The 57671-nt window shown below is 66.6% G+C and carries 49 protein-coding genes, 1 pseudogene and 2 riboswitches (2 of these 52 cut by a window edge); of the genes and pseudogenes, 23 read left to right on the plus strand and 27 right to left on the minus strand.

Annotated elements, in window-relative coordinates:
* The 5 genes from selA to fdnG form a co-directional block, all read right to left on the minus strand.
* A protein-coding gene (gene selA / locus ACOJB8_RS15060) for an L-seryl-tRNA(Sec) selenium transferase (protein WP_475013147.1) crosses the window boundary here: on the minus strand, positions 1-884 show its 5' portion. 583 nt of this gene lie to the left of the window's left edge; the window shows 884 of its 1467 coding nt (coding positions 1-884); it begins with the start codon at positions 882-884; its stop codon lies off the left edge, out of view.
* Between the two features lie 15 nt (positions 885-899).
* On the minus strand, positions 900-1832 hold the full coding sequence (fdhE, locus tag ACOJB8_RS15065) for a formate dehydrogenase accessory protein FdhE (RefSeq protein ID WP_475013149.1): 933 nt from the start codon (positions 1830-1832) through the stop codon (positions 900-902).
* Between the two features lie 127 nt (positions 1833-1959).
* Positions 1960-2586: a formate dehydrogenase subunit gamma gene (locus ACOJB8_RS15070; protein ID WP_069266254.1), complete on the minus strand. Its 627-nt coding sequence runs from the start codon at positions 2584-2586 to the stop codon at positions 1960-1962.
* Complete coding sequence (gene fdxH, locus ACOJB8_RS15075) at positions 2573-3508, minus strand: formate dehydrogenase subunit beta (protein ID WP_069266253.1); 936 nt, start codon at positions 3506-3508, stop codon at positions 2573-2575. Before fdxH ends, ACOJB8_RS15070 begins: the two co-directional genes overlap by 14 nt.
* A 12-nt stretch (positions 3509-3520) precedes the next feature.
* Positions 3521-6592, minus strand: coding sequence for a formate dehydrogenase-N subunit alpha (fdnG, locus tag ACOJB8_RS15080; protein WP_368619102.1), 3072 nt, complete (start codon positions 6590-6592; stop codon positions 3521-3523).
* A 195-nt stretch (positions 6593-6787) separates the two neighbouring features.
* On the opposite strand from fdnG, the gene ACOJB8_RS15085 reads away from it, so the two are divergent.
* Together ACOJB8_RS15085 and ACOJB8_RS15090 are read left to right on the plus strand one after the other, a co-directional pair.
* On the plus strand, positions 6788-8194 hold the full coding sequence (locus ACOJB8_RS15085; protein ID WP_475013152.1) for a YihY/virulence factor BrkB family protein: 1407 nt from the start codon (positions 6788-6790) through the stop codon (positions 8192-8194).
* A gap of 220 nt (positions 8195-8414) precedes the next feature.
* Positions 8415-9608, plus strand: a complete 1194-nt coding sequence (locus ACOJB8_RS15090) for a porin (RefSeq protein ID WP_342946438.1) — start codon at positions 8415-8417, stop codon at positions 9606-9608.
* Between the two features lie 230 nt (positions 9609-9838).
* Here ACOJB8_RS15090 and ACOJB8_RS15095 read toward each other — a convergent pair whose 3' ends face one another.
* The 3 genes and pseudogenes from ACOJB8_RS15095 to ACOJB8_RS15105 form a co-directional block, all read right to left on the minus strand.
* Positions 9839-10738 carry a LysR substrate-binding domain-containing protein gene (locus ACOJB8_RS15095; protein WP_475013155.1) on the minus strand — a complete coding sequence of 300 codons (900 nt, stop codon included), beginning with the start codon at positions 10736-10738 and terminating at the stop codon, positions 9839-9841.
* Between the two features lie 255 nt (positions 10739-10993).
* Complete coding sequence (locus tag ACOJB8_RS15100) at positions 10994-11443, minus strand: HU family DNA-binding protein (protein ID WP_069266248.1); 450 nt, start codon at positions 11441-11443, stop codon at positions 10994-10996.
* A gap of 504 nt (positions 11444-11947) precedes the next feature.
* Positions 11948-12558, minus strand: a pseudogene (locus tag ACOJB8_RS15105) (aminotransferase-like domain-containing protein); the annotation flags it as partial.
* On the opposite strand from ACOJB8_RS15105, the gene ACOJB8_RS15110 reads away from it, so the two are divergent.
* From ACOJB8_RS15110 to ACOJB8_RS15130, 5 genes are all read left to right on the plus strand, one after another.
* On the plus strand, positions 12525-12932 hold the full coding sequence (locus ACOJB8_RS15110) for a carboxymuconolactone decarboxylase family protein (RefSeq protein ID WP_475013290.1): 408 nt from the start codon (positions 12525-12527) through the stop codon (positions 12930-12932). The pseudogene ACOJB8_RS15105 and the gene ACOJB8_RS15110 overlap by 34 nt on opposite strands.
* Before the next feature lie 227 nt (positions 12933-13159).
* On the plus strand, positions 13160-13843 hold the full coding sequence (locus ACOJB8_RS15115; RefSeq protein WP_069266245.1) for a DJ-1/PfpI family protein: 684 nt from the start codon (positions 13160-13162) through the stop codon (positions 13841-13843).
* A 172-nt stretch (positions 13844-14015) separates the two neighbouring features.
* Positions 14016-14345, plus strand: coding sequence for a hypothetical protein (locus tag ACOJB8_RS15120; protein WP_069266244.1), 330 nt, complete (start codon positions 14016-14018; stop codon positions 14343-14345).
* A 293-nt stretch (positions 14346-14638) separates the two neighbouring features.
* Positions 14639-16135: a DASS family sodium-coupled anion symporter gene (locus ACOJB8_RS15125; protein WP_368727832.1), complete on the plus strand. Its 1497-nt coding sequence runs from the start codon at positions 14639-14641 to the stop codon at positions 16133-16135.
* A 41-nt stretch (positions 16136-16176) separates the two neighbouring features.
* On the plus strand, positions 16177-17229 hold the full coding sequence (locus ACOJB8_RS15130; protein ID WP_406952263.1) for an Ldh family oxidoreductase: 1053 nt from the start codon (positions 16177-16179) through the stop codon (positions 17227-17229).
* Positions 17230-17311: 82 nt separating this feature from the next.
* Here ACOJB8_RS15130 and pobA read toward each other — a convergent pair whose 3' ends face one another.
* Positions 17312-18484 carry a 4-hydroxybenzoate 3-monooxygenase gene (gene pobA / locus ACOJB8_RS15135; protein ID WP_342946442.1) on the minus strand — a complete coding sequence of 391 codons (1173 nt, stop codon included), beginning with the start codon at positions 18482-18484 and terminating at the stop codon, positions 17312-17314.
* A 236-nt stretch (positions 18485-18720) separates the two neighbouring features.
* On the opposite strand from pobA, the gene treF reads away from it, so the two are divergent.
* The 4 genes from treF to ACOJB8_RS15155 all read left to right on the plus strand — a co-directional run bounded on the left by treF (position 18721) and on the right by ACOJB8_RS15155 (position 24595).
* Positions 18721-20568 carry an alpha,alpha-trehalase TreF gene (gene treF, locus ACOJB8_RS15140; RefSeq protein ID WP_475013158.1) on the plus strand — a complete coding sequence of 616 codons (1848 nt, stop codon included), beginning with the start codon at positions 18721-18723 and terminating at the stop codon, positions 20566-20568.
* Positions 20569-20684: 116 nt separating this feature from the next.
* Positions 20685-21368, plus strand: coding sequence for an HAD family hydrolase (locus tag ACOJB8_RS15145; RefSeq protein ID WP_069266238.1), 684 nt, complete (start codon positions 20685-20687; stop codon positions 21366-21368).
* 207 nt (positions 21369-21575) lie between these two features.
* The gene (locus ACOJB8_RS15150) at positions 21576-22535 is read left to right on the plus strand and encodes a glycosyltransferase family 2 protein (protein WP_342946444.1); all 960 of its coding nucleotides are present in this window, start codon (positions 21576-21578) and stop codon (positions 22533-22535) included.
* An 89-nt stretch (positions 22536-22624) separates the two neighbouring features.
* Positions 22625-24595 (plus strand): PAS domain-containing hybrid sensor histidine kinase/response regulator, encoded by a 1971-nt coding sequence (locus ACOJB8_RS15155; protein ID WP_475013161.1) that lies wholly within the window; start codon positions 22625-22627, stop codon positions 24593-24595.
* 34 nt (positions 24596-24629) lie between these two features.
* On the opposite strand, the gene ACOJB8_RS15160 is transcribed toward ACOJB8_RS15155, so the two are convergent.
* Positions 24630-25463 (minus strand): class II glutamine amidotransferase, encoded by an 834-nt coding sequence (locus ACOJB8_RS15160; protein ID WP_475013163.1) that lies wholly within the window; start codon positions 25461-25463, stop codon positions 24630-24632.
* 62 nt (positions 25464-25525) lie between these two features.
* The gene (locus ACOJB8_RS15165) at positions 25526-26200 is read right to left on the minus strand and encodes a MarC family protein (protein WP_368727829.1); all 675 of its coding nucleotides are present in this window, start codon (positions 26198-26200) and stop codon (positions 25526-25528) included.
* Positions 26201-26445: 245 nt separating this feature from the next.
* Between ACOJB8_RS15165 and ACOJB8_RS15170 the strand changes: the two genes are divergently transcribed.
* On the plus strand, positions 26446-26661 hold the full coding sequence (locus tag ACOJB8_RS15170; protein ID WP_028205546.1) for a DUF3311 domain-containing protein: 216 nt from the start codon (positions 26446-26448) through the stop codon (positions 26659-26661).
* Positions 26658-28133 (plus strand): sodium:solute symporter family protein, encoded by a 1476-nt coding sequence (locus ACOJB8_RS15175; protein ID WP_475013165.1) that lies wholly within the window; start codon positions 26658-26660, stop codon positions 28131-28133. The genes ACOJB8_RS15170 and ACOJB8_RS15175 overlap by 4 nt, the downstream gene beginning before the upstream one ends.
* Before the next feature lie 61 nt (positions 28134-28194).
* Here ACOJB8_RS15175 and ACOJB8_RS15180 read toward each other — a convergent pair whose 3' ends face one another.
* The gene (locus tag ACOJB8_RS15180) at positions 28195-28812 is read right to left on the minus strand and encodes a glutathione S-transferase family protein (protein WP_475013166.1); all 618 of its coding nucleotides are present in this window, start codon (positions 28810-28812) and stop codon (positions 28195-28197) included.
* Between the two features lie 13 nt (positions 28813-28825).
* On the minus strand, positions 28826-29191 hold the full coding sequence (locus tag ACOJB8_RS15185; protein ID WP_069266232.1) for a YciI family protein: 366 nt from the start codon (positions 29189-29191) through the stop codon (positions 28826-28828).
* Positions 29192-29294: 103 nt separating this feature from the next.
* On the opposite strand from ACOJB8_RS15185, the gene ACOJB8_RS15190 reads away from it, so the two are divergent.
* Positions 29295-29741: a MarR family winged helix-turn-helix transcriptional regulator gene (locus tag ACOJB8_RS15190; protein ID WP_475013167.1), complete on the plus strand. Its 447-nt coding sequence runs from the start codon at positions 29295-29297 to the stop codon at positions 29739-29741.
* Here the strand turns inward: ACOJB8_RS15190 and cobM are convergent.
* The 3 genes from cobM to cbiE are packed head-to-tail and all read right to left on the minus strand — an operon-like array spanning position 29738 to position 32438.
* Positions 29738-30475 carry a precorrin-4 C(11)-methyltransferase gene (cobM, locus tag ACOJB8_RS15195; protein ID WP_475013169.1) on the minus strand — a complete coding sequence of 246 codons (738 nt, stop codon included), beginning with the start codon at positions 30473-30475 and terminating at the stop codon, positions 29738-29740. The genes ACOJB8_RS15190 and cobM overlap by 4 nt on opposite strands.
* Positions 30472-31215 carry a cobalt-precorrin-6A reductase gene (locus ACOJB8_RS15200; protein ID WP_475013171.1) on the minus strand — a complete coding sequence of 248 codons (744 nt, stop codon included), beginning with the start codon at positions 31213-31215 and terminating at the stop codon, positions 30472-30474. The genes cobM and ACOJB8_RS15200 overlap by 4 nt, the downstream gene beginning before the upstream one ends.
* On the minus strand, positions 31212-32438 hold the full coding sequence (gene cbiE / locus ACOJB8_RS15205; protein ID WP_475013172.1) for a precorrin-6y C5,15-methyltransferase (decarboxylating) subunit CbiE: 1227 nt from the start codon (positions 32436-32438) through the stop codon (positions 31212-31214). The genes ACOJB8_RS15200 and cbiE overlap by 4 nt, the downstream gene beginning before the upstream one ends.
* Positions 32439-32549: 111 nt before the next feature.
* Positions 32550-32742, plus strand: a riboswitch (cobalamin riboswitch).
* A 141-nt stretch (positions 32743-32883) separates the two neighbouring features.
* Here cbiE and cobG point away from each other — a divergent pair.
* From cobG to cobJ, 4 genes are read left to right on the plus strand one after another with little or no spacing between them, the layout of a single operon-like run.
* Positions 32884-34236: a precorrin-3B synthase gene (gene cobG / locus ACOJB8_RS15210; RefSeq protein WP_475013174.1), complete on the plus strand. Its 1353-nt coding sequence runs from the start codon at positions 32884-32886 to the stop codon at positions 34234-34236.
* Complete coding sequence (locus tag ACOJB8_RS15215; protein WP_069266226.1) at positions 34229-34855, plus strand: precorrin-8X methylmutase; 627 nt, start codon at positions 34229-34231, stop codon at positions 34853-34855. Before cobG ends, ACOJB8_RS15215 begins: the two co-directional genes overlap by 8 nt.
* Entirely contained in the window at positions 34856-35587 is a 732-nt protein-coding gene (locus ACOJB8_RS15220) for a precorrin-2 C(20)-methyltransferase (protein ID WP_368602863.1), read from the plus strand.
* Positions 35575-37284, plus strand: a complete 1710-nt coding sequence (cobJ, locus tag ACOJB8_RS15225; protein ID WP_475013176.1) for a precorrin-3B C(17)-methyltransferase — start codon at positions 35575-35577, stop codon at positions 37282-37284. Before ACOJB8_RS15220 ends, cobJ begins: the two co-directional genes overlap by 13 nt.
* Positions 37285-37295: 11 nt before the next feature.
* Here the strand turns inward: cobJ and ACOJB8_RS15230 are convergent, their stop codons facing one another.
* Positions 37296-38846, minus strand: coding sequence for a sensor domain-containing diguanylate cyclase (locus ACOJB8_RS15230; RefSeq protein ID WP_475013178.1), 1551 nt, complete (start codon positions 38844-38846; stop codon positions 37296-37298).
* Positions 38847-39080: 234 nt separating this feature from the next.
* Here ACOJB8_RS15230 and ACOJB8_RS15235 point away from each other — a divergent pair, with 234 nt between their 5' ends.
* Entirely contained in the window at positions 39081-40049 is a 969-nt protein-coding gene (locus tag ACOJB8_RS15235) for a flagellar brake protein (RefSeq protein WP_410861159.1), read from the plus strand.
* Between the two features lie 7 nt (positions 40050-40056).
* Here ACOJB8_RS15235 and ACOJB8_RS15240 read toward each other — a convergent pair whose 3' ends face one another.
* The 4 genes from ACOJB8_RS15240 to cobW form a co-directional block, all read right to left on the minus strand.
* Positions 40057-40581 carry a vWA domain-containing protein gene (locus tag ACOJB8_RS15240; protein WP_368602859.1) on the minus strand — a complete coding sequence of 175 codons (525 nt, stop codon included), beginning with the start codon at positions 40579-40581 and terminating at the stop codon, positions 40057-40059.
* 140 nt (positions 40582-40721) lie between these two features.
* The gene (locus ACOJB8_RS15245; protein WP_368729974.1) at positions 40722-41756 is read right to left on the minus strand and encodes an ATP-binding protein; all 1035 of its coding nucleotides are present in this window, start codon (positions 41754-41756) and stop codon (positions 40722-40724) included.
* Entirely contained in the window at positions 41753-45547 is a 3795-nt protein-coding gene (gene cobN, locus ACOJB8_RS15250) for a cobaltochelatase subunit CobN (protein WP_475013180.1), read from the minus strand. The genes ACOJB8_RS15245 and cobN overlap by 4 nt, the downstream gene beginning before the upstream one ends.
* A 27-nt stretch (positions 45548-45574) precedes the next feature.
* Positions 45575-46666 carry a cobalamin biosynthesis protein CobW gene (cobW, locus tag ACOJB8_RS15255; RefSeq protein ID WP_475013181.1) on the minus strand — a complete coding sequence of 364 codons (1092 nt, stop codon included), beginning with the start codon at positions 46664-46666 and terminating at the stop codon, positions 45575-45577.
* 215 nt (positions 46667-46881) lie between these two features.
* Positions 46882-47150, minus strand: a riboswitch (cobalamin riboswitch).
* 142 nt (positions 47151-47292) lie between these two features.
* On the opposite strand from cobW, the gene ACOJB8_RS15260 reads away from it, so the two are divergent.
* From ACOJB8_RS15260 to bluB, 4 genes are read left to right on the plus strand one after another with little or no spacing between them, the layout of a single operon-like run.
* Positions 47293-47784: a cobalamin biosynthesis protein gene (locus ACOJB8_RS15260; RefSeq protein ID WP_342946461.1), complete on the plus strand. Its 492-nt coding sequence runs from the start codon at positions 47293-47295 to the stop codon at positions 47782-47784.
* The gene (gene cobO, locus ACOJB8_RS15265; RefSeq protein WP_069266354.1) at positions 47784-48386 is read left to right on the plus strand and encodes a cob(I)yrinic acid a,c-diamide adenosyltransferase; all 603 of its coding nucleotides are present in this window, start codon (positions 47784-47786) and stop codon (positions 48384-48386) included. The genes ACOJB8_RS15260 and cobO overlap by 1 nt, the downstream gene beginning before the upstream one ends.
* 4 nt (positions 48387-48390) lie before the next feature.
* Complete coding sequence (locus ACOJB8_RS15270; protein ID WP_475013182.1) at positions 48391-49701, plus strand: cobyrinate a,c-diamide synthase; 1311 nt, start codon at positions 48391-48393, stop codon at positions 49699-49701.
* Complete coding sequence (gene bluB, locus ACOJB8_RS15275) at positions 49685-50380, plus strand: 5,6-dimethylbenzimidazole synthase (RefSeq protein ID WP_475013183.1); 696 nt, start codon at positions 49685-49687, stop codon at positions 50378-50380. The genes ACOJB8_RS15270 and bluB overlap by 17 nt, the downstream gene beginning before the upstream one ends.
* 1 nt (position 50381) lies before the next feature.
* Here the strand turns inward: bluB and ACOJB8_RS15280 are convergent, their stop codons facing one another.
* From ACOJB8_RS15280 to ACOJB8_RS15305, 6 genes are all read right to left on the minus strand, one after another.
* Positions 50382-51008, minus strand: coding sequence for a DUF4136 domain-containing protein (locus ACOJB8_RS15280; protein WP_475013184.1), 627 nt, complete (start codon positions 51006-51008; stop codon positions 50382-50384).
* 86 nt (positions 51009-51094) lie between these two features.
* Entirely contained in the window at positions 51095-53503 is a 2409-nt protein-coding gene (locus tag ACOJB8_RS15285) for a CHASE2 domain-containing protein (RefSeq protein WP_475013186.1), read from the minus strand.
* Between the two features lie 26 nt (positions 53504-53529).
* Positions 53530-54948 (minus strand): FecR family protein, encoded by a 1419-nt coding sequence (locus ACOJB8_RS15290; protein ID WP_475013187.1) that lies wholly within the window; start codon positions 54946-54948, stop codon positions 53530-53532.
* Positions 54945-55643 carry a response regulator transcription factor gene (locus tag ACOJB8_RS15295; RefSeq protein ID WP_069266213.1) on the minus strand — a complete coding sequence of 233 codons (699 nt, stop codon included), beginning with the start codon at positions 55641-55643 and terminating at the stop codon, positions 54945-54947. Before ACOJB8_RS15295 ends, ACOJB8_RS15290 begins: the two co-directional genes overlap by 4 nt.
* A gap of 259 nt (positions 55644-55902) precedes the next feature.
* The gene (locus tag ACOJB8_RS15300; RefSeq protein ID WP_342946467.1) at positions 55903-56310 is read right to left on the minus strand and encodes a hypothetical protein; all 408 of its coding nucleotides are present in this window, start codon (positions 56308-56310) and stop codon (positions 55903-55905) included.
* 757 nt (positions 56311-57067) lie between these two features.
* Positions 57068-57671: the 3' portion of an SH3 domain-containing protein gene (locus tag ACOJB8_RS15305; RefSeq protein ID WP_342946468.1), read on the minus strand. 350 nt of this gene lie beyond the right edge of the window; only the last 604 of its 954 coding nucleotides appear in the window; its start codon lies beyond the right edge, outside the window; its stop codon occupies positions 57068-57070.

Genomic DNA, 57671 nt, shown 5'->3' on the forward strand with positions numbered 1-57671 from the left:
GTAGGCTCGGCCGGCAAGCCCCACTGCGCGAGATCGACGAGCGTTCCGCTGCCCAGATCGACCGCTACGGGCAGGCTGTGCTGACGCGCCAGCGGCGCGAGTTCATCGAGTTCGACACTCTTTGTAAAGCCACTGATCGCGTAGTTGCTGCAATGGACTTTCATCAGGAGCGCGGTGTGCGCGTTGATCGCCGCTTCGTAATCCTTGAGATGCGTTCGGTTCGTCGTGCCGATCTCGCGTAAGCGTGCGCCCGCCCGGCTCATGATGTCGGGAATGCGAAATGCCCCGCCGATCTCGACCAGTTCGCCGCGCGAAACGACGACCTCCTTCCGATTGGCGAGTGCGCTTAACAGCAGCAACACGGCCGCCGCGTTGTTGTTCACGACGGTCGCGGCTTCTGCCCCCGTCAGTTCGCAGATCAGCGAGTCGATGAGGTCGTCGCGGTCGCCGCGCTTGCCGCTCGCGAGATCGAATTCGAGGTTTGCGGGTTGCGTGAGCGCCTGCACCACCGCTTTCACGGCCTCGTCGGGCAGCAGCGCGCGGCCGAGATTCGTGTGCAGCACCGTGCCCGTGAGATTGAAGACGGAACGCAGGCGGCTTTGCGCGCGTTCGGCCAACCGTTGCGTGGTCGCCTCGATCACGCGTTCCAATGAAAATGGTTCGGCATCCTTGTTTTCATGCGCCAGAACGCCAGCTCGCACATCGCGACGCCAGCCGTCCTGCGTGGCGCGAATCGCGTCGATCACCTGGGTGCGTCCGTACTGCGCGATCAGCGGCTGCGCTTGCTCCGAGGCAATCACGCGCTCGACCGCCGGCATTTTCGCGAGCAGCACATGCAGGGCGTGCGCATCGTGCTCCGCTGCTTGTCCCACGGCTTCACTCATGGCGTGCGCGGCTCCTTACTGGTCGCCCGGCACTTCGGGCCATAGCAACGGATTCGGGGTCGCGCGACGGTAGCCCGCGTCGCTCATCAGCAGATCGAGCGTGAGGCTCGCCAGGTCGTCCGCGAGCGGCTCGAAATCGAGGTCCTTCTCCTGATAGCCGATCTTGCGGTACGTATGGCATTCGTCGCACGATTCGGCCTTGAGTGCGGCATTGCCGCCTTCGATGCCGTGATACGCAATGCCCTTGGTCGAATCGCAGTTCGTGCACTTCACGCGCACCACGTGAGCCTCGGTGCCGCACAGGCCGCATTGCGCAAACCGGTAGCCCTGATACACGCCGCCAATGCGCACGATGCTGGCAACAGGCGGCGATCCGCACACGGGGCACGCACCTGGTGCGTCGACATAGGGCACGTCGCGTACGTCGATGCGGCTCGCGAGGTCGGTCCACACCACCTGCAGCGCGGCCATGATGAACGGCGCGGTGGCGGGCGCGACTTCGGTGTAGCGCTGGGCGAGAACCGCATCGGCCTGGGCATCGAGTTGCCCTTCGTTCATGGCGCGCAGGTCGCCCAGCACTTTCGCGAGCGCAGGCCCAACCGCTCCTGCCGCTTCGACCCGATCGGCAAGACGCGATAGCACGGCGCGCCATTGCGGATCACGCTCGCCCGAAAGCGCCGGCAGGATCGGCATGGAGTGATGCTGCGCGTTCGTAATCGCTTCACGCGAAGGCATGGAGGCGCTGCAATGTTCTAGCGCCTCCTGCTGCGCGTCGACGAGCGCCGCCATGAGCCGCACGTAGCCGCCAATGGGATTGTGGTCCGCGAGATGCCGCAGGCGCACGGCGCGCGTACTGAAAAAGGCGACCCGTTCGGGCAGACGAATGCGCGGAATGGCCGAAGGATCGAGCGATTCGATTTGCTGCGGGTCGAGAATGCGTTGCGTCACGACGGGTCGACTCCAGAACGGCTTCACGAAGAAAAAACCGCCGTGCCCTCGCGGGCGCCGGCGGTTTGCCGCTCGCGCCGCCACTGCCTTCGCCAAACGGCGCGGCAGGCGGCGCGCAGCCTGTGCGTTACTTGATGCTCTCGCGGAACCAGCGCGGATGATGCTTTCTCGCCCAGCCCCAGGTGACGTAACCGCGCGTCATCGCGCCGATCGACCCCTTCACCCATATGGCTGCATAAATATGAATGATGATGCCGCAGATCAACACGAATGCCGCTACCGCATGCACCAACGCTGAGAGCCGGATAATTTCGATCGGAAAGTAGACCGAAAAATATCGCCGCCAGATCACGATGCCGCTCAAGAGCAACAGCACGAGGCAAACCACCATCACAAAGAATAACAGCTTCTGGCCCGCATTGTAGCGGCCGATCTCGGGCAGCCTGTCTTCGCGGTTGTTGAGCACGTCGCCCATCTGTTTCATCCACTGGATGTCGTCCTTGTCCAGATAGTTGTGATGCCAGAAGCGCAGCGCAAGGATCAGGAACGAGACGAACATCACCACGCCGATGAACGGGTGCAGAATGCGCGTCCACTGGCCACCGCCGAGTACCGCGTACAAAAATGCCATGGCCGGGTGAAACATCGCGAGGCCCGAGAGCGCAAGCAGGATGAAGCAGATTGCGGTGATCCAGTGGTTGCTGCGCTCGTTGGGCGTATAGCGCTCGATCAGTTGCGGTTCATCGTCTTTCATCGCCGCGCTCCTCCGGTGGTTCGCCACGCATGCGCCGCGCCTCTTCGCGCGCCGCGGCTTCGTCTTCAGCCGTCACTTCGTTCGGGCCGACCCGCGTGTAATGGAAGAAACCGGCCAGTGCGGTGAGCGCCATGATGGCAAGCCCAATCGGCTTGGCCACGCCCTTCCAGATCCGCACCATCGGGCTGATGTGCGGATCCTGGGGCAGTCCGGCATAGAGCGACGGCCGGTCCGCGTGATGCAGCACGTACATCACGTGCGTGCCGCTCACGCCCGGCGGATCATAAAGCCCGGCGTTCTCGAAGCCGCGCTCCTTGAGGTCCACGATGCGCTCGGCCGCGTGCTGCTTCATGTCTTCCTTGGTGCCGAAAACGATCGCACCGGTCGGGCAGGTCTTCACGCACGCGGGCTCCTGTCCCACGGCCACGCGGTCCGAGCAGAGCGTGCATTTGTAGACGCGGCGTTCGCTCGACATGCGAGGAATATTGAACGGGCAGCCGGTAATGCAATTGCCGCAGCCGATGCAGTTTTCCTGGTGGAAGTCGACGATGCCATTTGTATATTGCACGATCGCGCCCGGCGAGGGACACGCCTTCAAACAGCCCGGGTCCTCGCAATGCATGCAGCCGTCCTTGCGGATCAGCCATTCGAGGTTGCCCTGCGAGTTCTCGTATTCCGTGAAGCGCATCACGGTCCACGAGTGCTCGGTGAGATCGTGCGGATTGTCGTAGACGCCCGTATTGATACCGATTTCGTCACGCAGATCGTTCCACTCCATGCACGCGGTCTGACACGCCTTGCAGCCGATGCATTTGGAAACGTCGATGAGCTTCGCGACCGTGCCAGTCACCGGCTCGCGCACGCCGGGTGGCTCCGAGGTAGTCGCGGAGAGGCGTTTGACGTCAAGTGATTGCCATGCCATGTCGTCGCCCCCTTATGCCTTTTCGACCTTCACGAGGAACGACTTGAACTCGGGCGTCTGCGAATTGCCGTCGCCCACGGGGGGCGTGAGTGTATTCGTCAGATAGCCTGGGTGCGTGAGCCCCTTGAAGCCCCAGTGCAGCGGTACGCCAACCTGATGCACGGTCTTGCCCTCGATGGTCAACGGCTTGATGCGCTTGGTGACGACCGCCACCGCGATCAGATAGCCGCGATTGCTCGACACCTTCACGCGCTCGCCCGCCACCACGCCCACCTCCTTCGCGAGCGCCTCGCCGATCTCGACGAACTGCTGCGGCTGAATGATCGCGTTCAGCCGAGCGTGCTTCGTCCAGAAGTGGAAGTGCTCGGTGAGCCGGTACGTGGTCGCCACATGCGGGAACTGCTGCGCGGTTCCAAACGTCTTGCGGTCGTCGGGGAACACGCGCGCCGCCGGATTGCTCGTGGCGAGCGGGTTGTTCGGGTGGAACGGGTTATAGCCGAGCGGATTCTCGAACGGTTCGTAATGCTCAGGGAACGGACCTTCGTTCATGCCGTCGCGGGCGAAGAAACGCGCCACGCCCTCGGGGTTCATGATGAACGGACCCATGCCCTGATCGGGCGCTTCATCGACCTTGTAGTCGGGTATGTCCGCGCCCGCCCATGCGCTGCCGTTCCAGGCAATCAGCTTGCGGGTGGGATCGAAGGGCTTGCCCGCCACGTCGCATGAGGCACGGTTGTACAGCACGCGCCGGTTCGCCGGCCACGCCCAGGCCCAGTTGAGCGTCTGCCCGATACCCGTGGGGTCGTCATTGTCGCGGCGACCCATCTGGTTGCCCGCCTGGGTCCACGCGCCGCAGAAAATCCAGCAGCCGCTCGCGGTCGTGCCATCGTCCTTCAACTGCGCGAACGCCGAGAGCTGCTCGCCCTTCTTCACGAGCACCTTGGTCGGATCTTTCGCGTCGGTCTGGTCGGCGAGCGCGCGGCCGTTGTACTCCCTCGCCAGTTCCTCCGGCGTGGGGCTCGCGGGATCCGAATACGGCCAGTCGAGCTTGACGATCGGATCGGGCAGCTTGCCGCCGTCCTTCTGATACGCGGCGCGTACGCGCAGGAACAGGCCCGACATGATCTCGAGGTCGCTCTTCGCCTCGCCCGGCGGCTCCGCACCCTTCCAGTGCCACTGGAGCACACGGCTCGAACTCACGAGCGAGCCGTTTTCTTCCGCAAAGCACGTGGTGGGCAAACGGAACACTTCGGTCTGAATCGAAGTCGGATCGACATCGTTATAGTCGCCGTACTTCTTCCAGAACTCGGCAGTCTCGATGGCGAGCGGGTCCATGATCACGAGCCACTTGAGCTTGCTGAGCGCCGAGACGGTCTTGGCCTTGTTCGGGGAAGAAGCGAGGACATTGAAGCCCTGGCAGATATAGCCGTTGACCTTGCCCTGATTCATCAGCTCGATGGTCTGCAGCAGGTCGTACGGCTTGTCGAGCTTGGGCAGCCAGTCGTAGCCCCAGTTGTTGTCCTTCGTCGCCGCGTCGCCCCACCACGACTTCATGAAGCTCACGAAGAACGCGCCGTAATGCTGCCAGTAACTGAGCTGGTTCGGCCGCATGGGCTGCGACGCGCGCTTCTTGATGTAGTCGTCGTAGTCCTGCTCCGCTTCGGACGGCAGCGTCATGTAACCCGTGAGCAGGTTCGACATGAGCCCGAGGTCCGTCAGCCCCTGGATGTTCGAGTGGCCGCGCAGCGCGTTCATGCCGCCGCCCGCAATGCCGATGTTGCCGAGCAGGAGCTGCACCATCGCGCCGGTGCGAATATTCTGCGAGCCGATCGAATGATGGGTCCAGCCGAGCGCATACAGGATCGTGCCCGCGCGGCCCGGCACGGCGGTGGTCGCGAGCATTTCGCACACCTTGAGGAATTTGTCCTTCGGCGTGCCGCACACTTTCTCGACCATTTCCGGCGTGTAGCGCGAGTAATGCTGCTTGAGCAGCTGGTACACGCAGCGCGGATTCTGCAGCGTGTCGTCGGTCTTCACGAAGCCGTCGTCGCCGAGCTCGTAGTTCCACGACGACTTGTCCGGGTACGAATGCTTTTGCGGATCGTAGCCCGAAAAAATGCCGTCGTTGAACGCGTAGTCTTCGCGCACGATGAACGAGAAGTCCGTGTAGTTCTTCACGTACTCGTGCTGGATCTTGTCGTTGGTGAGCAAATAGTTGATCACCGCGCCGAGGAACGCGACGTCCGTGCCGGTGCGGATCGGCGCGTAGAAGTCCGCGACCGATGCGGTGCGCGTGAAGCGCGGATCCACCACGATGAGCCGTGCACCGCGGTGCGCCTTTGCCTCCGTGACCCACTTGAAGCCGCACGGATGCGCCTCGGCCGCATTGCCGCCCATCACCAGAATCACGTCCGCATTGCGAATGTCGACCCAATGGTTCGTCATCGCTCCACGGCCAAACGTCGGGGCAAGACCTGCCACCGTCGGGCCGTGTCAGACACGCGCCTGGTTGTCGAATGCGAGCAGGCCCATGCTGCGGGCCACTTTGTGCGTGAGATAGCCGACTTCGTTGCTGCCTGCCGATGCGGCCAGCATGCCCGTGGTCAACCAGCGGTTCACGGTCTTGCCGTCGGCGGTCTTCTCGACGAAGTTCGCGTCGCGATCTTCCTTCAACAGCTTCGCGATCCGGTCGAGCGCGTCATCCCACGAAATGCGCTTCCACTCGTTCGAGCCGGCCGCCCGGTACTCGGGATACTTGAGGCGGCTCTCGCTATGAATGAAATCGATCAGACTCGCGCCCTTCGGGCACAGCGTGCCGCGATTGACGGGGTGATCGGGATCGCCCTCGATATGGATGATGCTCGTCGTAGCATTCTTCGCGCCATCGCCGAGACCGTACATGAGGATCCCGCAGCCAACCGAGCAGTACGGGCAGGTATTGCGGGTTTCAGTGGTGCGCGCCAGTTTGTATTGTCGGACCTCGGCAAGTGCGTTGTCGGGCGCGAAACCCATCAACGCGAGGCTGGAACCCGCCAGCGATGTTGCCGTGACCTTGAGGAACTGGCGCCGGGACATCTGCAGCATGATTCGTCCTCGGCTTGATTGTGGGTTTTTTCAGTATAAGACGTTTTGGGAGACGGATCGCGCTGGATGCTCGCGAGCGTTACGCGCGTACAGCGCGAGCTCGCCCGGGAACCGCGCTTGCTAATATCGAATGGCGAATGAACCATCTTTGTGACGAAAACGAACCACTGAAGCACCACCGCGGGGCGCACCATCATGTCAACGCTTTCCACCGAACGACTGCAGTCCGCCGCACGCAAGGAAGCGTCGTGGGTGGTGGGCGCGTTGCGCCAGTTCATCGCCAATCGCTGCCCGTCGCTCGCGGCGAGCATCGCGTTCTATTCGGCGTTTTCGCTCGCGCCGACGCTGGTGATGGTGATTGCCGTGGCGGGCTGGTTCTACGGCGTCGATGCCGCGCGCGGTGAACTCTACCGCCAGGTCCACAACGTGCTCGGCGACGACGCGGCCGCGGGCATCACCACCATCGTGCAGAACGCGCACCGGGCGGGCGGCAAGGGCGGCGTCGCGGCGATCATCTCGCTCGCCCTGCTCGTGATCGGCGCGTCCGCAACCTTCTCCTCGCTCAATTCCGCGCTGAACATCGTCTGGCCGCCGGACGGGCAGCGTCCCTCCAGCGTGATGGCGCTCGTGCGCGTGCGGCTCATTTCGTTCAGCCTCGTGCTGGGCGTCGCGTTCCTGCTGATCGTCTCGCTCGTGCTCGACACGGCTATTACGTTCGTCGGTCAGTGGATCTGGGGCAATTCCCCTTATGTGGTCATCGGCAACCTGATGCAGCTTGCCGTGGGCCTCGTAGTGCTGGCCGTCGCCTTCGGCGCCCTGCTGCGCTTCCTGCCAGACGCCGACGTGCGCTGGCGCGACGCAATGGTGGGCGGCATCGTCGCGGCGGTGCTGTTCTCGGCGGGCAAGAAGTTGTTCGCGCTCTATCTCGCGCACGCGGGCATGGCAACGGCCTTCGGCGCCGCCGGCTCGCTCGCGGTGCTGCTCATGTGGCTCTATTTTTCAGCGGCCGTGCTCCTGCTGGGCGCGGAATTCTCGGCCGCGCGCGGGCGTATGCACGATCCGCGCGGCGCTTGGGGTTTCCTCGAGGAAACGCCGCCCGGCAGCCGCGCCAAGCTGGCCTCGGTGCTCGCCGCCTCCACCATCGTCGCGCGGCACGACACGAAGCGTGGGGACCGCCCCGCTGCGTCGGCGCCGCAGGCCGTGCCGATCGGAAACGGCGGCGCCGCCGCCCCGGCAATGCCTGCGGCGCTGGCGGCAGCTGTTTCGGCAGACAAATCGACACTATCGGAAACCCCGCTCGGCGCGATTCGGCGCGCGAGCGCGCATGGTGGCCCGTTCGGGAGGCTGAAATCGGGATTGCATATCCGCCGTTCGGTCGTGCGCATGGAAGACAGCGCCACCTACGCGGCCGCGCTCACGCTGGTTCACGCGGGCCGCACGGTCGCCGCCGCCGACCGCTATGTGAAGCGCCATCCGTGGGGTTCGGTGCTGTTCGTCGCGAGCGCGGCGCTCGCCATGACAACCGCCGGCAGGCGCCGCCACCCCCATGCCGCCGCGCCAATTAAGGCTGCTACCAAAGGTCGCAACAAGGCGCAAAAATAACGGCTGTTTACGGAACTTTTATCAAAACCAACAATAATGCTCGATCAACAATCCAATATTTCTTGAAACGGCATAATGGACGGAGTCCCCGCCTGACAAGGGATTCTGGCCGGTGTCAGGTTTTCGCGACAATCTTTATTTTTTCAGTTCAGGTCGCCTGGCCTGCTGCGTTATTCTCCAACGCGCAACAACTACACAATTTCTGCGTGGAGAAAACAGAATGAAACGAGTCGCTCTCTCGACCCTCTCGCTGGCCCTCTTGGCCGCAGCAGGCACCGCGCACGCTCAAAGCAGCGTGACCCTCTATGGGGTGATCGACGAATCGATCCAGTGGGCCCACAACACGATGGACGCCAACAACAAGAATGCAAACCTGGTCGGCCTCGCCGGTGGCAACCTGTCGGGCAACCGCTGGGGCCTGAAGGGTACGGAAGATCTGGGCGGCGGCCTGAAGGCGATTTTCCAATTGGAAAACGGCTTTGACATCAACAACGGCAAGCTCGGTCAGGGTGGCCTGATGTTCGGCCGTCAAGCCTATGTCGGCCTGACGCACGAGCAGTTCGGCACGATCACTCTCGGCCGCCAGTACGACCCGCTGGTCGACATGGTTCAGCCGCTGACCGCGGACAACTATTTCGGCAGCACGTTCACAACGCCGGGCGACGTCGACAACAACGATAACAGCTCGCGTACGAACAGCGGCATCAAGTACGTCTCGCCGGTTCTCCAAGGCTTCCAGTTCGAAGGCATGTACGCTCTGGGCGGCGTGGCTGGCGCAACGGGCTCGGGTCAGAGCTGGGGCGCAGCGGCTACGTACGGCATCGGTTCGTTCAACGTCGCTGCTGGCTACTTCCGCATGGACAACGCGTCGTCGCTCGCTGCGCGTACGACGACGTCCAACGGCGTGAGCACGGTGGGCTGGGCTTCGGGCGCAACCTCGGGCGCCATGTTCGACAGCCAGATCAACGAAGCCTACGCGTCGGCCAAGTCGGTTGGCACCGCTGCGATCGCTGCGCAATACGTCGCTGGCCCGTTCACGTTCGGCGCACGTTACAGCAACGTTCAAATCCGTCCTGACGGCTACTCGACGTTCTCTTCGACCCAGCGTTACAACGTCGCTGCTGGCTTCTTCGGCTACCAGCTGAACCCGGCCCTGCTGCTCGGCCTCGGCTACACTTGGACGCACGGTGCTGGCGACTCGTCGAACACGTACAACCAGGTTTCGATCGGCGCGGACTACAATCTGTCGAAGCGCACCGACCTGTACGGCGTCGCCGCATGGCAGCACGCCAACGGCCAGCAACCGGGCGAACCGGCAGGCACGGCAGCCGGCGCATCGATCGGTTCGTACGGCTTCAACTCGGCTTCGAGCTCGCAGACCCTGGTCAGCCTGGGCATCCGCCACAAGTTCTAAGCAACGCTTTACTCCGGGCTTCGGCCCGGCGCCGGAACTGGCTGACGAGCCAATCCGGCGAAGCGAGCGAGACCGCGCAGCTAAAACCTACACGCTGCACAAACCAGCCTCGGGCGCAAGCCCTGGCTGGTTTTTTTATGGCCGCCGGGTTTTAGAAGCGATCCTCCAGGGTGTTCTCACGCAACGCCACAACTTGCGCCGTTTACGCGCCATTTACACGAGCGCAAGACTCAGCGCAGTCGCGCCAGCGCGGCGCCGGCGTGCCACACGAATGCGTCGCTGAGCGCCGTCGCCGCGCGCTGCGCGCTGCGCACGACATGGAGCGCGCTCGACAGCGTGGGCGTGAAGCGTTTCACACTCACCCGTGCGCTCGCGTGCTGGGCGGTCAGCGCGTCGACGAGCGCGATGCCCATCCCCGCTTCCACTATCGCCACGACCGATTGCGCGAGCGCCGCTTCGACGCCGGGCTCGCGCACCACCCCGCATTCGGCAAAGAGCCGGTCGATGGAGAGGCGCGCCTCGCTCGCCGCGGCAAACGAAATGAAGCGTTCGCCCGCGCAGTCTTGCGCATGAATCACGCGTTTGCGCGCAAGCCGGTGTCCGCGCGGCACGATGCAGCGCAGCGGCCATTCACCCAGATACTCGAGACGCGCGCCAGGATGCGCGACGGCTTGCGCGACGAAACCGAGATCGCAGCGTTGCGCCGCCACGCGCTCGGCAATCCCGGCGGCTTCGCCAGTCAGCAGTTCGAAATCGACGCCTTCGTGCTCGCTTGCAAACGCGGCGGCCACGCGCGGCAGGAAGTCGGCGCAAAGATCCGCTGAAGCGGCAACGCGCACGACCCCGCGCCGTTGTGCGCGAATCTGCGCGGCCGCCTGAGCCACGCGCTCGAAGCCGAAGAACGCGCGCTCGACTTCATCTTGCAGCGTATGGGCCTCGACGGTCGGCAGCAAACGCCCCTGGCGCCGCTCGAAAAGCGCGAACCCCATCCTGGCTTCGAAGTCGGCAAGCAAACGGCTCACCGCAGGCTGAGAAATGCCGAGCGCCTGTGCCGCGCGCGTGACGGTACCCCAGTGCATCAGCGCGCGAAACGCTTCCACCTGCCGCAAACTGAGGTCGGTTGCCTGCATAACACTATGCTATGGAAATTTAAATTAGCGGGTCTACGACATCGTTTTCGTACGACATGAATGACACTGATGCCTCTAACACAGGGACATCATACCGGATACCTGACCATAACATCAGAGCATAGATATGCATGTTCTGTGCGCATTGCACGCACCAAATGAAAAATCCCCGTGAGCTCGACGCCAACGGGGATTTTTTGGTACTGACAGGTAACCGCTACCCGAAGGTCGCGGCTTCAAGCGCAATCAGCGCAATCAGGCTGCTGCTGCGTCCTTCAGCTTCTTCAGGGCGCGCGCCTTGATGCGGACCGATGCGGGCTTCGCCGGGAACCAGCGCTCTTCACCCGTGAACGGATCCTTGCCGAAGCGCTTCTTCTTCGCCGGCACGGCCTGGACGACGATCTTCAGAAGGCCCGACAGCGTGAATTCGCCAGCGCCCTTCTTGTGGACCGAACCGAGGATCGTGTCTTCCAGCGCGGCGAGCACGGCCTTGGCAGCCTTCGGCTCGACGCCTGCACGTTCAGCGACGTGGGTAGCCAGCGAGGCCTTCGTGAAGGTGTCCTTGATCGGCGTCGGTACGCCGGACGCCTTCACGGCGACCTTCTTAGCTGCGGCCGTCTTGGTGGCGGGCGCTTTCTTTGCGGCAACCTTCTTGGCCGGGGCAGCTGCCTTTTTTGCGGCCACTTTCTTTGCGGAAGTCGGCATGTTTCTCCTACCAGTGTTGGTCAGTGAATCGAAGAAGCACTGCGGAATGCACGTGCTTCAACGGCGGATTCTACATACGCGCAAGCGTTTTGCGTGAAGCTTTTGCATTGTCGTTACGATTTTGTTGCGCAGCGCTGACTCTCGAACACATTTTGACGCCTGTTTACAGGGGTAAACGTGCACCTGGCGCAGCCGGATCACCGACGGACGATACGCTTCGGTGGGGCGCAGCGCACGGCGCGTTCGACAGGAAAGCGCCACACGTATGGCGTTTTCTCGCGATTTCGGCTGCCATGCCGGTGTCGCCGCGACGGCAAAATGCAGTCAAAGCGTGCGCAGCAGCGTGGCGAGCGATGTTAGCGCGGCGTCGATACGCTCGGCGTCGACCCCACCGTAACCGAAAAGAAAACCGCTCTGCACAGGCGCTTCGAGATGAAACGGTGCGAGCGGATGCAGCCCGATCGACGCGCTGCGCGCGGCCTGCGCCACCGCTGCAGCGTCGAGCACGTACACGAGCCGCGCCGCTTTCGGCAGCCGCGCGACGACGAGCCCGTCGTGATCCACCGGCACCGGCACGACCTTCGCGCCCAATGCGGCAAAGATGTTGCGCGTGAGCAGATCGAGCGCCTGCTGCGCGCCCTGCGTGACAATCACGTCCTGCCAGATGCCCTGCACCGCGCGGTTGAAAGCAAGATAGCGCGACACCGCAAGGCGCAGCTTCTCCTCGCCCGCCGGATCGCGATACATGCCGAAACCGCGCGCCTGCACGCGCAGCGCATCGTTGATGCAGCGCCGCCAGACGTCGAAGGGAAAGCGCGACTTGTCGGTGACACCGCCCGCGAAATCGCAGGCGAGCCGCGTATCGAGGCGCGGCAACGAACCGTGCAGCGCCTCGGCTTGCGCCTGCGCGCCCCGCGCGGCGCCTTGCCGGTACGCGTGGAAGTGATCGCCGCGGTGGCCGCGCGTATCTGCGGATTCGGATGACCGTGCTCGCCCGCGGGCAGGCGTTCGAGCGTCTGCGCCACGAAAGTGCCCGAGCCGCGCCGCGAGTTCAGATAGCCTTCGGCGAGCAGCCGTTCGAATACGTCGAGCGTGGTCTTGCGCGAAACGCCGAGTAGAGCGCGCGAGCAAAAGCTCGCTTGAAAAGCCCCTCGCGGAACTGGTGCGCCTGCGCGCTTCGCAGATCAACGGCTGCGCCTATTGCGTGGACATGCACACCGCAGATGCGCGTAAAGGCGGCGAAACCGATCGCCGGCTCGCTACGGTATCGGTGTGGCGCGAAACCCCGTTCTTCACCGAGCGCGAGCGCGCGGCGCTCGAATGGACCGAATCAGTCACGCTGCTCGCGCAAACGCACGTACCCGACGAAGTGTGGGAACGCGTGAAGCCGCATTTCAGCGACCAGGAGATCGCCGACCTCACGCTGCTGATCATCGCGATCAACGGCTGGAACCGCATCGCGGTGACGTTCCGCAAGATGCCGGCTTGAGTCCGAAGCAGCAAGCGCGCTGCTTCAGCTGCCGCAAATTAAGCAGCGACTGAACGCGGCGCGGGTGTCGATCACCGAGTGCTTTCCGATTGCGGCTCGCGCGCCGCTGGCAGTTTTTGCGCGGTTTTTGGCATGGTTGTGGAGCGGCGCGAGATTACAGTGATTCCCGAATCATCGGCACACCGCGTCGGCCTTTTCGACAGCCAAACCTTGACCGGGAACACCACATGGCACTGCAGATCGGATTTCTCGTCTTCCCCAACGTTCAACAGCTCGACCTGACCGGCCCATACGACGTGCTCGCCTCGATGCCGGACACCCGCGCGCGGCTCATCTGGAAGACGCTCGACCCGGTGCGCTCGAGCACCGGCCTCATGCTCACGCCCGACACGACCTTCGAGGACTGCCCGCCGCTCGACGTGATCTGCGTGCCGGGCGGCAGCGGCGTCTCCCAGCTGATTCCAGACGACGAGACGCTCGCGTTCCTGCGCCGCCAGGCGAGCACGGCGCGCTACGTCACTTCGGTTTGCACGGGTGCGCTCGTGCTCGGCGCGGCCGGGCTGCTGCGCGGACGCCGCGCGACCACGCACTGGGCCTTCCACGAACTGCTGGAGCCGCTCGGCGCGCTGCCCGTGAAAGCGCGCGTGGTGCGCGACGGGAACGTGCTGACCGGCGGCGGCATCACCGCGGGTATCGATTTCGCATTGACGCTCGCCGCCGAACTGATCGGCGACGAGGACGCCCAGGCGCTCCAGCTCGAACTCGAGTACGCGCCCGCGCCGCCGTTCGATGCGGGCGACCCCGCCAGCGCACCGCGTGCAATCGTGGAAAGGTTGCGCGCGCAGACAGCCGCATCGCTCGCCGCACGCGCACGCGTAGTCGCGGCGGCGGCCGCGAAGCTCGGTGCTTGAGCGCCCGTTGAGGCCGCCGGGGTAACTACTGCGGTTACCGGCAAGCCAGGGTCAGCGCTTGCTACCGTCTTTGATGGGGATCGATTACATTGAGCAACGGGCGCGCCGCAGTCGTTTGCGCCCGTCCTCCCAGACCTGGGTAAGTCGTTCAAATCAACCATTAAGGGAATCAATGCGCTCCACAACCAGCAAGCTGACTCTCGCCGCGGCGACCGCCGCATTCCTGATCGGCGTTGCCGCGCCGGCATTTGCGCAAACGGAAGCCAGCGCACCCGCCGCCACGGCCTCGCAACCGCTCACCAAGGAACAAAAGGCGCAGGCCAAAGCTCAAGCCAAAGCGCAGCGCAAGGCCGAACGCAAGCAGGCCCGCGCGAAGAACAATGCCGAGTTGAAGAAGCTGGAAGACGCAGGCTACAAGCCGGCGCTGAACGACCCGAACTATCCGCAGAACCTGCAGGACGCACAGAAGAAAGCTAACGCTGCTGCAGGCGCCAGCCAGTAATTCGCGTCAGCGGTCGTTTTAACCGGCTGTTTTGCCGGTTAAAACGCCTCCACCCTCAACGTGCCCGCATCATCCGCAGCATGCTGCAACGCTGCGCTTCCCCCGCCTTCGCGCTCGCGCACTCCCGCTGTACACACTAAACGCTTCATCAGTCGAATGGCAGTACCATCCGCGAAGCGAATGCGCTGACTCGTTCGCAAGCCGCCACACCGCCGCTTTTCGATGCTGCATGCGCTCTGCCAGAAGCGACACGCGAGCCATGCCGCGTGCATGCCCAACAGGGAGTCATCGCCATGAACGCACCCCAGCCAGCCGCCAACGCGAGCGCGGCGCCCCAGAAAAAAGGCATACCTGTGGGCCTGATCGCGGGCGTGGTCGCGCTCGTCGTCGTGCTTCTGCTGCCCCTGCCCGATAGCCTCCCGCCCGCCGGCCAGCGCATGCTCGCCATCCTCGCGTTCGCCGTGGTCGTGTGGCTCACCGAAGCCGTATCGTACGAAGCGAGCGCCATCATCATCACGTCGCTCATGGCGTTTCTCGTGGGCACCGCGCCCACCATCGAAAACCCCGCTGTCGATTACGGCACCAACAAAGCCATCAGCATGGCGCTCGCGGGCTTCTCCAATTCCGCGCTCGCGCTCGTGGCCGGCGCACTCTTCATCTCCGCGGCGATGACCGTCACCGGGCTCGACCGGCGCATTGCGCTCGTCACGCTCTCGCTGATCGGCACCACCACGCGGCGCATCCTGATCGGAGCGGTCGCCGTGACCATCGTGCTCTCGCTCGTCGTACCGAGCGCCACCGCGCGCAGCGCGTGCGTCGTGCCGATCATGGTGGGCGTCATCTCGGCGTTCGGCGTCGACAAGCGCTCGAACATCGCGGCGGGCATCATGATCGTGGTCGCGCAAGCCACGAGCATCTGGAACGTCGGCATCCAGACCGCCGCCGCGCAGAATCTGCTGACCGTGGGCTTCATGGACAAGATGCTCGGCGCGCGCGTCACGTGGCTCGACTGGCTCATTGCGGGCGCGCCCTGGGCGATCGTGATGTCGGCGGCGCTGCTCTTCATCGTGCTGAAGATGCTGCCGCCCGAAGCCGATGCCATCGCGGGCGGCAAGGAGGCCGTCGAAGCCTCGCTGCGCGAACTCGGCCCCATGACGGGCCCGCAGAAACGCCTGCTCGGGGTGTCCATCGGCCTGCTGCTCTTCTGGGCGACCGAAGGCAAGCTGCACCCGTTCGACACCACTTCGGTCACTTACGTGGGGCTCGTGCTGCTGCTGTTGCCGCGCTTTGGCGTGATGGACTGGAAGACCGTGCAAAGCCGCATTCCGTGGGGCACGGTGATCGTGTTCGGCGTGGGCATCAGCCTCGGCACGGCGCTGCTCACGACGAAAGCGGGCCAATGGCTCGGCGACCTCGTCGCGCATCACACCGGGCTCGACACCGCCACGCCGTTCATGGCCTTCGCGATTCTCTCGGCCTTCCTCATCCTCATCCACCTCGGTTTTGCGAGCGCAACGGCGCTCACCTCCGCGATGTTGCCGATTCTCGTGTCGGTGCTGCAGTCCATGCAGGGCGACTTCAACCGGCTCGGTCTCACCATGCTGCTCGGCTACGTGGTGAGCTTCGGCTTCATCCTGCCGATCAACGCGCCGCAAAACATGGTGTGCCTCGCCACCGAAACGTTCACGGCGAAGCAGTTTGCGCGCGTGGGCATCGTGCTGACCGTCGTAGGCTATGTGTTGTTGCTGCTGTTCGCCGCGACGTGGTGGCGCTGGCTGGGCTGGATCTGAACACTGCACCCGAACGCTGCACGGTTAGCAAGGAGCCGCTCATGGAAGTCAGGATCGACGACGCACGCCGCTTCGCCACGGCCGTGCTCACGAACGTCTCGGTGCCCGAAGACATCGCCGCCGACGTGGCCGACCATCTGATCGAATCCGACCGCGTGGGCTACGCGAGCCACGGCCTGTCGATCCTGCCTAACTACAAGCGCGTGCTGGCCGCGGGCTTCGTCACCGCAGACGGCCGCGCCGAGCGCGTCGTCGACCGCGGCAGCCTGATCGGCTATGACGGCCACAGCGGCTTCGGACAGCACATTGGCAAGGTCGTGATGGAAGACGCGATCGCTCGCGCGCGCGAACATGGGCAGTGCATCGTAACGCTGCGTCATAGCCATCACCTGGGGCGCATGGGCCACTACGGCGAAATGGTTGCGGCGCAGGGCTACGTGCTGCTCGCCTTCACCAACGTGGTCAATCGCGCGCCGACCGTCGCGCCGTTCGGCGGACGCGAGCCCCGGCTCACGACCAACCCGCTGTGCTTCGCGGGTCCGCTGCCGGGCGGGCGGCCGCCTTTCGTCGTGGATATCGCCACGAGCGCCATCGCCGTGAACAAGGCGCGCGTGCTCGCCGAAAACGGCCTGCCGGCGCCTGACGGCTCGGTGATCGACGCGAACGGCCAGCCGAGCACCGACCCCAACGTGTTGTTCGCCGACCCGCCAGGCGCGCTGCTGCCGTTCGGTCTGCACAAGGGCTATGCGCTGGGTCTCGTGGCGGAACTGCTCGCGGGCGTGCTCTCGGGCGGCGGCACGATCCATCCGGACAACCCGCGCAATGGCGTGGCGACCAACAATCTGTTCGCACTGGTGCTCGATCCGCAGGTGGACTTCAACACGACGTGGCGCTCGCAGGAGGTCGAATCGTTCCTCGACTATCTGCTCAGCTGCCCGCCGCAGGATCCGTCGCAGCCGGTGCAGTACCCTGGCCAGTACGAAGCGGAAAATCGTGCGCGGCACATGCAGACGATCACGCTGCCCGCCTCCGTGAGAAAGCCGTTCGCCGACATCGCCACCGAACTGGGCATTGCGCCGCTTACGGCGATTTGAGGCGATCCAACGCGACGCTGTAAATAAAAAACCGCGCGAACCCTGCGGGACTCGCGCGGCCGTTTCATGCGTTGAGCTTACCTCACACGGCAACCGCGCCCACGTAGTTCTCGGCCATCGCCGTCGCGGCGGCGCGGGACGTGGTGACATGTTCCAGTTCGGCAACCTGCAGGCGCTGCTCGAACGGCGTGGCGTCGTCAAGGCGGTGCATCATGCGCGTCATCCAGTAAGAGAAGTGTTCGGCGCGCCAGATGCGGCGCAGCGCCGTTTCGCTATAGCCATCGAGCAGATCGGTGCGGCCTTCCTGGTAGAACGCCACGAGCGCCGCGGTCAGCACGCGCACGTCCGCCACCGCGAGATTGAGGCCCTTCGCGCCGGTCGGCGGCACGATGTGCGCCGCATCGCCCGCGAGAAAGAGGCGGCCGTGCTGCATCGTGGTCGTGACGAAGCTGCGCATGCCCACGATGTTCTTCTGGAATATCTTGCCTTCCACCACCTGGTGGCCTTCGCGCGAATCGACGCGCGCGTGCAGCTCGGCCCAGATGCGGTCATCGGACCAGTTGTCGACGTTGTCCGTCGGATCGCACTGGAAGTACATGCGCTGCACGTTCGGCGAGCGCGTGCTGACGAGCGCGAAGCCGCGGTCGTGCCGCGCGTAGATCAGCTCGTCGGAAGTCGGCGGCGCCTCGACGAGAATACCGAACCAGCCGAACGGGAACACGCGCTCGTAGTCCTGGCGCAGCGCCGCCGGAATCGAGGCGCGCGACACGCCGTGGAAACCGTCGCAGCCGATCACGTAGTCGCAGTGCAGCTCGTGCTCTTCGCCTTCGTGCGTGAAGCGGATCGACGGCGTGCTGGTTTCGACGCCGTGAATCGACGTGTTCGAGACATTGAAGAAGAGCTTGCCGTCCGCGGCCACGCGCGCCGCCACGAGGTCCTTGAGCACTTCGTGCTGCGCGTAGACGGTGATGGCTTTGCCCGTGAGGCCGGTGAGATCGATGCGGCGGCGCTTGCCTTCGAACGCGAGTTCGAAGCCGTGATGCACTGCGCCTTCGGCCTTCATGCGCTCGCCGACGCCCGCTTCGGTGAGCACGTCCATCGTGCCTTGCTCGAGCACGCCGGCGCGTATGGTCGATTCGATCTGCTCGCGGCCACGCAGCTCGATCACGACCGAGTCGATGCCACGCAAATGCAGAAGATGGGAAAGAAGCAGGCCCGCGGGCCCGGCGCCAATGATGCCAACCTGGGTGCGCATGAGATGTCTCCTGATGCGGCGTTGCTTGAATTGATTTTTGGCAAGTTTCGCCGCAGCACGCGTTATCGCGCAACGCGATATGGAGAATATGGACTATCTCTATTTTGAATAGTGTTGCAGTCGCCAGCCGTCTCGCATCGCCATTGTGCGGAACGGAAATTGCTCATTGCCACGCTTCGCCTGCGCCCCAGGTTTGCGCACTGGCGCGCTCGTCGCCCCTCAAAAACATCAAGGCCATGTCCTTCCCGTTCCGCTCCCGCACGCCCACATCCGCCACGACATCCCGCCCCGTCCCGTTTGCCGCCACGCTCGCCGCTGCGCTGTGCCTCGCCTGGCCGCTCGCGCAAACCGCCCATGCCGCCGACGCACAAGCCGACGTCGCAGCCTCCGCTAGCGCACCCGCCAACGCGCAGGAATTACAAACGCCCGCGCGATCGGCAAGGCCGGTTCGCTCGCCGGCGCAGCATGACGCCGCAAAAGAGAGCCGGCCCGCCACGCCCGCCGACCTCTATGGCCGCCTCTATCACGACGTGCAGCTCGCGCAGATCTTCCCCGACGGCAAGACGTTTGCCGACATACTGCCCAACGAGCGCCCGAGCCAGATCACGGCCGCCTACGAGCGCTGGCGCCAGCAACACGCGGGGCTGCACGACAGCGCCGCGCGCAAGGCCGCGCTCGCGCAGTTCGTGAACCGGTACTTCACGGCCCCGGCGCAAACCGAAGATCACTACGTTTCCGATCCGAACCAGGATGTCGTCGGCCACATCGACACGCTCTGGAACGTGCTGAGCCGCCGCCCCGACGCAAAGCCGAATCCGTATTCGTCGCTGCTGCCGCTGCCCTATGCGTACATCGTGCCGGGCGGGCGCTTCAACGAAATCTACTACTGGGATTCGTACTTCATCATGCTCGGCCTGGAAGCGAGCGGCCGCCACGAACTCGCGCTCGACGAGCTGAGCAACTTCGGCGCGCTGATCGACCGATACGGCCACATCGCGAACGGCAATCGCACGTACTACCTGAGCCGCTCGCAGCCGCCGTTTTTCGCGCAGATGGTGAGCCTCGTTGCGGAAAAAGACGGCGACGCCGTGTACCTCCACTACCTGCCGCAACTGCGCAAGGAATACGACTACTGGATGGCCGGCGCGCAGACGCTCAAGCCCGGTCACGCCGCGCGCCACCTCGTGCGCCTGCCCGACGGCACGCTGCTCAACCGCTACTGGGACGCGCGCAACCGCCCGCGCGACGAGTCGTACCGCGAGGACATCCTGACCGCGCGCGCCACGCCGCAACGCGACGCCTCCGACCTCTGGCGCAACCTGCGCGCGGGCGCGGAAACGGGCTGGGACTACAGCTCGCGCTGGCTCGCCGACGGCCAAACGCTCTCGACTATCGATGTGACCTCGCTCGCGCCGGTCGACCTCAATTCGCTGATGGTGATCCTCGAACGCACGCTCGCGAAGGCCTATGGCCTCAAGGGCGACGCGCGCGAGGCCGAACTGATGACGAAGCGCGCGCAACAACGCGCCGACGCCATCGACCGCGTGCTCTGGGACCCGCAACTGCATGCCTACAGCGACTACGACTTCGCGCACCGCACGCTCACGCACCGGCTCACGGCGGCGACCGTCTATCCGCTCTATGCGGGCGTGGCGACGAAGGCCCAGGCGCAGGAAGTGGCCGCCGCGGTGCGCGCCGGGCTGCTGCGCCCCGGCGGCCTCGCCACCACCCAGGTCGCGACCGGCCAGCAATGGGACGAGCCGAACGGCTGGGCGCCGCTGCAATATCTCGCGGTCATGGGGCTGCGCCGCTACGGCGCACAGGACCTCGCGCAGGAGATCGCCACGCGCTGGATCGCGACGAATCTCGCCTACTACGCGCGCACGCACAAGCTCGTCGAGAAGTACGACGTGAGCGCGTCGGCCACGAAGGCCTCGTCGGCGGGCGGCGGCGAATATCCGCTGCAGGACGGCTTTGGATGGACCAACGGCGTCCTGCGCGTGCTGCTGCAGATGTATCCGCAGACGGGCGCCGCGCAAGGCGCACCGGCGGCGTCCGGCGCGGCCGCGGCCAGCACGCCCTGAGGCGCCGCCGCGCGCCCGCCGCGCCGCGCGCCCGCCGCGCCGCACGCCGGCGGCGCGCGGCGTACACTTTTTGCGCCACCGCAGCGTAATCGTCGTATAGCAACCAGGAGCCCCCCATGCGCAATGAAACGGCCTTTTTGTTCGACCTCGACGGTACGCTCGTCGACAGCGTGTATCAGCATGTGCTCGCATGGAAGGAAGCGCTCGACGCGGACGGCATCGAGCTCTCGGTGTGGCGCATTCACCGGCGCATCGGCATGAGCGGCGGTCTCTTCATGAACCAGTTGCTGCGCGAGACCCACGAGGCCCACGAGTCGATCGCCCCCGAGCGCATCGCGCGCTTGCAAAAACTACACGCCGACGCCTACCGCCGCCACGCCGACCAGGTGCGCCCGCTGCCCGGCGCCCGCGCGCTGCTCGACACCCTCAGCGCGGCGCAAGTGCCCTGGGCGATCGCGACGAGCGGGCGGCTCGCCACGGCGTCCGTGAACCTGCAGGCGCTCGGCGTGGACCCGTCCGTCACGACGGTAGTCACGCGCGACGAAGTGCGCCACGCCAAGCCCGACCCCGATCTTTTCGTCGCCGCGGCGCTGCGGCTGAACGTGCCGATCGAGCGCTGCCTCGTGGTGGGCGACAGCGTCTGGGACATGCTAGCGGCCCAACGCTGCCGCGCGCTCGGCATCGGCCTGCAGTCGGGCGGCTACGGCACCGAGGAGCTGCAACGCGCGGGCGCGCTACGCGTGTACGAAGATCCCGCCGACCTGCTCGACCACCTCGACGAAGTCTGCGCTCGCGATTGAGCCGCTGATCGAGCCGCCGCTCGGACTGATTGCGCGCGCCGCCGCACGCGGCGCGAAAATTGCGCAGCTCTCGGCTGTGCAGTGCAGCACCGCGGCTGCGCCGCCCCGCCTCTGGCGCACGTCATGTACTGCATGTCGCGCGCCATCGGCGTATGCTGACATAGGTCAATTCGACAACTCACCGGCCGGCTCCCGCCGCCTGCTGCGATGAACGACTCCGCCCCTGCCCCCGGAACTCCCAGCGCGCCGCGCGTGACGGTGGTCGTCCTCACGCGCAATCATGTACGTCAAACCGTCGATACCGTTGCGCGCCTCACCGCCCTTCCAGAACACCCGGACGTCATCGTGGCCGACAACGGCTCCACCGATTCCACCGTCTCCCTGCTGGCGTCGCTCTTTCCGCAAGTGCGCATCGTCCAGTCGCTGGGCGATCACGGCATGGCCGGTTTCAATCGCGCCGTGCTGCTCGCGCGCACCGACTATGTCGCGTGCTGCGACGACAGCACCTGGTTCGCGCCCGGCGCGCTCGCGCGTGCGGCGCACCTGCTCGACGCCCACACGCAGGTGGCCGTGCTCAACGCGCGCGTGGTGAGCGGCGATGAGCGCGAAATTCACCCCGCCTGCCTGATGCTCGCCGCCACGTCGCCGGGTACGGAAGGCGAAGCCGGGCCTGCGCTCGCGAACTTCATGGCCGGCGCGTGCATTTTCCGCGCGGCCGTGTTCCACGCGCTCGGCGGCTACGAGGAGCGGCTGTCACACGGCGGCGCCGAAGAGCTTGCCGCGCTCGACATGCTGTCGGCCGGCCACCAGATCGTTTATTGCGAGCAGGCGCTCGCGCATCGCGAGCCGCTTTACCGCTGGTTCACGCGCGCGCAGCAATGCTCGCTCGCGCGCAACACCGCCTGGGTGGCGTGGATGCGATTGCCCGCGCGCGATGCGATCGCGGCGACCGGCCGTGCGCTCGCGGTGTTCGCGCGCCAGCGCTCGCTCGGGCCCGCGGGCGTGGCGCTGCTGCGCGGCGCGTTCTGGACGTTGCGCGCACGCCGCGTGGTGCCGCCGCACGTCGTGCTGCTCACCCGCCAGGTACGCCGCGCGGAACGCCACGTGCGCGCGGGCATTCCGGCAATGGCCGAAAAGTACGACCGCTCAGGGCAGCGCGCGTGGTAAGCTGCGACGCCCGCTGCGTGCGGGCCGTCCATTCAGGAGGCCGGAGCCTGTCAATCTTGTGAACAGGCCCTATGACAGACCCGAGGACCATGACGACGCCCGACCCCGGCATCGCCCAGCAAAACACCGTCGCCGAAAGCCACCACGAACGCCGCTTCGAGGCGCTCGTGGAGCCGATCGAGGACTACGCGATCTTCCTGCTCGATACGGGCGGCTACATCGTGAGCTGGAATCGCGGCGCGGCCCGCATCAAGGGCTATGAAGCGCACGAGATCATCGGCCAGCATTTCTCGCGTTTTTACACCGACGAAGCCAACGCGCGCCGCTGGCCCGATCACGAGCTGGAGCAGGCCGCGCTGCACGGACGCTTCAACGACGAGGGCTGGCGCGTGCGCAAGGACGGCTCGATGTTCTGGGCCAACGTCGTCATCACCGCGCTGCACGAGAGCGACGGCTCGCTCTCCGGCTTTGCCAAGGTCACGCGCGACCTCACCGCCGAACGCCGCCAGGTCGAAGCGCTGCGTCTTTCCGAAGAGCGCTTTCGCCTGCTCGTGGAAAGCGTGAGCGACTACGCGATGTTCATGCTCGATCCGCAGGGCAACGTGGTGAGCTGGAACACCGGCGCGACCAACCTGAAGGGCTACCGTCCGGCCGAGATCGTCGGCCAGCATTTTTCCGTGTTCTATCCGCCCGACGAGGTCGCCGCCGGTCAGCCCGAACGCGAGCTGCGCCGCGCGAAGGAGTTGGGCCGGGTCGTGAGCGAGGGCTGGCGCGTGCGCAAGGACGGCTCGATGTTCTGGGCCAGTGTCACGCTCACCGCGGTGCATGACGGCCAAGGCCGCCTCACGGGGTTCGCGAAGGTCACGCGCGACATGACCGAAAGCCGCCGCACCGACGAACTCGAGCATTCGAGCGAACAGATGAAGCAGTTCCTCGCCTTGCTCGCGCACGAACTGCGCAACCCGCTCGCGCCGGTGCGCAACGCCGTGGCCACGATGCGCCTCATGGATGCGCCGAGCCCCGAGATCGAGCGAGCGAGCGAAATGATCGACCGTCAGATCGTGCACCTCACCCGGCTCGTGGACGACCTGCTCGACGTCGGGCGCATCACGTCGGGCAAGATCGAGTTGCGCGAGGCGCCGCTCGACCTGCACGAAGTGGTCGCGCACGCCATCGACGCGGCGCAGCCCTTCACCTCGGCACGCGGTCAGCACGTGGACGTGCAGATGCCCGACGAGCCGCTCACCATGAAGGGCGACCACACGCGGCTCGTGCAGGTGCTGCAGAACCTGCTGCACAACGCCTCGAAGTTCTCGCCCGACGGCAGCCGCATCGTCGTGGACGTGCGTTCCGCCGCGCGCGCCGTGCAGATCCAGGTGCGCGACGAAGGCCGCGGCCTGCGGCCCGGCACATACGAGTCGATCTTCGGCCTCTTCAGCCAGGACCGCTCGGCGCCGGGGCCCACGGAAAACGGGCTCGGCATCGGCCTCATGCTGTGCCGCTCGCTCGTCGAGCTGCATGGCGGCACCATCTCCGCCAGGAGCGACGGGCCCGGCAAAGGCAGCACGTTCACGATCCGCCTGCCGTTCGCGCGCGAGGCCACGCATGCCGTGCAGCCGCCGCCGCTCACGCCGGACACGGCCGAGCTTGCCGCGCTGGCCGAAGCCGGCGTGCCGCCGCTGCGCGTGCTCGTGGTCGACGACAACCGCGATTCGGCCGACAGCCTCGCCATGCTGCTCGAACTCAAAGGGCACGACGTGCGCGTGGCCTACAGCGCCGCCCACGCGCGCGAGGAAGTGGACGGCTTCACGCCGGACGCCGCGCTCATCGACATCGCCATGCCCGAGATCGACGGCTACGCGACGCTGCGTGCCCTGCGCGCGCTGCCGCCACTCAAGCACACGCTGTTCGCCGCGATGACCGGCTTCGGCCAGGCTGCCGACATCGAGCTCACGCACGAAGCGGGCTTCGAGATGCATCTCGTGAAGCCCGTGGACGTCACGCTGTTCGACGAGGTGCTCGCGCTTGCGGCGGCAAGGCAAAGGCGCCGCAGCGCGTGACGTTCGACTTGTCGCGCCCTTGAGTTACGGTGCCTTAAGGTGAGATAGGTGCGAACGGCCGGTATTCGACCTCGGGCCCGCGCACGACAATGGCCGTCGATTCCGGCACTTCGGCCCATACATCGGGCGCATCGCCAAGTGGCTCGGAAACGAGCAGATACGCGTCGTCGCCGGCTGCGATGATGCGCGGGTCGTCGGGATACAGTTCGCGCAGATGCCGGAACGCCGTGGTGTGATAAAGCGAGCGGGAATTGCGCTCGCTCGAATAGCGCACAGCGACGATCTGCTCGCCGTCGCATGCGCAAACCGTCATGTTGAGCGCCGGCTCGACGCCATACTTTTGCGCGGTTGCCTCCACAAAACCCGCCATGCGTTCCAGCGCAAGAACGGGCTCGACTTCGAGGCCGAACGTCATCGCGAGATAGAACATCGTTTCCGAATCCGTCGACCCCTCGAGCGCATTGAAGCGCCCCGGATCGATCGCGACCAGCAGGTCGCGCCGCATCAGCGGATAGCTGCGGATCAGACCGTTGTGCGCAAAGATCCAGCGCCGGTGCCGAAACGGATGGCAGTTCGTTTCCTGCACCGGCGTATGCGTGGCCGCGCGAATGTGCGCGACGAACATGGGCGCACGCACCGCGCGCGCCAGTTCGCGCAGGTTGCGGTCGTTCCAGGCGGGATGCACGCTGCGGTAACGATAGGGAATGTCGTGCGGGTCCTGATACCAACCCATGCCGAAGCCATCGCCATTCGTGGTGGTCGCGCCTTTGGTGGAATGCAGGCTTTGATCGATCAGCGAATGCCGTGCGTGAAACAGCACGGTTTCGAGTTGCACGGGGTTCCCGCTATAAGCGAGCCAGCGGCACATGATGGTCTCCTTCGCGTGAGGACGCTTGTGTACGCCGGCCTGCTCACGAGCTACAGGCGCCGCTACTTCGCGGCGCGCAGGTCGGCGATCGGCGTGAGAAAGCCGGTCAGGCCAGTCAGTATGATCTGCACCCCGATGCACAGGAGCAGAAACGACGACACGCGCATGGCCACGCGCGTGCCTTCCACACCCAGGTACTGCGAAAGCCGTGCGGCGCGGCTGTACACGTAATAGATCACGAGCATGACGAGCGCGGAGATCACGAGCGACGCGAAGCTCGAGAGCAGCCACGCCGAAAGCTTGTGCGTGCGGTTGGCATTCAGCGCAATGGCCGTGGCGATGGAGCCCGGGCCGGTGGTGAGCGGAATGGTCAGCGGAAAAAAGGCTTTTCCGGAAGCCGAACTCGCGCTCACGGGCTTGACCGGATGATCGACCGCGGGCTCCGGCTCGGGCGCGTTGAGCATTTGCCAGCCGGCCACGGCTACGGCGAGGCCGCCGCCGATACGCAGCGCTTCCATTGAAATACCGAAGAAATGCAGGATGGGCGTGCCGACGAAAAAAGCCCCGACCAGCACGAAGAACGCGTTGATCGCCACGCGTTTGGCGAGCAGGCGCCGCTCTTCGTCAGTAAGCGTTGTGGTGCGATCGAGAAAAACAAAAGCACCGCTCAAGGGATTGATGATGCTGATGAGTCCGGTGAAACCGAACAGGATGTCTGAAATCAGGCTCTCGATCATGGAGTCGATCCGTTGAGGGCATGCGCAAAAAGCGCGCCGGGCTGCGAGAAGTGTAGCCGTATCGGCGTCGGGCGTGCCTGATCGATGTCGCTCGATGCCGCGAAAAATGGCGCGTTGCACCAATCTTTACGGCAAGCCCTTCAGTATTTTTGGCGGCTTTACGGGGCGCGTTCACAAGCATAGAGTGGGTGGCTTCGCACCCCGACGCGACGTTTCTTTTCTTCTCATATGAAAGAGGAGTTGCCATGTCACTGCGGTTGCTCGCTGCCTTGCCCTTTATCGGCATCCTGCTAGGGGTGCCGTTCGTCAATCGCACCGAGCCGCTCGTGCTCGGCATGCCGCTCGTGCTCGCATGGATCGTCATGTGGGTGGTGCTGGCCGCGGTGATCATGGGGATCGTCTACCGGCTCGACCCAGTCAACCGGCTCTCGGGCGAAGCGGACGCGGAGGTGCGATCATGAGCGCCCTCATCATCATCGCGGCGATGACCTTCGTCGCGCTCTACCTCGGCATGCGCGCCCGCCGCGGGCACGACATGAACCTCGAGCAGTGGGCCGTGGGCGGCCGCAGCTTCGGCACCGCGTTCGTGTTCCTGCTGATGGCGGGCGAGATCTACACCACCTTCACGTTCCTCGGCGGCAGCGGCTTCGCCTATGGCAAGGGCGCGCCCGTCTACTACATTCTGGCTTACGGCACGCTTGCATACATTCTCTCGTACTGGATGCTGCCGCCCGTCTGGCGCTTCGCCAAGCAGCACCGGCTCGTCTCGCAGCCGCACTTCTTCGCGCGCAAGTACCAGAGCCCCGCGCTGGGCGTGCTGGTGGCTTGCGTGGGCGTGCTCGCGCTCGTGCCGTATCTCGTTCTGCAGCTCAAGGGCCTCGGCATCATCGTGACGACGGCCTCGTATGGCGCGATCTCCTCCACCGTGGCGATCTGGATCGGCGCGGCCGTGGTCACGGCTTACGTGATCGTTTCGGGCGTGCGCGGCTGCGCGTGGAACTCGGTCGTGAAGGACACGATGATTCTCGCCATCGCCGTGTTCCTCGGCATTTACCTGCCGATTCACCACTATGGCAGCCTGAGCGAGATGTTCCGCGCCATCGACGCCGCCAAGCCCGGCTTCCTCACGTTCCCGGCACGCGGCCAGAGCGTGACGTGGTTCCAGTCCACCGTGCTGCTCACGGCACTAGGCTTCTTCATGTGGCCGCATACGTTCATGTCGGTCTACACCGCGAAGAACGAGCGCATCTTCCGCCGCAACGCGATGATCCTGCCGCTCTATCAGCTTATTTTGCTGTTCGTCTTCTTCTGCGGCTTCGCAGCCGTGCTCAAGGTGCCGGGCCTCAAGGGCGGCGACATCGACCTCTCGCTGTTCCGTCTCGCCCTGCAGACGTTCGATCCATGGTTCGTGGGCGTGATCGGCGCGGCCGGCGTGCTGACCGCACTCGTGCCGGGCTCGATGATCCTCACCACGGCTTCGACGCTGCTCGCCAACGACATCTATCGCGGCGGGCTCGTGAAGAGCGCGGACGACGCGCAAGTCGCGAAGCTCGCGCGCGTTTTCGTGCCGGTGATCGCGCTCGTGGCAGTCGGCTTCACGCTCAATGGCGGCGACACCATCGTCGCGCTGCTCCTGATGGGCTACAACTTCGTCACGCAGCTGTTCCCGGCGATGGTGTGCAGCCTCTCCGCGCGCAATCGCGTAACGAAGCAAGGCGCGTTCTGCGGCATCGTGGCGGGCGTGCTGGTGGTGATCGTCACGACGCTCACGCATGTGAGCGTGGCTCAGCTGATTCCGTTCGCGCCGGACGCGCTCAAGGACGTCAACATCGGCTTCCTTGCGCTGTTCGTGAACGTGATCGTGCTCGTGGTGGTGAGCACGGTGACGCAGCAGCGCACGCATGTGGATCATGAGCATGCGCGGGCGCATTGATATGGCGTAACGCGGTAGCGAGGCGGCCCAATCGGCGAGATCCGGTTGGGCCGTTTTCCATTTATGCCGCCTTGCGCGCTTCGGCGATGCGCTGCGGCGCCTCGGGACGCGCGTAGAGGCGTTCGAGATACGCCTGCAAGCGCGGGAAGCTCTCCAGCAGTTGCACTTCGTTGGCCCAGTCCATCAGATACACCGTCACGCAGTCGGCGACCGAAAGCTTGTTGCCGACGATGAACTCGCGTCCTTCGAGGTGCCTTTCGAGCACCGCGGCCATGCTGCTGAAGTCCTCCCGCGCGAGTTCGATATCGGCGGTACTGCGCTTTTCCGGTGGATACAGGAACGAATGCCGCGTGATTCTCCAGAGCGGCTGCTCCAGTTCGGTGACCGCGAACAGGGTCCAGCGATACGCCTGCGCGCGCTCGTCGAGATCCGCGGGCAACAGCGCCTTCTCTGGATATTTATCCGCGAGATACAGCACGATGGCAGCCGATTCGGGAATCACGCGGTCGCCGTCGATCAGCACGGGCACCTTGCCTGCGGGATTGATGCGCAGGTATTCAGGCCGCTTGTGCTCGCCTGCGAGCAGATTGACCGAGATGAATTCGAAATCGGCGTCGACTTCCTTGAGGCCCCATAGCGCGCGCTGCGAACGCGTGCCGGCAAAACCATAGAGTTTCATGACGCGCCTCCGTTCACACACCGGGAATCGGCAGAACGGGCATCACCTCGACGGCCTCGCCCGGAAAAATCGAAAAGTGCGGGTGGCCTTCGAACAGCTTCGCAGCCTCTTCGTGCGATGCAGCACGGAAAACGGTATAGCCGGTTAGCGCGTTAGATGTGTCCGCGATGCCATGCTCGCCAATCGATTTCGTCTTGCCGAGCGGGCCGCCCATATCGACGATCGATGCCTTGTGCTTTTCGACCCACGCGTGCCAGGCCGCAATGCCCTCCTTTTCCTTCGCGTGCCGATCGGCTTCGGAAAGCGCCGCCCATCCCTTCATGCGCGCGTTGTCTTTGGTACCGAGAAAAACAGCGAGAAACAGTTTCTGATCGCTCATGTGTCCTCCAACTGCTGGTCTGGTTGCTGGTCTGAAAACGGGAGCAACGGTATGTCGCCCATCCGGCCTTGACAGCATAGGTTGATATCAACATAATTGCAACATGGCACGCGCAAAGAAACTTCCCTTCGAAACCACGCTATTGGTGCGCGATTGCTGCCTGTGTCTGCATATGCAGCGGGCGGCACGCAATCTCGCGCGCATTTTCGACGACGTGCTGCGTCCGCTCGATCTCACGAACGGGCAGTTTTCGCTGCTGATGTCGCTGAACCGGCCGCATCCGCCCGGTATGAAAGACGTGGCCTCGCTGCTCGCCATGGACCGCACCACCCTCACCGCCGCACTCAAGCCGCTGGAGCGGCGCGGTCTCGTGGTCATCGAGCAGGACCCGGAAGACAAGCGCAGCCGTCTGCTGAGCCTCACGGACGAGGGGCATCGGCTGCTCAACGCTGCGTTTCCGCTATGGCAGCAAACGCATGAGGAGATCGAAAAGGAGTTCGCCAAGGGCGAGGTGGACAAGCTGCGCGCGCACTTGCGCGCGCTTTCCTAGTCGTGGCGCTTTTGCGCCCCATACAGCTTCGAATCCGCAAACCCCTCCGCCTCGAGCACGCGCCCTACGAGAATGAGCGCGGTACGCTCGATATCCGTAGCGAGCACCTTCTGCGCGATATCCGCGAGCGTGCCCGTTACGCGTTCCTCGTCGGGCCAGCTCGCGCGATAGATCACCGCGACCGGGCAATCTTCGCCGTAGTGCGGCAGCAATTCCTCGACGATGCGCGCGATATGGCGCACGCCCAGGTGAATCGCGAGCGTCGCTCGGTGACGCGCGAGGTCGCCTAACTGCTCGCCTTCGGGCATCGACGTTTTGGTGGCGTAGCGCGTGAGAATGAGCGTCTGCGAAATGCCGGGCAGCGTGAGTTCGCTGCCGAGCGCGGCCGCGCACGCAGCGGTCGCGGTCACGCCGGGCACGACTTCATAAGGAATACCAAGCATACGCAGCCGCCGGATCTGCTCGCCGATCGCGCCATAGAGCGACGGGTCGCCCGAATGCACGCGCGCCACGTCGAAGCCCTGGGCATGCGCGTTTTCGAGCAACGCGACGATCTCGTCGAGCGTGAGCGGCGCCGTGTCCACCACCTTGTGTGCGCGGTGGCCTTCCAGCACGGCGGGCGGCACGAGCGAGCCCGCGTAGAGAATGACGGGGCAACTGCGCACGAGGCGCTGGCCTTTCACGGTGATCAGGTCAGGATCGCCCGGCCCCGCGCCGATGAAGAAAACAGTCATGCGTGGAAACTCCGCTGAATAGGGTTCGCGAGCGCGTCGATTGCTTCTTGCGCTGATGTGAACTCACATTGCGCGTCGGGCAGCGGCGGGCGCTGCATCATCACCACGGGCAAGCCCTTTTCGCGCGCGACGGCGAGTTTCGCTTCGGTCGCCGCGCCGCCGCTGTTCTTGCTGACCACGACGTCGATGCGCGCTTCGGTAAAGAGCGTGCGCTCGCCAACGGCCGTGAACGGCCCGCGCGCGTCGATGATGCGCGCACGGGCGTGGCCAGGATGCGCTTCGAGGCAACGGACCGTCCAGTGCTGCTGCGGCGGCACTTCGTTCAGATGCGCAAGCGGTTCGCGCCCGAGCGTGAAGAGCGGGCGCGCGAACGGCATGACCGCTTCGACTACGCCGGCCCAGCCGCTCACCATGCGCCAGTCGTCACCGGGCTGCGGCTGCCACGGCGCACGCCGCAGCGCCCAGTACGGCACGTGGGCAGCTTCGCACGCACGCGCCGCGTTGGCGCTGATCTGCGCGGCATAGGGATGCGTGGCGTCGAAAACCAGTGTGATGTTTTCGTCCGCGAGAAAACGCGCGAGCCCTTCGGCTCCGCCAAAGCCGCCCACCCGCACCGCGCAGGCGAGATCGGCGGGCACGCGGCCAAGGCCCGCGAGCGAGTAGACGTGCTGGGGGCCGAGCGTGCGCGCGATCGCCAGCGCATCGCCGGTGCCGCCGAGCAGCAGGATGCGCGCCGTCATGGCTTGACGGCCTCGTAAAGCGTGACGGGCAAGGCCTGACGCCAGGTGTCGAAGCCGCCCAGCGGCTGCGCCTCGCCGATGCCGACGCGCGTGAGCGCGCCGCCGTGCTGCGCGCGCCATGCCACGAGTGCCGCTTCGCTCTGCAACGTCACCGCGTTCGCGACGAGCCGCCCGCCGCTCGCGAGCGCCGCCCAGCACGCGTCCAGCACGCCGGGTACGGTCACGCCGCCGCCGATAAAGACCGCGTCGGGCGCGGCGAGTCCTGCGAGCGCGTCGGGCGCGCGGCCCGCAACGAGTTGCAAACCCGGCACGCCCAACGCCGCGCGATTGTGCTCGATGAAGCGTTGACGCTCGGCGTTCGCCTCGATCGCGATCGCGCGGCAAGCGGCGTGCGAACGCATCCATTCGATGCCGATCGAGCCGCTGCCCGCGCCCACGTCCCACAGCAACGCGCCGGGCGTCGGCGCGAGACGCGCGAGCGTGAGCGCGCGCACGTCGCGCTTCGTGATCTGACCGTCGTGTCGGTAGGCGTCGTCGGGGAGGCCTGGCGTGAGCGTCCAGCCGCGCGCGAGCGTCTGCGCACTATCGCTCTCGCATTCGAACGCGACCAGATTGAGCGCCGCGGCTTCTTCAACGTGCCACGCATCGGCGCGGCCTTCTATGCGGCGTTCGAGCGGGCCGCCCAGATGCTCGAACAGGGCAAGACGCGTGGCGCCGAAGCCCGCTTCGGCGAGCAACGCGGCAAGCGCCGCGGGCGTGCGCCCATCCGCGCTCAACGCGAGCACGCGCGAGCGCGCGTAGAGATGGCGGCGCAGCGCATCGAGCGGACGGCCGACGAGCGAGACCATCGCCGTATCTTGCAGCGCCCACCCCTTGCGCGCCGCCGCGAGCGAGAGCGATGAAGGCGCGGGCAGCACGCGCATTTCACCGGGCACCACGCGGCGCGCGAGTGTCGCGCCCACGCCGAACAGCATGGGGTCGCCGCTCGCGAGCACGCATACGGACAGATTTGATTCGCGGTAGGCAAGCAGCGCCTCCACGCTGAACGGCTGCGGCCACGCTTCGCGCCGTGCACGCACGCGCGAGGGCAGCATCGCCAGATGGCGTTCGCCACCCGTCACGATGGCCGCGTCGAACAGCACGCGCCGCGCGTCGCGCCCGAGCCCCGCGTATCCATCGTCGCCGATGCCCACCACCGTCAGCCATACCTGCTTGCCCTGCATTCGTTCTCCCGCCGTTGCCTGTTTCTCTACACCGCCACGGCCCGCAGCCCTATTGTGGGGCGGAGCACGCGTGAAAACGGGCATAATACCGTGTCCGCCGGCGCCTTTAAGGCAGTTTTGCATGGGACCGGAGCAAGCGCTGAAGCGCCAACTCCGGATCGCAAAAAGGGAACACAGCAAGCTGTGGCCGCCCCGCGACTGTGAGCAGCGAGACCGCATCCACCCGAGCCACTGGTTTTACCGGGAAGGCCGATGCGGTTCACGACCTGCGAGCCAGGAGACCTGCCGGCCGACTGTTCGCGCGAACCCATATCGGACGGGGTGTACCGATACCGCTGCCGTTTCCCGCCTGCCGTGCGGGCAGCGCGCCGCTCCAGCGTGATGCTTACCCGGTAATGCCTTGAAACACGAAACGAAGCCTGTCTCGCCCGCTGCCGCATTGGCCATGCTCCGCCCCTCGGCGTGCCCGGGGCTCCTGCGCGTGGTCGCGGCGCGTGACGGCGGCCTGTGCCGCATCCGTCTGCCTGGCGGCGTGCTGAGCTCCGCGCGTGCGCGGGCCCTCGCCGACGCAGCGTCGACGCACGCGAACGGCGTACTCGATCTAACCAATCGCGCGAACGTGCAGATTCGCGGCGTGCGCGCCGGCGAAGAAGCGGCATTGAGCGCCGCGCTGATCGACGCAGGCCTCGGCCCTGCCGGCATCGACGCCGCGAGCCCGGTCGAGCGTGCATGCGCCGCCGACGAATTGCGCAACGTGATGCTGAGTCCGCTCGCGGGCCTCGACCCTGACGCGTTGTGCGACACGACGGAACTCGCCGCCGCGCTCATCGACATGATGCAGCGCGAGCCACGCTTTGCCGCGCTCTCGCCCAAGTTCGCGCTGCAACTCGACGGCGGTGAACGTGTGGCGATGCTCGAGCATCCGCACGACATCTGGCTCGCCGCGCTGCCTTATGGCGCAACGGTGCGCTTCGCGGTGGGCCTCGCAGGTCGCCCCACGGCGCAGCCAGTCGGCACGCTCGCGGCCGAAGACGTTTGCGCATCGATGCGCGCGCTGTTGCATGCGTTCCTCGATCTCGCGGGCGCGGACGCCACACGCATGCGCGACGTCCTCGCCACTCATTCGCTCGACTCGCTGCTACAGCGCGCGCAACAGCATGGCGACTTCACGTTGACGCGTGACGACGCCACGCTGCCCGCTTGGCGCCGCGCGGCGAGCCCCGCCGGCTTGCGCCTCGGCGCACACGCGCTGCACGCCGACGGCAGCGGCTACGTGGGCGCGCAGCCCGTGCTCGGCCGTATCGACGCGCCAACGCTGCGCGCACTTGCCGCGCTCGCGGAAGACTCGGGCGACGCGACATTGCGCGCGACGCCCTGGCAAGGCGTCCTGCTGCCGAATGTGCCCGCGCACGCCATGCCCGCCGCGCTCGAACGCCTGGACGCGCTCGGTCTCATCGCCTCCCGCGCCGACCCGCTCGCGCGCCTCGTCGCGTGCACGGGCTCGACGGGATGTGCAAAAAGCCGCGCGGACACGAAGGCAGACGCACAGCGCCTCGCCGCAATGCTGCCGCCCGACGCCGAAGCCCACCTGAGCGGCTGCGAGCGCTCCTGCGCGGCCGCGCATTGCGCGCCGTTCACGTTGCTCGCCAGCACCCCGGACCACTACGACCTGTACCAGCGCGACGACACGCAAAGCGGCTTCGGCCAGCGCTTTGGCCAACTCATCGCGCGCAACCTGACGATCGAAGCCGCTGCGCTTGCACTCGCGCAGCGGCCCCGGAGTAACCAAGATGTCTGATTACATTCGCGACGGCCAGGCGATCTATCGCGAGTCGTTCGCGACGATCCGCGCCGAAGCCGACCTCTCGCGCATTCCCGCCGACCTCGAAAAACTTGCCGTGCGCGTGATTCACGCATCCGGCATGGTGGATGTGGCCGCCGACCTCGCATTTTCCGCAGGCGCGGGCACAGCGGGCCGCAACGCGCTCGCGGGCGGCGCGCCGATTCTCTGCGACGCAAAAATGGTCGCTTACGGCGTGACGCGCGCGCGCTTGCCGGCGAACAACGCTGTGATCTGCACGCTCGACGATCCAGCTGTACCGGATCTCGCGCGCGAGATCGGCAACACGCGCTCGGCAGCCGCGCTCGAACTGTGGCGGCCGCATCTCGCAGGCAGCGTCGTTGCAATCGGCAATGCGCCCACCGCACTCTTTTATCTGCTCGACATGATTGCCGCCGGCGCTCCGCGCCCCGCGCTCATCCTCGGCTTTCCCGTCGGCTTCGTCGGCGCGGCCGAGTCCAAGGCGCAGCTTGCAGCCGAAAGTCACGGCGTACCCTTCGTCGTCGTGCACGGCCGCCGCGGCGGCAGCGCGATGGCCGCCGCCGCCGTCAACGCACTCGCTTCGGAGACCGAATAAATGATCCGCAAAGGACGTCTGCACGGCATTGGCGTCGGCCCCGGCGACCCCGAACTGCTCACGCTCAAGGCGCTGCGCCTGCTCAAGGCCGCGCCCGTGGTCGCGTATTTCGTCGCGAAGGGCAAGAAAGGCAATGCGTTCGGCATCGTCGAGGCCCATCTCGAAGCGGAGCAGGAACGCCTGCCGCTCGTGTACCCCGTGACGACCGAAGCGCTCGAACCGCCGCTCTCGTACGAAGCGATCATCGCCGACTTCTACGACGGCGCGGCGCAAACGCTTTCGCGCCATCTCGACGCCGGACGCGACGTGGCCGTGATCTGCGAAGGCGATCCGTTCTTCTACGGCTCGTACATGTATCTGCACGACCGGCTCGCCGCACACTACGAGGCCGAAGTCGTGCCGGGCGTGTGCTCGATGCTGGGCGGCGCGGCGGTGCTGGGCGTGCCGCTCGTCTACCGCAACCAGAGCCTCGCCGTACTCTCGGGCGTGCTGCCCGAGGACGAATTGCGCCGGCGCCTGGCCGACGCGGATGCCGCCGTGATCATGAAGCTGGGCCGCAATTTCGACAAGGTGCGCCGCGTGCTGGGCGAACTGGACCTCGCGCATCGCGCGCTGTATGTCGAGCGCGCAACCATGGCGAACCAGCGCATCGTCCCGCTCGACGACGTCGATCCGATGGCTTCGCCGTACTTCTCGCTGCTCGTCGTGCCGGGGGTGAAATGGCAGTCGTGACGCCGCCCGCCATCGTCATTCTCGGGCCCGGCGCGCTCGCCACGGCGCGGCGCGTGCAGACGCTTTACCCAGGCGCGCAGGTCCATGCGCTGGAGGGCCGCGTGGCAGGCGATGTCGCGTTCAGCGAGCTTGGCGCGCATTTGCGCGAATGCTATACGCGCGGCCTGCCCATCGTCGCGCTGTGCGCGGCGGGCATCGTGATCCGCTGCCTCGCGCCGCTCCTTGCCAACAAGGGCGCAGAGCCGCCGGTGCTCGCGCTCGCCGAGGACGGCAGCGCCGTCGTGCCGCTGCTCGGTGGACTCACGGGCGTGAACGTCATGGCACGCGAAATCGGCGCGGCGCTCGCGGTTGCGCCCGCCATCACCACGAGCGGCGAATTGCGCTTCGGCACCTGCCTGCTCAATCCGCCTGCGGGCTATGCGCTCGCGAGCCTCGCGCAAGGCAAGCGCTTCGTCTCCGATCTGCTTGCGGGCGCAGCGACACGCGTGGACGGCCACGCACCGTGGCTCGAAAATGTCGATCTGCCACGCGAGGCCGCGGCGCGCCATGCCATCCGCGTGAGCGCGCACGTCTGGGACGGCAGTCCCGACGACCTCGTCATTCATCCGCGCAGCATCGTCGCGGCCGTGGGTGCGCCACGCGAAGCGCTTGCCGATAACGTGCGCCGCGCGCTCGATGCGCACGGCCTCGCGCCGCTTGCGCTCGCGGCGCTCGTCGCCCCTGCTGCGCACATGCGCGATGCGTCGCTCGCGCAGGCGGCAGCGGAACTCGGCGTACCGCTGCGCTTCGTCGATAGCGAGGAGAACACGGCGCAAGCTACGCTCGCCGCCCTCGACCTCGCGGCGGACGTCGAGCGCTACACGCCGAACGACGACGGCGTCGCCCTCGCCTGCGCGGCCGCGCCGCTCGACCCGCGCGCGCTGGGCCGCGCGCGCGGCAAGCTCACGGTGCTGGGCCTCGGCCCCGGCCGCGCCGACCTGCTTACGCCTGCCGCGCGCGCCGCGCTCGACAGCGCCACCGATATCGTCGGCTATGCAACCTATGTCGATATGGCGGGCCCGTTTCGCGCGGACCAGCAGCGCCACGCCACCGACAATCGCGAAGAACTGCAGCGCGCCCGCCACGCGTTCGAGATGGCGAGCGAAGGCCGGCGCGTGGCCGTGGTCTCCTCGGGCGACCCCGGTGTGTTCGCCATGGCGGCTGCCGTGCTCGAAGCGCTCGAAGGCTCGGACGACGCACGCTGGCATGCCGTCGAGCTGGCTATCGTGCCAGGCGTTTCCGCAGCGCTCGCCACGGCGGCGCAAGTCGGCGCGCCGCTCGGCCACGACTTCTGCATGCTTTCGCTTTCCGACAACCTGAAGCCGTGGACGGTGATCGAAAAGCGCCTCCTGCACGCGGCGCAGGCCGATCTCGTGATGGCGTTCTACAACCCCATCTCGCGCGCGCGGCCCTGGCAGCTCGAGCGCGCGCTGGAAATCGTGCGCAGCGTGCGCGCGCCGCACACGCGCGTGGTGCTGGGCCGCGACGTAGGCCGCCCCGGCGAGACGCTGCGCGCCACGACCCTGGGCGAACTGCGTTCGGCGGACGTCGATATGCGCACGATGGTTATCGTCGGGTCGTCGGCCACACGCGGGTTCGCTCGTGGTGACGGTGGCGAATGGATTTACACGCCGCGCTGGTATCGCGAGGATGCCTAAAAAAAAAGCGCTCACGCCTTCAAGGTAGGCAGCGCGTCGCGCGGGTCGGGTGGTGCACCCTCGAACTCGCGCGCTTTCACCTGATTGCGCCCTGCCTGCTTCGCGGCGTAAAGCTCAGTGTCGGCGGCGCGCAGCAGCGCCTGCGCGCCATCGCGCTTGTGCGGCACGCAGGTGGCGCAGCCAATGCTCACGGTCAGCGTGCCGTATTCGCTGTGCTCGTGCGCGATTCCGAGCGCCGCCACTTGCTGGCGCACCGCTTCCGCGATTTTCACGGCGCCGTCCGCCGGCGTGGCCGGCAGGACCGCGGCGAACTCTTCGCCGCCGTAGCGCGCAACCATGTCCGTGGCGCGGCGGCAGGCCTCGCGTATCGCGCGTGCGACGGCAGCGAGCACCTTATCGCCCTCTGCGTGCCCGTAGAAGTCGTTGAAGAGCTTGAACTTGTCGATATCGATGAAGAGCACCGAGAGCGGTTCGCCCGCGCGTCTCGCGTGCTGCCATTCGGTTTCGATGCGCAAGTCGAGCGCGCGCCGGTTGAAGAGGCCCGTGAGCGCGTCGGTAACCGCGAGACGTTCGAATTCTTTTTGCGTGGCGAGCCGCGTGCGCATCGACAGTGCGAGCAGCCACGACGAAGCCGCAATCAGCGCGCCGAAGATCAACGCCATCGGCGCATAGATTTGCAGGCGGTGCCGCCATGCGTCGAGCGCGCCGTCCACGGAAGGCGCGACCACCGCGATGAGCGTCGTGTGCGGAACACGCTTGAACGTGTAGATGCGTTCGACCTCGTCCTCCTCGCCCGCGGCGATGAACGAGCCGGCGCCCGCCTTCAGCATCGGCTGGATGTATTCCAGCTCGCCGACTTGCGCACCCACTTCGTAGTCCGAATAGGGACGGTGCGCGAGCATGGTCCCGTCGTTCAGCAGGATAAACGCGCTGCCCTTCGGGTCGACGTCGATCCGGTCGAACAGTTGCTGAAAATAGGCAAGCCGCAGCGTGAGCAGCACGACGCCGCCAAACGAACCGTCGTATTCGGTCACGCGGCGTGACAGCGCAATCGAATATTGGCCTTCGCGCGTGCGCGAGCGAATCGGGTCCGAAATATACATGCCGACCGAGCGATCGCGCTGCACCGTGAAATAGTCGCGATCCGCCAGATTGACGCCGGGATACGCGCGGCCGTCCCGCGATTCGACGATATTGCCGCTCGCGTCGGCACTGAACGCGTCGTCGAGATACGCGCCGGCCGCCACGCGGCCGAACAGCAACTTGCGGCGGATGTCGGCCGGAAGCCCTTGCGTGCGCGGGTCGCGCGCGCTTTCGGCGGCATCGATCAGCAAAAGGTCGTAGATGCCGAAATTCGCCTCGAGGTCGTTCGACATCAGCGCAACGAGCGCGGCCGAATGGCGCTGCGTGCCGAAGATGGCCTGGGTGCGCTGCTGCATCAGCCCCAACAGCACGATGGCAACGATGGCCGCGCCGACTAGCGAGCCCATCGTGCCGACAATGAACGGATGGCTGCCCACCCACTGCATGAGCGCCCGGTTCCATTGGCGGAGGATTCGCAAACATCGTGTCCAGAGCTTCATGAGGCGTTTCCTCTTGCTCCGCGCGTTCCGTTGATACCGCTCGTACCGCGTGCCGGCCGATTACAGATTGCATTCAGGCGCCATCATACTGCGGCTCGCGAAACCGCCTTCGAATCGCGGCACATACTCAATTTCCCTGTCGTAGCGCCGTAAACCAGGTGAACCCGCGAAGTGAATTCGCGACGCGAACCGCTCACCGTCCACCCTGCGCCGATGACCAACCCGACCACTGAAGATCAAGCCGCAGCCACCGACGCCGCAGCCGACGCTGCAACCGAAGCCGCCCCGCTCACGCCGCAAGCCCTGCCGGTCGGCGAGCCGCTCGCCTGGCCTGTCGTCGATCGGGACGGCGCCTTGCTGCTCGATGCCGGCTCGGTGCTGATGGGTGAAGCGGAACGCGACTTCCTGTTCCTGCATTTCGAGCCGCATCGCGGCGACAAGGAACGGCTCGAGGTTGCACCGGAGAGCGCGACGGCCGCGAATGGGGCTAGCATCGGCGATACCGCGGCCACCACGCGCGACATGCACCTGACCATCGGCGCGCTGATGGGCCTGCGTCCGCAGATGGGCGCGAGCGGCGCGCCGATGCACCCGTGCCGCCTGATCGGTTTCGCGCCCAACGAGGCGCTCTTCGTGACGACGCCCTATGTCGATGGCCGCCCCGTCGCCATCACGCCGGGTGAAAACGTGGAGATCGTCGCGATTGCGAGCCAGGCCGTCTATCGCTTCGTATGCACCGTGCATGCGCTCAGCCAGTCGCCGCTCGACTATCTCGTGCTTTCGAAGCCCGCCAACATCCGCCGCCTGCGCGAACGCCGCTCGATTCGGGTGCGCGCGCAATTTCCCGTGCGCTACGGCATCGGCGAGGAAGGTGCGGGTTATGACGGCGTGGCGCTCGCGCGCGGGATCAGCGCGCTCGGGCTTTCGGTGAGCGCCGCGTGGGCGCTCGGCAAGGTTGGCGAGCGGCTGCGCGTGGCCTTCCAGCTGCGCTCGGGCGACAACGCTACGGCGATCGAAACCAGCGCTGTCATCCGCAACGTGCAAGCGGAAACGGGCGACCCCGCGCACGCGACGCTCGGCCTCGAACTCGACCGCCTCACGGCCGCCGAGCAAATGGCGATGAAAGTGTACGTATTCGATCGTCAGGACGACGTACTCTACTGGACCGGCAGCATGCGCTGACGCGCGTTCAGGCGAGCAGCGCCTGAGCGTCCAGGCACTCGCCGGCCCATGCCTGCGCGAGTGCCTCGCAGCGCCCCAGGCGCAGCGCGCCAAGTTCGCAATCAATCACCGTGACGTGGTCGGCGTGGCGTGGCCGCGCGGGCCACTGCGTCGTGCGGCCGTCGCTGAACAGCCAGAGATGGCGGGTGCGCGCCGGATCGCGGCGCGCGGCAGTGTCGAGCACCTGTGCCGCCCAGCCGATGCCCGCTTCGAGCGGCGTGCCGCCGCCCCCGCCGATCGGCTCGATCCAGCGCTCGTTCCACCAGCGCGGCACCGCGGGCCCGAACCTCAGCTCGGCGCCGGCACCCCCAAAAGCAATCAGCGCCACTTCCACACGCTCGGCGCGGGCGCGGTCGAATAGCGCGATCAACAACCCCTTGGCGAGCGCGAGCTGGCCGCGCGCGAGCATCGAAGCCGAGCAGTCCAAGACGAAGCAATGGAGCGCGCCGGACCCCGTCTTGCGTTTGGCGTAGCGGAAATGTCGCGCCTGCAACGATCCGGCGCGTTTGGCTGCGAACGTGGGCGGCCAGGCGATGCGCTCGCCGTGCTTCGCAACTTGTGCGGGACCGCGTCCCGGGCCTTCTCGCCGTCGAGCGCCGCCCTGTGCCGAGGCGGCGGCCTGTGCCCGACGGGTCAGCGTTTTTTTGCGGGCAGCGGGATCACACCCTTCACGGCCTTCGCCGCGACGGGCTCGGGCGGCAGCTCGCCCCAATCGGCATCCGATGATGTTTCGGTGTGCTTGTCTTCGTGCCTCGGCGAGGCGGGCGGCTGCGTCTCGGGTGAAGACGGCACATCGGAGCGCTGCGGCATGGCGTGCCGGCGATGTGCGAGCACGCACTCGGCAACCTCGTCGACGTGTTCCGGGCTCACCGCCTGCGCCCCTTCGAACGCGGCGAGCGCGCGCGCCGCACGCAGCATCACGAGATCGGCGCGCAAGCCGTCGACGGCGGCCTCGATGCAACGCTGCGCGGCGCGCTCGTGGACGGCGTCGCTCCAGTCGAGCTTGTCGAGCGCATCGCGGGCCGCCGCGATGCGCTGCGCGAGCGCGCGCTGTTCGGCCTCGCGCACCGCACAAAACGCCTGCGGATCGGCGTCGAATGCAAGCCGCGCCTTGACGATGCGTTGCCGTTCAGCGACGTCATAAGGCGTGCCGAGTTCGACCATCAAGCCGAAGCGATCGAGCAATTGCGGACGCAACTCGCCCTCTTCGGGATTCATCGTGCCAACCAGCACGAAGTGCGCGTCGTGCGTGTGCGACACGCCATCGCGTTCCACGGTATTCACGCCGCTCGCCGCCGCGTCGAGCAGCACGTCGACGAGCGCGTCGGGCAGCAGGTTCACTTCGTCCACGTAAAGCACGCCGCCGTGTGCGCGCGCGAGCAGCCCCGGCGCGAAGCGCACCGCGCTCTCGCGCAACGCCGCTTCGAGGTCGAGCGTGCCGATCAGCTTGTCCTCGCTCGCGCCGAGCGGCAGCGTGACGAACGCGCCTTCCGGCAAGAGCGCCGCGAGCGCACGCGCCGCCGTGGATTTCGCGGTGCCGCGCGGCCCGCTCACCAGCACGCCGCCGATCGCGGGGTCGATGGCCGCGAGCAGCAGCGCGCGCTGCAATGCCGCCTGGCCAACCAGCGCGGTAAAAGGAAAAGCGGGACGCGTGGCCGCTGCGCTCATGGTCCTGATCCTTCCAGATGCTGCCCGGTTTCGAGCAGACGGTGTTCGAGTTGTGCGCGATGCTCGCCCGGCTCCTGCCAGAGCCCGCGCTGGATCGCTTCGAGCAGGCGCTCGCACACGGCATGCAGCGCGTGCGGATTGTGGCGCTGCATGAATTCGCGCGTGTCGTCGTCGTGCACGTAGGCGTTCGCGACGAGCGCGTACTGATGATCTCCCACCACGCGCGCAGTCGCGTCATAGCCAAACAGGTAATCCACGGTCGCCGCCATTTCCGCCGCGCCCTTATAACCGTGGCGCTTCACGCCGTCGATCCACTTCGGGTTCACCACGCGCGAGCGGATCACGCGCGCAATCTCTTCGTGCAGCGGACGAATGCGCGGCGCGGCGGGGTTGCTGTGGTCCGCGTGATAGAGCGCGGGCTGCGCCTGCGAAAAATGCCGCGACGCCACGGCCATGCCGCCCTGGAACTGGTAGTAGTCGTTCGAGTCGAGCAGGTCGTGTTCGCGGTTGTCCTGGTTCTGCAGGACCACGTCGAGTGTCGCGAGTCGCGCGCGGAACGCCTCGCTCGCCTCGTCGCCCGCGCTCTTTTGTGCGTAGGCGTAACCGCCCCACGCCTGGTACGCGTTCGCGAGATCGGCGTCGGTCTGCCACTGTCGATGGTCGATCAACGACTGCAAGCCCGCGCCATACGCGCCGGGGCGCGCGCTGAAGACACGCCAGCCCGCGCGGCGTCGCGCCTCGTCGGCGGCCATGCCGTTCGCGACCAGCGCATCGCGCTCGCGCAGCACGCGTGCGCGCAGCGGGTTCTGGTGCTCCGGCTCGTCGAGATCGGCCACCGCCTGCACGGCGGCGTCGAACAGATGCATGACGTTGGGAAACGCGTCGCGGAAAAAGCCCGATACGCGCAGCGTCACGTCGATGCGCGGCCGGTCCAGCGCCTCGACCGGCATGATCTCGAAGTCGGTCACGCGCTGGCTGCCGGCGGCCCACTTCGGCCGCACGCCGATCAGCGCGAACGCCTGGGCGATGTCGTCGCCGCCGGTGCGCATCGTCGCCGTGCCCCAGACCGAAAGCCCAATGGCGCGCGGGTAGTCGCCGTGCTCCTGCAGATGGCGCTCGATGAGTTGATGCGCCGATTTCATGCCGAGCGCCCACGCTGCTTGCGTCGGAATGGCGCGCGTATCGACGGAATAGAAGTTGCGGCCCGTGGGCAGCACATCGGGGCGGCCGCGCGAGGGCGAACCACTCGGGCCTGGCGGCACGAAGCGGCCTTCGAAGCCACGACGCAGCTGGCGCATCTCTTCGGGGCCGCAGGCGTCGAGGCGCGGCAGCACGTCGTCGCGCAGGCGCGCAAGCACCTGGGTCGCGTGGGGAAGCGACGCAGTCTCCGCATCGCTTCGTTGACCTGAGCAAATGTCTTCGATCAGCGTGGCCGCGAGCATTTCCAGGCGTTCGCGCGTGTCGCCCGCATGACGCCATGGCGTATCGCTCACCGCTGCGAGCCGTGGTGGACGCGGGCCTTGCCACGGCGCAGCCCAATCGACCGTGGCCGGATCGACGAGGTGATCGATGCGCAGGTCTCCCGCGAGCGCATCGATGAGACCTGCGTTCGCGCCCTGCCCGTCCCCGCATGCGTATCGTCCGAGCGCGAGCAGCGTGTCGCACCGCTGCTGGCCTTGCGGCGATTCGCCGAACGTATGCAGGCCGTCGCGAATCTGCGCTTCCTTCAGCTCGCACAGGTAAGCGTCGGCGCGCGTGAGCAATTCGTCTTCGCCCGCCTGATCCTGCGGCGCGGCGACGCTCAATTCCTCGTGCAGCCGATGCTCGATGATGATCGCGAGTATGGTCTTGCGCAGCAGCTTCGCGCGGCGCGGGTCCACCATCAATGCTTCGTAATACTCATCGACCTGACGTTCGAGGTCTTGCAGCGGCCCGTAGTTTTCGGCGCGCGTGAGCGGCGGCATCAGGTGATCGATGATCACGGCCTGGGCGCGGCGCTTGGCCTGGCTCCCCTCGCCCGGATCGTTGACGATGAACGGGTACAGATGCGGCAGCGGCCCGAGCGCCATGTCGGGCCAGCAGGTGTCGGCGAGCGCCACGCTCTTGCCCGGCAGCCACTCCAGGTTGCCGTGCTTGCCCACGTGCGCGATGGCGTCGATGCCGAAGGTCTCGCGCAGCCAGAAGTAAAACGCGAGATACGCGTGCGGCGGCACGAGTTCGGCGTCGTGGTAGTTCGCGTAGGTGTCGTCGCCGCGCGAGCGCGAAGGCTGAATGCCCACGAACACCTGGCCACAGCGCCAGCCCGCAATCATGAAGCGGCCGCGGCGCACGGTGGGGTCGTCCTCCGGCACGCCCCAGCGCGCGATCAGCGCGTTTTGCGCCTCGGCGGGCAACTGCGAGAAGCGCGCGCGGTAATCATCGAGGGAAAGACTCTGCCATGCGGGACGCAGCGCGCGGGTGTCGGGATCGTTCGTCACGCCCTGCGTGAGGATGCGCATGAGCGCGTCGCCGTCTTCGGGCAGATCGGCCACACGATAGCCTTCGTCACGCAGCATGCGCAGGATGCCGACCACCGAGGCCGGCGTGTCGAGTCCCACGCCGTTGCCAATGCGCCCTTCGCTCATCGGATAGTTCGCGAGCACGAGCGCGAGTTTCTTCTCCGCGTTCGGCAGGCTGCGCAGACGGCACCACCGGCGCGCCAGTTCGGCGACGAACGCCACGCGCTCGGCATCGGGCTGATAGCGCACGACATCGACCTGCGTCTCTTTGCAGTGGTATGCGAGGCCCTTGAAGCTGATCGCACGCGTAATCACGCGGCCGTCCACTTCGGGCAGCGCGATATGCATGGCGATGTCACGCGAATTCAGGCCGTGATTGTCCTTCACCCAGTCTTCGCGATTGCCGCCGCTCAGGATCACCTGGAGCACGGGCGCGTCGCCGGCGAGCGCGATCGGTTCGGGGTCGTCGAGCGACGAAGCCGCGAAGGCCGTGGTATTCAGCACGAGCGAGACGTCGTGCTCGGCCGCCAGTTGATCGAGCACGTCGCGGCTCAAAGTGTCCTTGAGCGACGTGATCGCAAGCGGCAGCGGGTTCAGGCCGCGCGCGAGCAGCGCGTCGATGAGGGCATCGAAAGCGGCGGTGTTCGCCGCCTGCAGATGCGCCTTGTAAAACAGCAGCGCGACGACCGGCGCGCCAGGTTGCCAGCGCGCGCGCCATTCGTCGATGGTCGCGACGTCGCGCTGCGGGCAATAGAGCGCAGCGGCGGGCAACGCAATGGGCGGCGCAGGCTCGCTGCCCCAGTCGAATGCGCGCCACGCGAGCGCACGCAGGAACGATTCGGCGTTGGCCGCGCCGCCTTCGCGCAGATAACGCCACAGCAAGCGGCAAAACTCGGGCTCGGCGCGGCTCTTCGCGATGAGATTGGGGTCTTCCTGCAAGTCGCCCGAAAACATCGCGAGCAGTTGCCCGCGGCGCTCGGCTAGCGAGACGACCTGCTCGATGCCATATGGCCAGTACGTTTCGCCGCCCAGATGATCGACCACCACCACGCGCGCGTGCTGCAAGACATCTTCGACGTAGAAGTCCACCGACGCGGGCTGGCGCAAATACGTAACGTTCGCAAGCCGCACGCTCGGAAAACCTGCGGGCAGGCGCGGCACGACGCTCGCAAGCAGCGCGAGCGTCGTGTCGGCCGAACTGAGCACGACGATCTCGGCGGGCTGCTGGTCGATCCGGATAACGCCCTGCGTGTCGTCGACGAAGCCGCCAGGCGTAGTGCGCAGCAAATGCATGGGACGGCCTCGTCTAGCTGGGTGCGCTCACTTCGCGCCCGCGGTCTGCACATTCGCCAACGCGACATCGAAGGCCGCTTGCAGCGTCGCGCCATCGAGATCCTCTCCGATCAGCACGAAGCGGCTCGCAAGCGGCTGCGCCGCGCTTTCCTGCGCGTTCCAGCGGCGGTCGAAATAGCTGTCGAAGCGACGGCCCACGCCTTGAATCACGAGGCGCATGGGCGCGCCCGGCAACGCGGCAAAACCCTTCACGCGATAGATCGTGTGCGCATCGACGAGTTGCTGCAGCGCCTCGATCACGCTCTCGCGCGAAGCCGCATTGCCCGACACCACAACCGAATCGAACTCGTCATGATGATGATCGGGATCGTCGGCGGAACCGTGATGGTCGTGCCGCAGATGAATGCTCTCCTCGGAGGCCGCCTCGAGCCCGAGCAGCGTATGCAGATCGAGCTTGCCGTGCTGCGCGCGCACGATCTTCACCTGCGGCGGCAGCTCTTCGCGCAGCTCGGCAATAAGCGCGTCCTGGCCCGCTACGTCCAGCAGATCGGTCTTGTTGAGAATGACGAGGTCGGCCGCCGAAAGCTGGTCTTCAAACAACTCGTGCAGCGGCGACTCGTGATCGAGATTCGGATCGGCGCGGCGCTGCGCGTCCACGGCCTGCGGATTTTCGGCGAACTGGCCGCTCGCGGCGGCGGGGCCGTCCACCACGGTCACGACCGCATCGACGGTGAACGCGTTGCGGATCGACGGCCAGTTGAACGCCTGCACGAGCGGCTTGGGCAGCGCGAGACCCGAAGTTTCGATCAGCACGTGATCGACATCGCCGCGGCGTTCGAGCAGTTTCTCCATCACGGGGAAGAACTCTTCCTGCACGGTGCAGCAAAGGCAGCCGTTCGCGAGTTCGTAGAGCTGGCCTTCCGTTTCGTTGCCGTTCTCGTCGCAGCCAATGCCGCAACCGCGCAGAATCTCGCCGTCGATACCGAGTTCGCCGAATTCGTTGACGATGACCGCGACGCGCAGGCCGCCCGCGTGCTGGAGAATGTGACGCAGCAACGTGGTTTTACCGCTGCCGAGAAAGCCCGTCACGATCGTGACCGGAATCTTGCGCATTTGCATGAAGTGCTCCTTCGGCGCCAGGCCGTATCGAGGGGCATGGTGCGTCGCGCCTGCCGTTCGTGCGGGTGCCGTGTTGCGCACACGCGCGTATCCATGGAGACGCTGTCACGCGCAACGATTCAACAACCTGCAGGGGACGAACGACCAGAAACGCACCCGGGCCTCGCCCGGCTGACGCATGAAAATCACGGACCCGGCACCGCATCCCCGCAGCGCGAATCCCACGTATCTGGCCGGTATCCGGACTGACGAAACACCGCTTCGCCTTCCCGCGCGAGCGGCCTTGCGGCCGGCTTGCACAGTGGCGTGGACTGCGTAAAGCATGGAAGCGGTTTGCGGCATTCGTGCGAACGCCGCGCTCGTTGTACCGTTGCGGGTGCAGTTCAGGTTGGCCACGCCCGAGGCGGGATGGCTCCCTGATTCCCGTTTAACTGCGCGCGCATTGTGAATCGCGCGCGCGAGCACCAGAGTGCGTGCGAGTGTAGGCGCGGGGGGCCCGTGCGTCAAGGAAGGCGTGGGAAGCCGCAAAAGCGTGTGCTATCGTAGCGCGCATCCGGCGCCCGCCGGAACGCGACGCTTTTGCTCGTTTTGCCCCTGCGGTCACGCCTTCGATCGACGCCCTCGCCGTGAATCCTGCCGAAAATCGCGCCTCGGGCGCAGCCTCATTCGAAGCCACGCCGGAACCCGCGCAGCGCGTGCCGCCGCTTGCGCTCGGCATCGGCTGCCGGCGCGGCGTGACGCTCGCGCAGGTCGAAGCCGCGGTGCGCGCTGCGCTCGGCGCGTGGCCGGTCGACAGCGTAACGGCCGTGGCAACGCTCGATGCAAAAGCCGGCGAACCCGGCTTGCAGGCGTTTTGCGCGGCACATGCGCTGCCGCTTCAGACGTACACGCGGGAGCAACTCGCCGCGACACCGATACTGGCGCCGCCCTCCGCAGCCGCGCAAGCGCAGTTCGGCGTAGACGGCGTGTGCGAACCCTGCGCGCGTCTGGCGGCGGGGGGCGCTCCTCTCGTGCGCGGCAAGCTGGCGCTCGACGGCGTGACGGTCGCAATCGCAGGCATTCTGCCAAACGACGCAAATGCGGACGCGATAGCGCCGCAACCAAACCAATCCCGATGATGAAAACCGATCCCGAATCGCACCAACGCATGACGCAACGCCGCCGCGAAGGCCACGAGAAGAAGCAGGCCGCCGCGACGCACGAAAAGGGCCTGTTGATCGTCAACACCGGCAACGGCAAGGGCAAGAGCACGGCCGCGTTCGGCATGGCCGTGCGCATGCTCGGCCACGGCATGAAGCTAGGCGTCGTGCAGTTCATCAAGGGCGCGCTGCACACGGCCGAACGCGATTTCCTCGGCAGCGTTGCGCACTGCGAGTTCGTGACGATGGGCGACGGCTACACCTGGAACACGCAGAATCGCGACGGCGACATCGCCACCGCGCGCAAGGGCTGGGACGAAGCGAAGCGCATGATCGAGAGCGGCGAGTACGCCATGGTGATCCTCGACGAACTCAACACGGTGCTCAAATACGAGTACCTGCCGCTCGACGAAGTGCTCGGTGTGATCGCCTCGCGCGCGCCGCACGTGCACGTGGTCGTGACGGGTCGCCATGCGCCCGACGCCCTGATCGAAGCGGCCGACCTCGTCACGGAAATGCGCCTCGTGAAGCATCCGTATCGCGAGCAAGGCGTGAAGGCGCAAAAGGGCGTGGAGTTTTAAGCGCATGAGCGCAACGGTTGCCTGCCCCGCGCTCTTCATCAGCGCGCCCGCTTCGGGCCAGGGCAAGACCACGCTCACGGCTGGCCTCGCGCGACTGCATCGGCGCGCGGGCCGACGCGTGCGCGTCTTCAAGACCGGGCCGGATTTTCTCGACCCGATGATCCTCGCACGCGCGAGCGGCGCGCCCGTGCTCTCGCTCGACCTGTGGATGGTGGGCAAAGAAGCGTGCCGCGCCCTGCTCGCGCAGGCCGCGCGCAACGCCGACCTGATCCTTATCGAAGGCGTGATGGGCCTGTTCGACGGCACGCCGAGCAGCGCCGATCTCGCGACCGAGTTTGGCGTGCCGGTGGCCGCCATCGTCAGCGCGAAGTCGATGGCGCAGACCTTCGGCGCGATCGCGTTCGGTCTCGCGCATTTTCGGCAGGAAGTGCCCTTTCATGGCGTGCTGGCGAACCGCGTGGGCTCGGCGCGTCACGCGCAGATGCTGCAGGAGGCGTTGCCCGCCGACGTACGCTGGCTCGGGCATGTTGCGAGCGAAGCAACGATGGCGCTGCCCGATCGCCATCTCGGCCTGCATCAGGCCGCTGAGATCGACGACCTCGACGCGCGCATCGAACGCGCCGCCGACGCGCTCGCGCAAACCGCGCTCGCCGAATTGCCGCCTGCGGTGGCATTCGCCGATCCTTCGCATGACGAAGCGATTGCGCACCGGCTCGAAGGCCGCCATATCGCCATTGCGCGCGACGCCGCATTCTCGTTTCTCTATCCGGCGAACATTGCGCTGCTCGAAACGCTGGGCGCGAGCGTGAGCTACTTCTCGCCGCTCGCAAACGAACTCGCGCCCGCCAGCGCCGACGCGATCTTTCTGCCAGGCGGCTATCCCGAGCTGCATGCCTCGACGCTCGCGCACAATACGCAGGCCGCGAATTCGTTGCGCGCGCATGTATCCGCGGGAAAGCCGCTCGTCGCTGAATGTGGCGGCATGCTCTATCTGCTCGATGCACTGACCGACGTGGAAGGCACGCGCACGCCGATGCTCGGCCTGCTTCCCGGCGAGGCGGTCATGCAAAAGCGTTTCGCGGCGCTCGGCATGCAGCAGCTCGACGGCGCGCATGGCGCGCTACGCGGCCACACGTTTCACTATTCGCGCGTCGCCACGCCGCTGGCGCCCGCGCTCACGGCACACCACGCACAGACCGGCGCGCCCGGCGAGGCGCTGTACCGGCACGGCTCGATCGCGGCCACCTATATGCACGCTTACTGGCCCTCAAACCCGGCTTTCGCGGCCGCACTCTTCCATGGCACAGCCCTTTGACGAAGCCGAACGCGCGGCGGTCTACCGCGCGATTTACGAGCGCCGCGACATGCGGCACTTCGCACCGGGCAAGATCGATCCCGCGACACTCGCGCGCCTGCTCGACGCCGCGCATCACGCGCCGAGCGTGGGCTTCATGCAGCCGTGGCGGATCGTGCGCATCACGGACCATTCGGTGCGCGAGCAGTTGCACGCGACGGTCGAGCGTGAGCGCATTGCAACCGCCGATGCGCTGGGCAAACGCCGCGACGAGTTCATGAAGCTCAAGGTGGAAGGCATGCGCGATTGCGCCGAGGTGCTCGTGGTCGCGCTGATGGACCGCCGCGAAACCCACGTCTTCGGCCGCCGCACGCTGCCCGAGATGGACCTCGCCTCCGTGGCGTGCGCGATCCAGAACATGTGGCTCGCGGCGCGCGCCGAAGGGCTCGGTATGGGCTGGGTGTCGATCTTCGACGTCGACGAGGTGCGCACCCTGCTCGCCATGCCGCCCGGCGCCAAGCCGGTGGCGATCCTCTGCGTGGGTCAGGTCGACGCGTTCTACCCGCAGCCGATGCTCGAAATGGAGAAGTGGGCCGAACGCAAGCCGCTTGGCGAATGCGTGTTCGAAAACCGCTGGCCGCAGGACGAGCCGGCGAGCGTGCCCGAAGCGGCGCCGGACACCCCCGGAAAGTTGCCCTGAACTACTGCTGATTGACGGGTGAGACGGAGAGCACTTCCGGCATGCCCGGCGCTTGATCCGCCGTGCCGGCGCTGACCGGACCCTTCAGCTTGACGCGCCATTGCGGCGCGCCCGCGTACGGCAGCCGCGCCAGTGCGCCCGCCACGAGATACGGCACGGCCTCGCGGGCGTCGGCGTTGCGGTCGCGCTTCACGGCGCTCACCTTGTAGACCTCGTTACCATCGGGCAACGCGAAAAAACGCAGCGTCAGCGTGTGCACGTAGGGCCGCCCGAACCATGGCAACGACGGTCCCTCGGCCGGCGCGCAGCCGGCGCCGCAGCTAGCGTCCACGACTTTCACCTCGGCGGGATGCGTGTCCCACGCCACCGAGACGAGATAGCGCGCCGCCTCGGGCGCGCCTGCCTTGAAGCCGCGCTGCGCGAGACCGTCGCTCAGCAACGCCTGGTACGGGAGGATCTCGCCCGCATCGGCCTGGGCCGGCGTTGGCGCAAAACGGTAGGTCGCGGGCTGGCTGGTCGCAGCCGTTGCGGGCAGCGCGCCTGTGGCCGCGACGTCGGTCGTCACGCCCGCGCATCCGGCAAGGGCGACGAGCGTCGGTAGCAGACAGATCGACAGCAAGGTCTTCACGAAACACTCCATCGGGTTGCCGCCGGCATACGGCCAACGGCATTCGGGTTATTCATGCATGCGCAGCAGGAACGACACGGCACGACTCAAACCGGCGCGCCGATCGCGGGCAGCGACATCGTCAGCACGGTGCCCTTGCCTGGCTCGCTCTCCAGCAGGACGTCGCCGCCGTGGCGCGTCACGACTGTCTTCACGAACGCCATGCCGAGCCCCGCGCCGCTCACCTCGGGCCGCTGTTCCGCATGAAAGCGCTGAAACGGCTGAAACAGCCGCGCCTGATCTTCCTGCGCGATGCCGTAGCCCTGATCGCGAATCGAGCAGACCACGCGCGGCGGAACGCGGTCGTCCAGCGCGACGGTGCAGACGATGCGCGTATCCGCAGGACTGTACTTCACTGCGTTGTTCAGCACGTTCACGAGCGCGCGCGTCATGAGCGAGCGGTCGGCGTTGATCCAGCCCATCTGCTCGCCTTCGAACACGGTGTCGATCTGGATGCGCTTCGCGTGCGCCTGCGGCCACACTTCGTCGCTCGCGTCGATCACCAGCTCCGCGAGGCTGGTGGGCTCGAGCGCGTACACCTGCGACTCGGCACGCGCGAGCTGCACGAAGTCGTCGGCGAGCTTGAGCGAGCGGCGCGCGTAGCGCTCGATGCGCTCCATCACGCCGCGCACGGGCTCGGAGCCAAGCGTGCCGCGCTCGCGCTCCGTCTCGACGAGCGCGACGATCGAGGCCTGCGGCGAGCGCATGTCGTGCGACAGCAGGCGCAGCGCGTCCTCGCGCTGGCGTTCGGCGTCGTGCAGCTCCGTCACGTCGACGAGACCCGCGATCCAGCCCACCGCCTGTCCCTGCGCGTTCGTACAGCACGCGTAGCGCAGCAGATAGTCGCTGCCGTCGCGCGCGCGCACTTCCACGCCGCGTTCCATCAACTCGGCGAACTCGTCGCGCGCCGGGTCGAGCGGCGCGGGCCAATGCGCGTGCGCAAACGCCATCGCGTCGGGCGCCGGGTCGATCGGTTTGACGAGCGCGAGGTCGCCGAACACGTCCTGCATCCGGCGCCCTTCCGCGGCGCTCACGTTCAGGCGCTCGAGATACGCACGCGAAGCATGATTCGCGATCAGCACGACACCGCGCAGATCGGCCACGAGAATCGGCTCCGGCACGGAATCGAGGCTATCCCATACGAAGCGGCGCATGTCCTGCAGCCGCTGCGCGGCCTGCGCCATGAGCGCCATTTGCTGGGCGAGCGCGTCGCCGGCGAATTCGCGGCGCGGCGTAGGCGCCTCGGGCAGCAGGTAGGGTTCGTCGGCAAGCTGGCGCAGTTCCTTGCGCAGGTAAGCCATCGTCATCTCGAGGCGGCGCCAGCTCCACACCGGATAGACGATGAGCAGCGCGACGATCGCTGGCACGGGCGGGAGCCAGAGGCGCGCGTGCAGCATGCCCGCACTCGCACCGAGCGACACGGCGATCAGGAACGCGAGCAGCAGCAGCGTGCGCAACGGCGAGAGCACGAGAAAACCCGCCAGCAGCACCGCGAGCGGCGCGAGCGAGGCAAACACGACCATGACCGGCGGCGCGGGCTGGATGGCGCTCCCGTTGAGCAGCGTGTCGAGCACGATGGCGTGGATGTACACGCCGGGCAGCGGCCCGAGCGTACCCGAGAGCGGCGTGGCGAAGCGGTCGTAGAGCCCCGAGGCCGTGACGCCGACGATGGCCACGCGCCCGCGCAACTGCTCGGGCGGCACGCGGCCATCGAGCACGTCGGCGAACGAGACCTTGTGGAACGCCTGGGAATTTGCGCCGAACGGAATCAGGAAACGCGCCTCGCTGCCCGGCGCCGCCGCATGCAGCACATCATCGCGCTGCGCGGTGGCGGGCATGCCGTGCGCGAGCTTCACCGCGCCGCTGCGCACCGCCCGCCAGACCGGCACCATCAGTTGCGGCCAGCGCTGCTGCGCGTCGCCTTCGAACAGCGCGACGCTGCGCACGATGCCGTCGCTATCGACTTCGAGGTTGATATGGCCCATGCCGGCGACCGCCTGCGCGAGCGGCGCGACCGGACGCACGGCCTCGCGGTGACCGGTGTCGTCGGCGGGCGTGAGCAGGATGGGGAGGAACGACGGGCGCGCGTGCAGCGCCTGCGCAAAGTGCGCGTCGTCGGGGGACGATTCGGTGAACAGCACGTCGTAGACGACGGCCGCGGCACCCGCTTTCGCGAGTTGATCGACGAGCCGCGCATGCAGCTCGCGCGGCCACGGCCAGCGCCCGAGCGCCGCGACGCTCGCATTATCGATCTCCACGAGCACGATGTCGGGCGACACCGGCAACGCACGCGCGGAGAGCAGGCGGTCATAGACGAGATGGTCGGCGCCGCTCGTGAGCCGCCAGAGCACGCAGAGCACGACCACGACCACGCCCGCGCAGCCCACGCCGGCCCATTCGAACAGGAAGCGTCGCCCGACGGAGCGGCCAAGGCGCGCGGGCGGCCTCACGCTCATGCGGGGCTCCACCTCGTCCGGCCGAGTCACCAGTCGAGCCTGAATGACTGGACCGGGCTGGCCTTCTGGTAATAGTGGCCGTTGTCGAACTGCTCGGCGATCACCGTCCAGTAGTAGACGCCCTTCGGCAGGTCGCGCACGACCGCATCGCCCGTCGTGATGTCGGTACGGTCGATGAGCGGCGCGCGCAGATCGGACGTCGTGCCGAGCACGAAGCGAAAGCGCGTGTTTTGCGCGTTGCGGTCGATGAACCAGCGGAACGCGAAGTCGCGCGAGCCTTCAATGGGGCCGGCGCTCGTGCCCAGCGCGACGCGCCGGCGCTCGAACGCATACGACGCCGGCATGCCTTCGAGACCGCTGGCGTCGATGGCGGAAATGCGTACGAAGTAGGTGCCGTCTTCGAGATTGGCAAACGACACGCGCGGGTCGGCGCTGCGCTTGTCGCGAATCATGTCGAGCAGGCCCGCGTCGCGGCCGATCTGCACGCGCCAGGCGCTCGCACCCGCCGAGGAGGGCGCGATTTCGAAGACGACAGCTTCGTCGTCCTGCACTTTGGACGGCTGCAGCAGCTCGGGCGCGTCGAGCAGCGTGACGGGCGCGCCCGCCGGCCGGCCCGCCAGCGTGAGGTTGCCGTGGTGCGCGGCGACGAGTTGCTCGGAGGCGCTGAGCGGGGTGCCCGGTGACGGCGGCCGCGCGAGCGCGCTGCGACCGTTGCGGGCCACCGAGTCGGCGTCCACGCCCACTGCGCCGTCCAGCACCTCGACCGCCGTCGCACCCTTGTCGCCGTCGTAGCTCACGCGAAACTGCGTGCCGCGCACGCCGGCCACCACGGAAGGCGAGCGGATCTGGAAGCGATCGTCCTTCTTCGTGGCATGCGTGACCTCGTTGCTCACCTCGCCGTGATGGAGATCGACGATGCGGTCGGTCGCGCCCGTGAGCGCCGTTTGACGCAGCGTGGCGAGGTCGAGCGAGGTATCGGGCGGCAGGGCGATATGCGAGCCATCGGCCAGTTCGAGGGTGGCGAAACCGTTGTGGCCGGTCTGCACCCGGTCGCCTTCGACAAGGCTCGCGCCGACGGTGAGCGGTAGAAGCGGGCCGGTGCGGAACGCATGCTGCACGGGACCGTTCACGGCGATCACCTTCGCGCTCAGGCCGTCCTGGCGCAGCAGCGCGACCGGCACGCGCAGCGTCGTACCCGGCCGAAGGTGGCGCGGCTCGCTCACATGATTGAGGCTCGCGAGCTTCTTCCAGTCGGCGGGATTGCGCAGGTAACGCGTGGCGATGTCGTAGAGCGAGTCGCCGGGGCGCGCGACGTAGGGGGTCATCTCGGGCGGCTGCGCCGGAGCGTTCTCGCGCGCCTCGGCGCCGCGGGGAAGTGCAACGAACGCAAGCGCGAAAGCAAGGAACGGCGCCGCGGTGGCGCGCACCGCACGCGCGCCCCTCACGCGCTGTCCCCCTCGATACGCTCGAGCCGGTAGCCGTAGCCGTAAATCGGCGTGAGGCGATAGCCGTTTTCGGGACGCAGGCCGAGCTTCGAGCGCAGCATGGAAACGTGCGTGTCCATCGTGCGCGAAGGAATGTCGTCGGACTGCTTCCAGATCACGTCGAGAATGTGCGCGCGAGACAGAGGACGGCTCAGGTGCTGAAACAGCAGCAGCGCGAGTTCGAACTCCTTCTGCGTGAGCGCGACGTTGCGGCCGCTCACCGAAGCCTGGCGCGACTTCAGGTCGAACTCGTATTCGCCGAAGGTTTCCTTGAACGCGGGCGTGTGCAGTTGATAGGCGCGGCGCAACAGCGAATTGACGCGGGCGATCAGCACCGGCGCCGAGACGGGCTTGACGACATAGTCGTCGGCGCCGGCGTTGAGCATTTGCGCGATGTCGGCCTCGCGGCTGCGGCTCGTCATGAAGAGCACCGGCAGGCGCGTGGAGAGGCTCTGCCGCACCCAGTGCAGCACCTCGTCGCCCGCCATGTCGGGCACGTTCCAGTCGAGCACGAGCATATCGAACGTCTGCCGCCGAAGCTGTCTGACGAGCTCGCCACCCTTGGCGAACGCGTGGCAGACGTGGCCCGCAGCGCTCAAGGCCTGGCAGACGAACTCTGTCTGCGCTGCATCGTCATCCAGTACTGCAACTCTCATAGCACCCCGCAACCAGGTTTGTTCTTCATCGTCCTGCGATGGACTGCTTCCCTGCCGCACCGCGCTGCCACCAGGACCATTGCCTGGCGGGCGCTGGCGCGCGCTTCGGCGCCGGATCGTGGGCCACCCGCCCGGGCCCGGGCCCTGGCGGCACGCGGGACCCGCCGCGCACCAAAGCCCGCTACTCTCGCCGCGTCTCGAAAAAAATGCGAGCGCGAGGCCACGCTCGACTTCGGTGAACAGATCGCTCTCATGTTAATCACTCATGGTAGTCGAATTTGCCGTCGTTCGAACCGGGCCTGGCCGCCTCGCCCGCAGCTGACGGCGATTTCGCGAGCAGCGCGGTCAGGTGGGAGTGCACGTGCTCCCATGCCGCGTGTGCATAGTCCGGCTGCAAGGCCGCGCGCGACTGCGCCATCACGAACACGCGCAGTACCGTGGACGAACACTGTGTCAGACGCTCGGCCGCGCCGAAACGCGAAAGGTGCAGCGCTTCGCTGAGCCACGGGAGTTCGGCCGCGCAGGAGTCCGCGTAGGCTTCCATCGCGGCGCGCGCATGCTGGTCGCGCGCGAGGTCGAGCTCGATGCGGTCGAACTCGCGGCCACCGTCGGGGCCGTCCGCGCGCGAGCCCGGTGGAAAACGCTTACGGCCGGATCGGAAAAACATGTAGCCCCCGTGAAGACAAGCAGGCAGAGCAACAGAAGTGAAGGGGCGGCCAGGCGTTTTTTCGCGGACGCAACAACGTCGAGCCGCTCGCAATGCGCGAAGCGGCAAAAAGAATGCGTTCTCTGGTGCGGAAAAAAATGTGGCGACGGCCGCGTGCTACGCACTGCGTGGTCTCCGGATTCCGCCCCCGGAGTCGGACCGCCAGCGCAGTCATCGTCGTACGCGGCGCGAGCCCCGCTGCCAGCGTCACCGCCCGACGCTGTCAGCGGGCCGCAGCCGCCTCCCTGCACGACGAGGCACGTGCCGCCATCGCCACGTCCACCTCAAAGCACTGGTTTTCCCAGCGTTATCCGGCGAACTCGGGTTCGCTCTGACTTCCTCTTGCTGACTGCGTCGCCAGGTCCCGAGCGAGCCAGCCCCCGTAGCAGAAATCTGTTGCCAGCGGCGCATGCGCGAAGCTCGCGTGGCGCTGGCGGCGTGCGGCCGTGATTGCACTTGCCGCGACGACGTATTCTCACCTGGGTGCCGTGAATTTACTGTCAGGGATTGTTAAATCTGTCAGAGCCGATGAAAAGCGGTGAACAGCCGGGCAGATGGCATGGCATGGGGGATGGCTCCAGCAAGCCCGCGTAACGCAGCGCATGCCCGTCACGCGTCTGGATTGATTCGCAATCCTAACTCGCAGCCGGAAGACGGCAGCGGCGGGATTCCCGCCATGGAGATATCCCGCCGCCGCAGCGAAGCAAGTCAGTATGCGTTAGTGCTCGGATTGCCGGTCATTGCCCCGTTCGCCACCCTGGGGAGCATGGCCGCCCTGACCACCACCCTGAGGCGGCGCAGCCGGCCGCCCCTGCGGCTGTTGAGGTGCGGGCGGGCGCATGCCGGCCTGCGGCTGTTGAGGTGCTGGCCCAGGCGCGCGCATGCCGCCCTGCGGCTGGGGCTCCGGCGGACGCGCATAGCCCTGCGCGGGCGCGCCGGCGGGCGGCCGGCCGCCGAACTGCTGCTGCTCGGGCGGATGCCCCGCCTCGTGGGGACGCATGGTGCCCGGTTGCTCCCCGTTGCCGGGCGGGCGGCCCGCGCCCTGAGGCGGCATGTAGCCCGGCGCACGCGGCGCTTCGGGGTTGCCAGGCGGCCGTTGCGTCCCGGGCGGCGGTGCGCCGCGCATCGGCTCATCGGGTCGCGAGGGACGCTCGCCACCGCCAGGCGCAATGGCGGACGGCCGGCCCGGCGCACCATGCCACGCCGGCGCTGCCGGCGGGCGGCCGCGTTCGGGCGGCGGCACGTGCTCCCAGCGATGCTGTTCGCCATACCACGGCCGGTCGCGATAGAAGCTGCCCCAGTAAGCGCCCAGCGAGAACGCC

Source organism: Paraburkholderia sp. BR10141, assembly GCF_056155635.1.

Coding starts and splice junctions, on each gene's coding strand:
- ACOJB8_RS15190 (WP_475013167.1), top strand. CDS start 29,295: ATGGCACGCGCAAAGAAACTTCCCTTCGAAACCACGCTATTGGTGCGC.
- ACOJB8_RS15115 (WP_069266245.1), top strand. CDS start 13,160: ATGGCACTGCAGATCGGATTTCTCGTCTTCCCCAACGTTCAACAGCTC.
- ACOJB8_RS15185 (WP_069266232.1), bottom strand. CDS start 29,191: ATGAGCGATCAGAAACTGTTTCTCGCTGTTTTTCTCGGTACCAAAGAC.
- ACOJB8_RS15155 (WP_475013161.1), top strand. CDS start 22,625: ATGACGACGCCCGACCCCGGCATCGCCCAGCAAAACACCGTCGCCGAA.
- cobG (WP_475013174.1), top strand. CDS start 32,884: ATGCTCCGCCCCTCGGCGTGCCCGGGGCTCCTGCGCGTGGTCGCGGCG.
- ACOJB8_RS15085 (WP_475013152.1), top strand. CDS start 6,788: ATGTCAACGCTTTCCACCGAACGACTGCAGTCCGCCGCACGCAAGGAA.
- cobJ (WP_475013176.1), top strand. CDS start 35,575: ATGGCAGTCGTGACGCCGCCCGCCATCGTCATTCTCGGGCCCGGCGCG.
- cobN (WP_475013180.1), bottom strand. CDS start 45,547: ATGCATTTGCTGCGCACTACGCCTGGCGGCTTCGTCGACGACACGCAG.
- cbiE (WP_475013172.1), bottom strand. CDS start 32,438: ATGCAGGGCAAGCAGGTATGGCTGACGGTGGTGGGCATCGGCGACGAT.
- ACOJB8_RS15120 (WP_069266244.1), top strand. CDS start 14,016: ATGCGCTCCACAACCAGCAAGCTGACTCTCGCCGCGGCGACCGCCGCA.
- ACOJB8_RS15130 (WP_406952263.1), top strand. CDS start 16,177: ATGGAAGTCAGGATCGACGACGCACGCCGCTTCGCCACGGCCGTGCTC.
- ACOJB8_RS15220 (WP_368602863.1), top strand. CDS start 34,856: ATGATCCGCAAAGGACGTCTGCACGGCATTGGCGTCGGCCCCGGCGAC.
- cobM (WP_475013169.1), bottom strand. CDS start 30,475: ATGACTGTTTTCTTCATCGGCGCGGGGCCGGGCGATCCTGACCTGATC.
- ACOJB8_RS15070 (WP_069266254.1), bottom strand. CDS start 2,586: ATGAAAGACGATGAACCGCAACTGATCGAGCGCTATACGCCCAACGAG.
- ACOJB8_RS15165 (WP_368727829.1), bottom strand. CDS start 26,200: ATGATCGAGAGCCTGATTTCAGACATCCTGTTCGGTTTCACCGGACTC.
- ACOJB8_RS15160 (WP_475013163.1), bottom strand. CDS start 25,463: ATGTGCCGCTGGCTCGCTTATAGCGGGAACCCCGTGCAACTCGAAACC.
- ACOJB8_RS15300 (WP_342946467.1), bottom strand. CDS start 56,310: ATGTTTTTCCGATCCGGCCGTAAGCGTTTTCCACCGGGCTCGCGCGCG.
- ACOJB8_RS15295 (WP_069266213.1), bottom strand. CDS start 55,643: ATGAGAGTTGCAGTACTGGATGACGATGCAGCGCAGACAGAGTTCGTC.
- ACOJB8_RS15270 (WP_475013182.1), top strand. CDS start 48,391: ATGAGCGCAACGGTTGCCTGCCCCGCGCTCTTCATCAGCGCGCCCGCT.
- treF (WP_475013158.1), top strand. CDS start 18,721: ATGTCCTTCCCGTTCCGCTCCCGCACGCCCACATCCGCCACGACATCC.
- ACOJB8_RS15150 (WP_342946444.1), top strand. CDS start 21,576: ATGAACGACTCCGCCCCTGCCCCCGGAACTCCCAGCGCGCCGCGCGTG.
- ACOJB8_RS15215 (WP_069266226.1), top strand. CDS start 34,229: ATGTCTGATTACATTCGCGACGGCCAGGCGATCTATCGCGAGTCGTTC.
- pobA (WP_342946442.1), bottom strand. CDS start 18,484: ATGCGCACCCAGGTTGGCATCATTGGCGCCGGGCCCGCGGGCCTGCTT.
- ACOJB8_RS15285 (WP_475013186.1), bottom strand. CDS start 53,503: ATGAGCGTGAGGCCGCCCGCGCGCCTTGGCCGCTCCGTCGGGCGACGC.
- ACOJB8_RS15180 (WP_475013166.1), bottom strand. CDS start 28,812: ATGAAACTCTATGGTTTTGCCGGCACGCGTTCGCAGCGCGCGCTATGG.
- cobW (WP_475013181.1), bottom strand. CDS start 46,666: ATGCAAATGCGCAAGATTCCGGTCACGATCGTGACGGGCTTTCTCGGC.
- ACOJB8_RS15125 (WP_368727832.1), top strand. CDS start 14,639: ATGAACGCACCCCAGCCAGCCGCCAACGCGAGCGCGGCGCCCCAGAAA.
- fdxH (WP_069266253.1), bottom strand. CDS start 3,508: ATGGCATGGCAATCACTTGACGTCAAACGCCTCTCCGCGACTACCTCG.
- ACOJB8_RS15245 (WP_368729974.1), bottom strand. CDS start 41,756: ATGAGCGCAGCGGCCACGCGTCCCGCTTTTCCTTTTACCGCGCTGGTT.
- cobO (WP_069266354.1), top strand. CDS start 47,784: ATGAAAACCGATCCCGAATCGCACCAACGCATGACGCAACGCCGCCGC.
- bluB (WP_475013183.1), top strand. CDS start 49,685: ATGGCACAGCCCTTTGACGAAGCCGAACGCGCGGCGGTCTACCGCGCG.
- ACOJB8_RS15095 (WP_475013155.1), bottom strand. CDS start 10,738: ATGCAGGCAACCGACCTCAGTTTGCGGCAGGTGGAAGCGTTTCGCGCG.
- ACOJB8_RS15175 (WP_475013165.1), top strand. CDS start 26,658: ATGAGCGCCCTCATCATCATCGCGGCGATGACCTTCGTCGCGCTCTAC.
- ACOJB8_RS15170 (WP_028205546.1), top strand. CDS start 26,446: ATGTCACTGCGGTTGCTCGCTGCCTTGCCCTTTATCGGCATCCTGCTA.
- ACOJB8_RS15235 (WP_410861159.1), top strand. CDS start 39,081: ATGACCAACCCGACCACTGAAGATCAAGCCGCAGCCACCGACGCCGCA.
- ACOJB8_RS15100 (WP_069266248.1), bottom strand. CDS start 11,443: ATGCCGACTTCCGCAAAGAAAGTGGCCGCAAAAAAGGCAGCTGCCCCG.
- ACOJB8_RS15200 (WP_475013171.1), bottom strand. CDS start 31,215: ATGACGGCGCGCATCCTGCTGCTCGGCGGCACCGGCGATGCGCTGGCG.
- ACOJB8_RS15090 (WP_342946438.1), top strand. CDS start 8,415: ATGAAACGAGTCGCTCTCTCGACCCTCTCGCTGGCCCTCTTGGCCGCA.
- ACOJB8_RS15145 (WP_069266238.1), top strand. CDS start 20,685: ATGCGCAATGAAACGGCCTTTTTGTTCGACCTCGACGGTACGCTCGTC.